Origin of the sequence: Streptosporangium sp. NPDC002721, from assembly GCF_042888905.1 — a bacterium.
In the GTDB taxonomy this organism is placed as follows: Bacteria; Actinomycetota; Actinomycetes; order Streptosporangiales; family Streptosporangiaceae; genus Streptosporangium.
The window spans coordinates 1-53,864 of record NZ_JBIAQI010000020.1; the positions used below are offsets into that span (position 1 = coordinate 1).

Genomic DNA, 53,864 nt, shown 5'->3' on the forward strand with positions numbered 1-53,864 from the left:
TCGGGCGGGTAGTTCTTCATCACCATCAGGGACATCTCTTCCCCTGGACCTCAAGATCCAGTCTCTAAGGTGTCCACATTCAAGGGGGAACGTCCGCACAGCCGTAGGTCAGGTTCGGCATCGTCATCAACGTCGCCGTCCCGACCACCTGATCGTCGTCCTCGGCGAGGTAGACGGTGAGATCGTCGGATCGCATCATCCGTGCCCAGGTCCGCTGTTCAAGATCCGAAGCTACGCGGGGAGAGCCATCTTCGGGATCCTGCTCGGCGGCATAGATCCGCAGGACCGCCGACAGGTCCTCCGGACGGGCAGTCCGAACAGTGCACGGTACGACAGCGTCCATCACCTGATCAGCATGCCCGTCTTGAGCGACCATGGCCACCAGGCGCCCGTGAAGCCGAGGGAACAGCCGTTGGCAGACAAGGCGCTAGAAAACTGGCGCGACCTGGGAAAACACGGCCAAGATCATTGCACGCATATTGGTGGAGTGGTGACATGCGGCTGCTTCTGGCTGCCTGCGGCTGCATGTCCCGGAAACGCAAAAGAGGCCCCGGAGGGCCTCTGAGCTGCCAGTTTGGCTGGTGGCAGGTGCAGGACTTGAACCTGCGTAGGCTGAGCCGACGGTTTTACAGAGCCCTGTCTATAAAGCATCTCCATGCACTATGAGCTGCGCAAACAAGGTCCGCGGGAGTGCCTGACCGCCGTAGACGACGCGGATACGACGCGCGCCCCCGCTTGTTTGCCTCAACGGAGCAAAACTGAGCCTAATCCGGCCCTGCTTCTCGCTCGTACCAGTCGGCCCGACTATGCCTCCACAGCAGAGGAACCGCCCATGCCACCACCGCGCCGTGACCCGCGACGACTACCGCAAGGGCAACCCCGCCCACTTGGTACCCACCCTCCCAACCGAGGACCGCCAGGGCGATAACCGTGAATCCGAGGCCCACCCAAAGAGCCCACCCCATGCCGTCGAACGGTAGCCAGCCCATGGCGACCAGGATTATGAGGAGACAGCCCATGGCTATAGGCCCTCCGTAGAAAGCTAGATCGTCATACTCAGCGGCGACTCTGTAAGCCCAGGGAAGCCAGATCACCCAGACCACACCGATGATCGTCGTGAGCGTCAGGCGAGAGAAGCGTGGACGAGGAGGAATCCCATGAGGATTCGCATCGATCTCAGCGAGCTTGGCAGTACGCCATGCTCGAAGTCGTTCAGACCAGGGAAGTCGCACGCACTCACGTTAAACGTGTATTCCCGCCTCGTCACGCCCCTGGCGTCGACAGCTCTCACCTTGAAACGATCAAGGCGAGAGCGAGTGAACGCCTGCACACTCCTCGTCGGATCAGGCAAGATCTATCCATGCCTGAACAATCTCTTACCTCTCCGTCGAGTCGTGGCTACGCCGTCGTCTGGCATGGCGTCGGTCCAGATCAGGTCTTTGAACCATCAGTGAGTGAAGCCATCGCTGACGCCGTACACCGCATTCTCGGTGAAACCGTGAGAATAATATGGACAGAAGGAGGTGAACTGCTAAAAAGTGAATCCGTTGCCAAAGATATCGCCATCCGCCTTGAACGCATCAAAAGAATAGTCATAGAAGAAGCATTCAACGGATTCGACTCATCGCGATACCTATGGGAAATCGTTACCCTCGAAGGGGATTACGAACTTCTCGGCGAGCACCTTTCGACTATTAGTGTCGCCTTCGACTTAGCCGTAGAAAGGGTGTTTCCCGATTGGCTTCCCTTTAGAACGATCGACATTCACAATCTATCATTCTCTGTTCGCAAGCAACCAGTAGAAGTTCCCTTGGATTGGCACATCCAACTTCGAAATCGCCTCTATGCCGAGGGTGGAAACCAGGCCGTACGCCTGCGCACCGAAAAAGCGCGCGCCACATCCGATGGAAATTCGCCTCCTCAACTACCATCCGAAGATGGGCTCGTCTTCTCCAATCAATGGGAGTTGAAAGTTTACCAGTCACTCAAGCGATGGCAAGACAACAAGCCCGACATAGAAACAATCGGCATTTTTCCTCAGCCGGGAGTTCGAGTGAAGAAAAAAACTTTCTTCCCCGACTTTTTGGTCACTTACAAGGGACGCGCAGGGATAATCGAAATCGACAGCCTATACCACAAAGGACGTCGAGACCACGACAAAAGCCGAGAATCCCTTTTGGAGGATGCCGGAATATCTGTCGTGGAGCGCATCGGCGTAGAGGACGTAGACAAAGTAGACGAGCTGGAAGCGACAATTAAACGATTCCTACATCGGCTCGCCAAGTCTTAGACAGATAGCAAGTCGAGCGGAAAGACATTTTTGGCGCATAAGGTGTGCGTGGTGCACGAAACCCTAAATACAGGTTTGAGTAGCTGGCAAGGACAGGCAAGCCCGATTGTTGTTAATGGTTACACGGTCCCCCGAGCCAGATACCTGACGAGCACGATGTCGCCAATCTTTTTGACCTCGGCTACGTCCATCCGGTGCGTCGCGTCCTGCGGGAACACACCATCGTGGACGAACTTCGGGGCATTAGAGTCACCAACGAAGAACGGTGCGATCGCAAGATGGATCTCATCGGCGAGACCCTGCGTGAGGAACTGGGTATGGATCGTCCCCCCGCCCTCGATCATGAGTCTCCGGATGCCACGGCTTCCCATGTCAACGAGCATCGTGGAAAGCGAGACGGGGTCACCAACGTCGATGACCGTGGCGAGGTCCCCCAGTTCCTCCCGTATTTTCTCTACGGCACCCGTGGAGCTGTAAACAAGCTTCTCCCCACCGGTATGGAAGAACTTGAACCTAGAGTCGAGCCCGCCGCTGGTAATAGTTACTTTGGCCGGGTAGGGAGGGAGCCCACGGCGCTCTCGCTCAATTCGACGTTCTTCGGAATTAACAAGCAGTCGCGGGTTGTCGCGCCGGATGGTGTTCGCGCCAATCAAGATGGCATCGCAGCCCGCGCGTACTTCGTCCACTCGGTCGAAGTCTTCCGCGTTCGACAACAGAAGCCGATCGGGCGTTGTGTCGTCGATGTAGCCGTCAATCGACATAGCGACACTCAGCAGCACATAAGGGCGTTCGTTCATGTGGGCACTATTCCATTTCTGCCGACACCGGCGGCTGAGATCACATGGTTCAATTCCGCGGCGAAGTCCTTCACCTGCGGGATAGCTTTCCATTGGCTGAGTGTGCTTCGTAAGGGCGCCAGCTCACCCACGATCCGGGCTGAGTTCGTCCCCCGGGCGATGCCCAACGCGACGTTCGCGGTCTGTACGGCTTGCTCAGGCTCTCCGGCCAGGGCATGGGAGCGCGCCATCCGCCCGAGGTAGAGCCCGCGGTCTCGCTGAAACTCGGCCGGCCAGTCGGTGAGCGCCTGTTCGTACGTGGCTATGGCCTTGTGGTGCTCTCCAAGTTCGGCCCATCCCGCCGCCTCGTGAATGGTGACGTAGGCAGGGGTACACCAGGGTGCCCAGTCGCCGGCCGCGAGTGGGGGCGCGTGCGTCGCGAGATCCCGGGCCAACTCGATCGCCGCACAAAATGCCGTCTCGTCATCAGCAAGAGCATGCCCCCGAGCTTCGTACTGGGCAGCAGCGGAATGTACGCGGTTCGTCAAGCCGCGCCTTCGCTGCGCCGCTTGGGCCAGGCCGACGGCTGACGCTGTGTCGCCAACCTCGCCCGCCCGCTGGGACTGCCGCATGAGCACATAGCCCACGAGTAGGTCATTGTCGGCTTCATGCGCCCACTGAAGCGCGTTGTTGATCCAGTGCTGCCCGGCATTGCGGTCCCCAAGGTCATCGACCAACCAGCTAGAGAACTCCGCGTAGGTTGCTTGAAGGTCCATAACCGTGGCCCGGGATCGGCCCGACGCCGCACAGCTCAGCTCCCGGAGAATGCTGACTTGGTGAACGGCGGTCGATACCACGGCGTGCGCTCCGAGGATGTTGTCCTGTGAGGCGAGGATGCCCCAGAGCTGCCGCATGTTCTGGAGTACGTCCCTCAGATCACCCTCAGAGACCGGTGCCGGGACACCGGCGGGGCCGATTCGGTTCTGACCGAGCCACCCCATTGCTGGTATGGCCGCGATGCCGGACATGAAGGTACGGCGGTCCATGGACACTGCTACCGGCTCCCCCGTGAGGCTCATCATCTGCACGACAATCCTCTCCCCGGCACTCAAGTCAGACATAGCGCCGACAAGGCCGTCGGTACCGACAGATCGTTTGTCGGTATGAGCTGCGTTGTCGGCAGCGCGGCTGGACTCGTGACGTTCGTCTTCGACCGCCTCCCATAGCCGGACCAGAGCTCCAACAGTGTCCAGGGCGTGATCACACCGCTCGGTGAAGTCCCTCGTTGGCCAGCGCTCGGCGACCTCGACGAGGCGAACCAGATCGGCGCTGACGTGCACCTTCGCACCGAGCCGGGCCTGTGAGAGTCCGCGCGCTTTACGCCAGGACCTCAGCTCGAACCCGAAGCGATCCCGAGCCGAGCGCTGGGGGTGAAGTTCCAGTTCAGGGCGGGCCATGAATGGCGCCTTCCTTGTGGATACCGCTGTTGCCGACTCTGCCCGTGTCGGCTTCGGAACCCTTTTGCCGACCTACGACAGCGAGCACTCTTAGTGGTGTCCAACCTAACTTCCCGGCTCAACCGAAGTCGATAACTACGAAAGGAGATGACCGCATGACTATGCAGAGGAAGAACGTCACCGAATCACCGTGCCGGATCTGGCGGTGCTGCATCACGTCAGATAAACGGTCACTCCGATCGAGCAGGCTTCAAACGGGCCTCGATGGCCGTGACCCGCTCACGAAGATCTGCAAGCTGATCTTTGAGATCCGCGACGGTGGCCGACTCTCTCTGTGCAATGGCTGGAGTAACCCCCCTGTCGGCGACCTCTTGAAGGTAGTCGTCGGAGAAGCCGAGTGCCCGAGAGATCGCTGTCAGCACGGCCGGCTGGCGGTTCTTGTTCTGTCCCTGCTGGATCTGCCGAAGGGTCGCAGTCGAGACGCGGGAAGTCTCTGCGAGCTTCTTCTGCGTCAAGCCGAGCGTTGCCATGCGCTCGTTGATCACCTTTGCCACGGCGGGCCAGTCGCCCACACGTTCCTCCAAGTTCGTCCGTAGAAACCGGCTGCTTGCAGCGTAACTAACCCGCTGCGCTATTGACAGCGCTACTTCTAGCGCTCATAGTTGCGCTAGAAGTAGCGCAGGGCGGGATGGCATCACCCACAACCAGCGAAAGGATCAACGCGATGATTCCGACCCCGAAGCCCCGTCGTCTTCTCCCCGTCCTGCTCGTGATCGTGGCCCTGTTCTTCATCGTCAGGGAGCCCGTGAACGCCGCAGCGTTCGCGATGGGCGCCTTCAACGGCCTGATGACGGTGGCCGGCCAGCTGGCGACCTTCGCCGGCGCTCTCGGCTGATCCTCCACACGAAAACGGGGCTGCCCCCTATCCGACCAAGACGCGAGGGCAGCCCACTACTCCGCAAGGGAGCACAACCATCATGACCCGTCTGTTCAGCGTGGCCAAGTCCGAGGTGTGTACGTCGGACTGCCGCAACGGTCAGATCTGGAACCCCGGTTCCGGCCCCTACCCCTGCCCCCTCTGCCAAGGCAACGCCAGTGGGAACGGCGCCAAGCGATGAGCGCCTGGACCGTGGCTTCGTTGGCTTCGTCGCCGTGGCTGCCGCCGGGTACCGCCTCGACGTGGGTGTGCCGGTGTGGAGGGATTAACCCCCGCACCGAGACGACCTGCCAGAGGTGTGGCCGATGAAGCTGCCCTCGCTGCGCGCACGGCCCGCCCCGCTGCCCTGCCCGACCTGCGGTGGCGTGGGCCGTCGTATCACCCACGATGCCGTGATCGGTAAGGGCTGGGTTGTTAAGGGACTCAAGTGCCGGACCTGCAAGGGCCACGGCACCTTGCCGACCCGATGACCAGCCCTCTCCGCCGCCTGGTCGCCCGCTGGGTTGCCCAGGCCGATGAGGTGCTGTGCGCCCGAGATGACCGAATCGCCGAGCGGTTGGGTTGGCAGGTCACTCGGACCGGGTTCGGCGCCCGTACCTACCGCGATCCCCGATTCGACCGCCCGGCGCCCGCTCGTGAGGTGCCGGCGACCTCCGACCGCAACGAACACCACGAGGAGATGACCGTCATGGGTCAGAGCAAGGCTGAGCGCGACGCCGCTATCCAGAAGATCAAGAACAAGGTCTGCGCCGACTTCGCGTCCGACGGCATCCGCCCCGACGAGGTGGTTCTCAAGGACAACGGCGAGATCGTCATCGACCGGAGGAAGACGCACCCGCAGGCCGTGCCCCTGGTCATCGGCACGTGGTCCTAAGCAGCACGAACAAGCACCTGTCCGAGCCGAGAAAGAACGAAGACGCCCCCTCCGTCCACGCTTTCGACTCCCCGCCGCACCGCACCATCCTCACCGATTCCCGCACCGCTTAAGGAGAGCAGCAATGGCAAAGCCCGTGAAGTACCGCACCGCCGGTGGCCAGATCGTGAACTGGACGCCCAAGTTCGCCGGCGACGACTACGGCACGTGGACCTGCGAGGGCTGCGGAGACACCGACACCGGTTTCCGCGACCAGGCCGACAAGCACGCCCTGAACTGCCGCGCCCTCTGACCCCGACCAGCGCCAGTGATCTATGCCGGGGCGGCTCGTATCCGCCAAGACCCGAAGCCGCCCCGGCTCCCTCTCCCACCGTGTAAGCAGTCAAGGAGTTCCCGCCATCATGGCAAACCCCGCAATCGTCGACACCGCATACCCGCCCGCCTCCGGCCGCCGCGCGCCGTCGCGGCACACCGTGAGCGTCGAGCAGGTCGGCGCGCAGCTGCGCCGACAGACCCCCATCACCGGCAGCCCCGCGTGGGCGGTGGTGGAACGCTATGAGGGCCGCCTGGTCAAGGTGTGCGCGACCGGCTCGGCCCTGCCCGCCCTGACCACCTCGGCGCGATCGTTCGCCGCCGCCTACGGCGCGACCTTCATCGGGCTGCGCCTGCCGGCCTTCTCCATCGAGCCCACCCACCCCGCCCGCGGAGTGTTCGGCGAGAGTGCCGAATGCGTGTACGACCCCGAGCTGCACACCGGCCCCACCACTCCGGAGACCGGCCCTGAGCAGCTGGCTCGGGAGATGGTGGCGCGGGAGGTCTGCGCGCCGTGCCCGTTCAAGGCGGTGTGCCTGGCCTACGCGCTGGCCGCCCTGCCCACCTCGGGCATCTGGGCCGCTCTGACCGCCCCGGAACTCGACCAGCTGGCCGACGCCCCCGCCCCCGTTCCCGTCCCGGTGCTGGTCGCGGAGGTGGCGTGATGGACGACGGCAAGTGCCCCGAGTGCCCGTGCTGCTGGGACGAGAACTGCGACAGCACCTACACCTCCGGCTGCCCCACCAACGGCCTGGGCGAGTCGGTATGCCCCTGCACTGCAACCGAGGTGATCTGAATGGGCCGCTACCAGTGCCCGCTGTGCTCGGGCATCCACCGCAGCGAGGACTTGCCGCGCTGCCCGCTGCACACCTTCGGCTACGACCCGAAGTGCGAGAGCTGCCGGGACGCCGTCGCCCTGATCCCGTGCGGGGGTGGTCGGTGATGGGCCGCTTCCAGTGCATCGACTGCGACCGCGAACACCACACCGCGACCAGTTGCCCGCGCTGCCGTACCCGGCGCGGCCAGGTGGAGCTGTGTGGCTCCCACGGTGCCCGGCACGTCTCCCGGTGCGGCACCTGCCGCGCCCTGGCCCGCTCCCACTCCGGTTTCTAACCCCTCAGGAGAACCCGACATGGGCATGTTCGAACCGCGCAAGGACAAGGACGTTCCCGCCCACCGCAAGTCACGGAAAACCACCGTCGAGGGCTACCCCGTCTACCTCGCCAGTTCCTGGCGCAAGGTCGCCAACCTCGGTGAATGGGTCTGCGGCTACTGCCAGGAGACGAGCACCGACCCGCTGTCGCCCCGCCAGGACGACACGCTCGCCGACTGCCGCCAGTGCGGCCGGACCAACCGGATCTCCCTGTGAGCCGCATCCGCGCCGCCTTCTTCGACCCCGCCGGCCAGAAGTACGGCATCCCCACCTACCCCTGGCGCCTGGCCCCGCCGCATCTGCTGACCCGCCGCCAGCTGACGGCCGAAGGGCTACGGCCCGGCGGGCAGGGTGTGCAGGCACAGGTGTTGTGGCGCTCGAAGCGGCACGGCGCCCCCGGCGTGCGCGCCGCCTACCTCTACGACGTGCGGTTCGCGCTGCCCAAGCGCACCGCCACCCCGCCCCAGCTCGAAGCGCTGGCCAAGGCCAACGCCGCCCGCCGCACCTGCCCGACCTGCCGACGTGACGCCGGTTACGTGCTGCCGCGCCACCTGGGCACCTGCCTGGACTGCGCCGAGACGGCGGGGGTGGCCGCATGAAGATCCGCCCGATCGGCACACCACTCATGGTGGCCGCCGACCTGATCACCGTCCCGCTCACCACTGACAGGAGATAGCCATGGCCACCAAGAAGTGCCAGGCCACGTTCATCGCCCGCGACGGCAACGAGTCGGTCACCTGCGACCGCGACGGGCGCCACCTCGTTCACCGCGAGTCCAGCACCAACACCACGGCCGTGCGCGTGCCCGGCGGCGCCCTCATCACCAAGCCCACCAAGTAGGAGGAAGACGGCATGACGACAACAACCCCGACCCCGGAGCCGACGCCCGAGGACGTCGCACGCGGTCTGGCCGAGCTGGAACGCCACCTCGACCAGCAGGCCCCGCCGCTCCCGGCCACCCCGCCCCCGCCCTCTCGGCCGGCCGAGGCCGACGGCCGGACCCGGCGCGTGCTGCGGTTGCGTGCCGAGGTGGCCGAGGCTCACCAGCTCGCCGCCCTTCAGGGTGATGACGCGCCGCTGCTGGTGGACACGGCCAAGGTGCGCAAGCGCCGCAAGCAGGCTCGCGAGGCCGCCCGGCTGCACGAGCTGGGCCAGGACCCGGCGATGCGCGCCTGGCAGGCCGCCCGGATGCGCCGCCTGCTGGTGGCCGCCGCCATGGTGTCGCTCACGTTGGCGCTGGCGTGGTCGACGGCCGGTGTGCAGACCTTCGCCGCCGACGGCGCCGCCTCCTGGTCGCCGGCGTGGGTGTTTGCCTGGTTGGTCGAGCCGTTCATGTCCCTGGCCCTGCTCGTGGTCGTCGGCGCCCGCGCCTACCTGGCCACCCGCGGCCAGCCCATCGAGTCGCCCATCCTGGTGCGGATCGAGTGGCTGTTCCTGGCCCTGACGCTCGGCATGAACGCCTGGCCTTACCTGCCCTGGTCGCTGCCCGCGGGGCAGACGTTCTCCTTCTCCCGGCTGGTGCTGCACATCCTCGGGCCAGTCGTCGCAGTCGCCATCGTGACCGCGCTGCCGATCATCCTGGCCGCCTTCACCCGCCTCGACCACGGCACGACCGCAAGATCCGGTAACCCCCTTACTCCCCCGGAGTACAGCACGAACACCACCCCTGACCCCGACCCGCGCGAGCACTCTGACGGCCCCGGCATCGACGCCGTCACCGCGCACGTGCGGACGCTGATCGCCGCCGGGGAGCTGCCGGCCTACCCCAGCGCGGCAGCGATCCGCCGGGCTGCCCGGTGCGGGATGGACACCGCCCGCGCGGTCCGCGACATCCTCGTCAAGGAAGCCGCCTGATGAGTCTGCGCATCACCGCCACCACCATGACCGAGGAAGCCTCCGGCCACCGCGCCCACCGCGCCGCGGACGGCGGATGGATCGTGACCGGCCACCCCGGACGGATCTTCACCCGCGATCAGGCCATCACCGCCTTGACCATCGCCGAAGTTCTCGCCCTGGCCCCGCCGCCCGAGGACCCGCTGTGGCTGTTCGTCAACGGCTGGCGGGCCGAACTCGACCTGCCGCCCCTCACCCCCGCCAACCTCCTGTACGGGACGCGGCCCCAATCCGCCAAGACAACGGCCGCGCCCCGCAACCCCGCCCGCTCGAACACGTACGAGGTGACCTCATCATGACCGACATCCCGACCACCACCAACGGCCACCACCCCCCGATATCCCCGGACCTGGCCCCGCTGCCCGAGCAGCCGACCGACCCGGCCCCGGCCGCGCCCGGCCAGCCCGACGTGAGCGCCGACCCGGCGACCGGTCCGGCCGCCGATCGCGCGGCGTCGGAGACCTCGTATGAGATCACCCTCGACGAGGAGCCGCCCGCCCCCACCGTACCGACGCCGGTGGACTTGCCCGGCGACGGCACGGTGCCCGGAACCGTGCCGACCGAGGGACGTCGGCCGATCATCCCGACCGGTCTGCACCGCGGTAACCGGCTGGCCAGCGCGCAGGCCGCCGCGCACCGCGCCGGATACGTGGCCGCCTTCCACACCGTGCGCCTGCCCTGGTACGGCATCCAGGCCATGCGGTGGTCGGTGGTCGGCATGGCCCGGCTGATCAACCGTCAACTGCGCTGGTGGTGGGTCAGCGAGCAGTACACCTTGCAGCAGCAGGCCGCCAGCGACAACGACCCCGCGATGTGGCTCAAGCTGCACCGCGAGGGCAAGTCCACCCGCCGCTGGCGCGGCATCATCCTCGCCCTCCAGGTCATCGCCCTGACCATCGCCACCCTGATCGTCGCCGGGCTGCCGCTGTGGATGCAGCTGCTCACCATCGCCGCCCTGATCCCGCTGCTCGCCCACCGCGGACGCCCCGCCGGGCAGCCGATCATCGCCCCGGCGGTGGTGACCCGCCGCTACCGCAAACTCAACGCCGATGTGGTGCTGCGCGCCTACTACGCCGCCGGGCTCGGCCACCCCGACCGCGCGGATCAGCAGATCGAGTTCGGCGCGCAGATGGCCCGCGACGGCAACGGATCCAAGGTCCTGATCAACCTGCCCTACGGCCGGACCTTCGCCGAAGCCGTCAAAGCCCGCGACAAGATCGCCTCCGGACTGGACGTCTCCATCGCGCAGGTGACCCTGAGCAGGGATCCGGCCAGCAACCGCAGCCACTGGCTGTGGGTGGCCGATGCCGACCCGCTCGCCGCCCCCGCGGGCCGTACCCCGCTGCTGGCGTGCAAGGAAACCGACATCTGGCAGCCCGCGCCGCTCGGTATCGACGAGCGCGGCCGGCCGGTCTCTCTGCTCATGCTGTGGGTGTCCATCCTGGTCGGCGCCCAGCCCCGGCGCGGCAAGTCCTTCACCGCCCGCCTGCTGGCCCTGTACGCCGCCCTCGACCCCTACGTGCGACTGGATGTGTTCGACGGCAAGGGGTCGCCGGACTGGCGCAAGTTCGCGCTGGTGGCGCATTCGTGCTCGTTCGGGTTCGCGATGACCCGCGACGGCGACCCGCTGGAGATCTTCGTGCAGATGCTCCGCGACCTCAAAACCGACGTCCAGCACCGCTACCAAAAGCTCAGCGAACTACCGGTAGAGATCTGCCCCGAAGGCAAGCTGACCCGCGACATCGCCCGCGACCCCGCCTACGGGATGCCGGTGCGGCTGGTGGTCATCGACGAGTGCCAAGAATACTTCGACACCGGCGACAAGGAACTGAACAAGGAGATCTCCAACCTGCTGGTCTACCTGGTCAAGGTCGCCCCGGCCGCCGGCGTGATCGTGCTGGACGCCACCCAGAAGCCCGGCGGGGTCGGCACCGGCGACGTCGCGACCGCCTTCACCAGCTTCCGCGACAACCACCAGGTGCGCTTCGCCCTGCGCACCGGCTCCTACACCGTCTCCGACATGGTGCTGGGCGCCGGCAGCTACGCCGAAGGCTTCGACTCCTCCGTCCTGCTGCCCAGCTACAAAGGCGTCGGCATCCTGCGCGGCGCCTCCGATGAGACACCTACCGTGCGCTGCCACCTGGCCGATGCCGAGGACGCCGAGAAGATCCTGACCGCCGCCCGCGCCCTGCGCCAGCGCGCCGGAACCCTGTCCGGGCACGCCGCCGGACAGACCATGCTCCGCGAAACCCGCGACGTCCTGGCCGATGCCGCGAGCGTCTTCCAGTCCGGGGAAACCGGCCTGGACTGGGCGCAGATGGCCGCCCGGCTGGCCGAGCGGATCCCCGAGCACTACACCGACCTGACCGCCGAGACCATCTCCGCCCAGCTGCGCGCCCTCGGGGTGGCCAGCGTCAACATCAAGCGCGACGGCCAGGTCCTCAAGGGCGCCAAGCAGGCCGCCATCACCACCGCCCTGGCCCAGCGCCAAACCCCCGCCGCCTAACCGCGCCGAACCTGCGGCACGCCCCGCCCCCGTGCCGCGCGGGAGCCCTGTCGGCCACCCCGGCAACCGGCCTGCAAACGGCTGGCAGGGCTCCCGCCCCGCCTCTCTTCGCCCCGGCCCGGTGCGGTCGGCAGGTAGCGCAGGCCCGGCTACCGGTAGCGGGCAGGCTACCGCCCCCGCTACCCCCCACATGCGCTCTGATCAGCCCGAATACCCGCAGGTAGCGGGTAGCGGGCACCCCTTCCCACGCCCTGAACGCCCTCCGGAGGCCCTGCCATGCCCTTCCTGGCCGCTACCGCTACCACCCCCGCCGCTACCACCCTCACCCCCCACGCTGCGCTGATCGGCTGGCTGATCCTCACCGCCCTGGCCGCTCTCGCCTTCTACCTCCTGCGCTGCCTGCTGGCCCCGTTCGGCCCCTGCCGCCGCTGCGACGGCGAAGGCAAACACGCCTCCCGCATCGGTTCCAAGCGCCGCTACTGCCGCCGCTGCGACGGCACCGGCCTACGACTGCGCACCGGCCGCCGCGCCTGGAACTACACCCGGCGCCTGTACCGCGACATCACCCACTAACCCACCCCCGCTTTCGGATCGGAGATCCACCGCCATGACCACCCCGCCCGCCATCACTCGCCTGGCCGTCCCCGCCCTGCTGGCCCTCGCCGCGGCTTTCACCCTCACCGCCTGCCTGCCCGCCGAATCCGCCTGCGCCGCCGTCGCGGTGATGGGCACCCCGCCTGAGCCGATCGAGGACGGCACCTATCGCGACGGCTCCCATGAGGAGAACGCGGAGGTTCCGCCGGAGCCTGTCGAGGACGGCAGTTACCGCGACGGCAGCGAGCAGCAGAACGAGCAGAGCGACGCCCCGCCTGAGCCCGGCGAGCACCAGAACGAGGACAACGCGAGCAACTGCTGACCCCTGACCCCGGCCCCGCCGGGCCGGGGTCACCTCACCCGCTTCAAGGAGACCCGCCATGTCCGACCACAGCGCCATCGAATGGACCAACGCCACCTGGAACCCCGTCACCGGCTGCACCAAGGTCTCTCGGGGCTGTGACAACTGCTACGCCGAGACCTTCGCCGAACGCTGGCGCGGTGTGCCCGGTCACCACTTCGAGCGCGGGTTCGACGTCCAGCTCCGCCCCGAACGCCTGGAGCAGCCGCTGAAGTGGAAGCGCCCGCGACGGATCTTCGTCAACAGCATGTCCGACCTGTTCCACGACCAGGTGCCCGACTCCTACATCGCCCAGGTCTTCGCGACCATGGCTCGCGTCCCGCAGCACACATTCCAAGTGCTGACCAAGCGACACGGCCGGATGCGATCGCTGCTCAGCAACATGCTCAGGCTCATCGACGCAGCCGACGCGGCGGGGGATGAGAAGACCGGTTGGACGCTGTACGAGGCACCCTGGCCCCTGCCCAACCTCTGGCTTGGCGTGTCCGTGGAAGACCAGCAGCGGGCCGATCTGCGCATCCCCGCCCTGCTGAAGACGCCGGCCGCCGTGCACTGGATCTCGGCGGAACCGCTGCTTGGCTCGATTGACCTGGGCGTTTGGCTCGACAACGAGTGCGGAGAGTGCCAGGGGAGCGGCTCAAAAGGCTACGACGAGTGGCAGTGCCCGAACTGTGCGGGGTCCGGACGCGTGACCGGCCTCGATTGGGTCGTGGCTGGAGGCGAGTCCGGCCCCCGGGCACGACCGATGCATCCGCACTGGCCGCGCGCCCTGCGCGACCAGTGCACCGCCGCCGGAGTGCCGTTCTTCTTCAAGCAATGGGGCGAGTGGGCGCCGTCCGGCTACGTGCCCACGTTGCAACACCGCGCGTTCTACGCGACCGCCGACCAGACGTGGCCGCCCATGCGCCGCATCGGCAAAAAGACCGCCGGGCGCCTCCTCGATGGCCGCATCTGGGACGACTTCCCCGAGGTGGCCGCATGAGCACCCCCGACCCACTGCGTAAGGACGGGCTTCGCCCACCGCCTTCCTGGGTCCTGCCGGGGGTGCGGGAGGGCGCGGACGTGCCAACCACTGCGTCAGGACACTCCGGTGAAGCCAGGGTCAAGCAGGGTGTCGATGACGACCCCGCCATTCCCATAGACCAGGGTGTCGCTGTCCCAGAGGAGTTGGACATCGTCCAGGCCGCGAGAGCGGATCAGATTGTCGTAGTTCTTCAGCGCGATACGCGTCTCTTCGGTCATGAGGCCGAGATTAGCCACGCCCCCCGGACCCCGGAAGGGACAACCGCGTGATGGCTACCGATATCTCCTTGTCGGCAGATGCCCTGCGCCACGTAGCTCAAGGCCGGAGGGTCTTCCCGTGCCTGCCCGGCGGCAAGCGGCCGATCGGAAGGCTGGTCCCGAACGGTTTCCGTGGGGCGAGTGACGATTTTGAGTTGGTCTCGCGGTGGTGGGAGCACTGCCCGAACGCCAACGTCGGCCTGCCCACCGGCCAGGGCTCCTTCGACGTCCTGGACATCGACATCAAACCTGAAGGCAGCGGCTACCCAGCCTTCAACCGGCTCAAAGCGGCCGGCGTCCTGCCGCCGCCACTGGCTGTCGTGGTCACCCCTTCCGGCGGGCTGCACTGCTACTACCCCGGCACCGGCCAGCCCTGCGGCGCCCTGAAAGCACACTTCATCGACTTCAAGGCCACCGGCGGATACGTCCTCATTCCGCCCAGCGTCGTGAACGGCCGCCCGTACCGCCTGATCGCCACCCCCGCCACCACGGGAGACCAACTCAATTGGGGTGAGGTCCGCGCGTTCCTCACCCCGCCCCGCCCCGCGACTCCCCGCCCCGCTTCCGGCCGACCGGCGCCCCCAGGCGCGGGCATCCCCGGCCTCGCCGCCTGGCTGGCCGCCAAGACCAAGCCCGGCCGTAACCAGGCCCTGTTCTGGGCCACCTGCCGCGCTGTGGAGAACGGCGCCCAGGAAAGCGAGCTGCACGAGCTGTACCGCGGAATGCGATTCGGCGACGGGTTCGACGAACGCCAAGCCGCCCGCACCGTGGCCGACGCCTTCCGCACAGTCCGAAAGGCCAGCACCACATGACCATCTCACCCACGCATACGGGAGCTGAACCCATGTCCGAACCCATCGACCACGGCGCGATGTTGCTGGATGCGCTGCTGGCCGCCCTGACCCGCTACGTCATCCTGCCCACCCCCGAGGCCGCGGACGCGGTGGTGTTATGGATCGCCGCCAGCCACGCCCAACCCGCGTGGGCACACGCGCCGCGGCTGGTGATCCGCGCCCCGGAAAAGCGATGCGGCAAGTCCCGGCTGCTGGACGTGGTCGAAGCCTGCTGTCACAACCCGTTCATCACCGTCAACTCCTCATCTGCCGCGGTCTACCGCTCTATCAGCGAGGACCCACCCACGATGCTCGTCGATGAGGCTGACACGATCTTCGGCCCGAAGGCGGACGGGAACGAGGACCTGCGCGGGCTGCTGAACGCCGGACACCAGCGCAACCGGCCGGCCAAGCGCTACGACGCCAACACCGGCCGCGTCGAATCCATCCCGACCTTCGCCATGGCCGCCCTCGCCGGAATCGGCGCCATGCCCGACACCATCGAAGACCGCGCCGTCGTCGTCCGGATGCGCCGTCGCGCGCCCGGCGAAAGCGTCGCCCCCTACCGGCACCGCCGCGACCGGCCCCTGCTGCGCCAGCTCGCCGAAGACCTCGCGCTGTGGCTGCGCGCCGACCTGCCCACCCTGGAGCAGGCCGAACCGGCAATGCCCGTGGAAGACCGCGCCGCCGACACCTGGGAGCCGCTGGTTGCGGTGGCCGACCACGCCGGGGGCCACTGGCCCGAACGCGCCCGCGCCGCAGTGCTCGCCCTCACCGCCGAAGCCGACGACCAGGGGCAGCCCTCGCCCCGGATTCGGCTGCTGGCCGACTGCCGGACCGCGTTCGGTACCGATACCGCGCTGCCCACCGCGACCCTGCTGGAGCGGCTCAAGACCGACCCCGAAGCGCCGTGGGCCGAGTACGGGCCGACCGGCCTAACCGCCATGAAGCTCGGCGCGATCCTGCGGGAGTACAACATCCGCTCGACCACCGCCCGCTTCCCCGACGGGCAAGCCAAGGGCTACCAGCGCGCCGACTTCCTCGACGCCTGGGCGCGCTACTGCCCCACCCTCGACCTGCCCGAGGACGGCGAAGTGCTCTCCTTCGGCAGGGGGAGCCGTACCAGCCGTACCAGCCTCAATTCCGCAGCTCAGGAGCGGTACGGCTTGCAGCCTGGTACGGCTCAAGCCGTACCACTCACCGACCTTGGTACGGCTTGAGCCGTACCACCAGGAAAGCCGTACCAGCCCTGACCAGCCAAAACGAGGCTGGTACGGCTGGTACGGCTACCCCCCTCAGAACCGGCCCCGCACTCTCCGAAACGGCCCCGATCTCCGCCCCATCGAAGCCGCGCTACCGCCGATCGCAGAACCCGGAAGGACATGCGAACCATGGCTACCGCCGTCCGATCCAAGCCTCTCACCGTCGCCGAGTTCTGCGCCGAACTCGACATCTCCCGCTCAACCTTCTACGACTGGCGCGCCAAGCACCGCGCCCCGAGATGCATCACCCTGCCTAACGGCAGCCTGCGCATCCGCCGCGCTGAATTCGAGCGCTGGCTTGCCTCCCGAGAGGACGCCGCTTGATGAACACCACCTACGACGTGCGCGTTTGGCGCGTACTTACCAACAAGAACAAGGGAGGCAGGACCTACACCGTTCGCTGGTTGACCGCTGAAAAGGCATGGCGAGAGACCTTCACGACTCAGGCACTCGCCGAGAGCTTCCGCGCCGAGTTGCTCACCGCCATTCGGCAGGGCAAGGCGTTCGACCTGGCCACCGGACGACCTGCGGAGCATGCCGGGCAGCGTGGCCGTTCGGTCACGTGGTGGACGCTGATGTGCGACTACGTTGACCACCGCTGGGACGATGCGGCCCCGAACACGCGCCGCTCGATCGCCGACGCCCTCGCCACCGCCACACTCTCTTTGCTCACCAACGGCGCCGGTAGCCCGTCCAAGAAAGACGTTCGCCAGGCGGTGTTCAAGTGGGCTGCTCACAAGCCGCGACGCACCGCCGGGGAGATGCCCAAAGATGTGGTTCGGGCTGTGGCCTGGCTGGAGAAGAACACGGTTCCGGTGGCCTCACTCGCCGATGAGGCCACCGTCCTCGGAACGTTGAAAGGCATCTCCAGGACCCTCACGGGAAAGACCGCCGCGGGAACCACCATCGCCCGCAAGCGCGCCGTGTTCTACAACATCCTGGACTACGCGGTAAGTCCGGCCAAGCTGCTGACAAGCAACCCGCTGGTCAGCGTGAAGTGGAAGATGCCCAAGGTCACCGAGGAAGTCTCGCCCCGCCGAGTGGTCAATCCCCAACAGGCCGAGGCGCTGTTGACCGCGGTCGAAAAGACCATGGCGCAACTGACGGCATTCTTCGCAATCATGTACTACTCGGCCCTGCGTCCTGCGGAAGCCGTAGATCTGACGGCTGATGAAGTCGACCTTCCCGAGGCCGAGAACAGCGACGGGTGGGGATGGTTCTGCCTCGGTGGCTCCGCGCCGGCGGTGGGGGCCGACTGGACTGGCAACGGGAAGCGTCGAGAGTCGCGAGAGCTCAAGCACCGGGCGCGTAAAGCCGTTCGGACGGTACCGATCCCGCCGCCCCTGGTTCCCATCCTTCGAAACCACCTCACCGAGTATGGAGTAAGCCCGGACGGCCATCTGTTCGTCGGAGAACGTGGCGGCCCGCTGTCGGAAAGCGTCTACGGCCGGATCTGGCAGAGAGCCCGTACAGAGGCGCTGAGCAAGGCAGAGGCAGCATCGCCACTCGCAGCGCGGCCATACGACCTGCGGCACGCCTGCGTGTCCACCTGGCTCAACGCCGGCGTCCCGGCTCCCCAGGTCGCCGAGTGGGCAGGGCACAGCGTGAACGTGCTTCTACGGGTCTACGCCAAGTGCATTGTGGGACAAGACGACCACGCCCGGAAGCTAATCGCCGAGGCTTTGAAGCCCACGCGAGAGGCCGACTGACTTCGAAGCACATAACGCAAAGTCGCCTCAGGAGTCCTTATGTCAGGACATTCACTATGAGTCAGGGTGGAGAAGGGAGTTCGGAGGCTCCTTGGGGTCGAGATGGTTTTACCACCTCCATCTCAGGATACAAAGGCCAAGCTGGCGCAAAGCGCCCATAGATATCCAAACCTTTTTCCGGAACGATTTTGGGATCAGCGTTAGGCTTAGTCTCGTTTTTCCGGTCAGATCGCCCGATAGCGTTTGCAACCCGTTGAATGTCAGAAGAACCGTACATTCCCCTGACCCCGGAAATGGACATCCCAGCAGCTTCCGCCAGAGGGGCAAGACGATACGGCTCAGGTCGAACGAACTCTCGACCATAGGCCACAAGAAGACGCATCTGCTCTTCGATCTCCCTTTTTGCCCTACCGAGCTCACGTAGCTCTGAGATCAAAGGATCAAACGCGTCGTCGGCCCTTTTGATCTGATCCTTCAACTCCTCCCGTTCCACATCCCTTCGATTGCTCGCCAGGACTCGCCGCTGCACAAAGTCCATGCGCGACTCGTCAGGCTGTGGTGTCGGATCGGGGTAGAGGACGTTGATGATCTCTTCCGTGAAGTCGTTCACGCCTTGCAGTATGTACGTTTTTTTGCGTTGGCTGCAATGCATTGCGAAGGGCGCAGGCTATTTGGGCCACCCAGGTACAGGAAGTTCCTCCCAGGCGCAAGTTTCCCCAACTGCATAGGGGAAGAAGTCATCCAATTAGCTATAACCCAAGTGGCGATAAAGTCGATCATCTGCAACCTTGTTCACAGATGAAGGCTTCGGCCCGTTCTATGCGAATGGCCCCCCGCGGACACGGGGGGCCATTCTGCGGCACTCACACAGTTGACTCCGGAGAGGCCACATGATGAAGATACTCAGACAAGCCGGTCAGAAAAAGCAAGAGGAGCAACCCAAAAAGCCACCCCAGCTCCCACTGCGTTGGGCCGTCATCATCGGCTTAGCATCAGGAACAGGGGTCTTCATAGGAACCCTGACCGGCGGCGTTGCTACCGGCTTCGGTGCAGGTCTGGCCATGGCAGGTCTGCTGCACCAAGTCATGGATTGAGATCATTGAGCGGCGAGTCACTACACCGTCCCTAGACGCCTCAGACCAGCTCTCAAGGCTTGCGCTGGCGGCCTCGGGAGTCCCGGATGGGACGCCTTCAAGCGACACACAAGGCTGGCTGATCACCGACGCGCATACGACGCGAGCACCCATAGAGCGCCGTTGACGACCGTGGACAGCCGGACATACGAGAACAGCCCCCTCACCGCGTTTCCGCTGGTGAGAGGGCTGTTTCTGCTGGTGTGGCAGGTGCAGGACTTGAACCTGCGTAGGCTGAGCCGACGGTTTTACAGACCGCTCCCTTTGACCACTCGGGCAACCTGCCGTGTCTTCCGCTTGCGGCGGCGACAGGAAGAAGAATAGCGGACTTCCGGGGGTGACGTGACATCGGCGGAGGGCGCCTCCCGGTAGCCGGTTCGACCAGGACTTTCAGTGTGTAGGCCGCTGCTCGTGCCGGCGTTGCGCGGGGCGGGAGTGGCGTGGGAGACGCGAGAGGTGGGGCGGCGCCGAGAGGAGAGGGCTCAAGAGGTGGGGCGGAGGAGCGGCGGGAGGTCCGCGAAAGGGGAAGAAGGGGGTGGAGGAGTGGGACACGCCGAGAGAGGTGGAGGGGGAGGTGGGCCGGGAAGGCAGGGGGAAGCAGGAAACGGGGAAAATGGGGCAGGTTGGAGCGGGGTGGGGCCTGTGGGCGGTGAGATGGAGACACGCTGCCGCCTCGGCATCGACGGGAGATGCTGGCTAGGCTGATCCGTTACGTACGCGTCTACCGAACCGGCTCGCGAGAGCCGCCGCGATTCGTGGTTCGCGGCTTTCGGGAGTCGGGCGGCGATTGATAGTTCTAGCAGGTCAGAGGGGATTGAGCTTTGGCGGATTCATCGTTCGACATCGTTAGCAAGATCGACCATCAGGAGGCCGACAACGCGCTGAACCAGACGCTCAAGGAGGTCGGGCACCGGTTCGACTTCAAGGGCACCGGCGCGACCATCGCCTGGTCGGGCGGGCAGAAGGCCGTCGAGATCAAGGCCAACAGCGAGGAGCGCGCCAACGCGGTTCTCGACGTCTTCAAGGACAAGCTGATCAAGCGGGGGCTCTCCCTCAAGATCCTGGACGCGGACGAGCCCAAGCTGTCCGGCAAGGAGTACCGGCTTCTGGTGACCCTCAAGGAGGGCATCGACCAGGAGCACGCCAAGAAGATCTCGAAGATCATTCGCGATGAGGGGCCCAAGGGCGTCAAGGCCCAGATCCAGGGCGAGGAACTGCGGGTGAGCTCGAAGAAGAGGGACGAGCTGCAGGAGGTCATCGCCCTCCTCAAGGGTAAGGATCTGGAGATCGCCCTTCAGTTCTCGAACTACCGCTAGCGGATGAGCGGTCGAGACCCCGGCCACCGGTTCCGGGATCCAGCCCGCCGCAACAGGCGTATCCGGGCACACGGCCGAAGGCGCACGCCTTCGCGTGTGCCCCGGCCGCTTCACCCGCCAGGTTCTGCGAGTGGTGCCACGACTCCTCGCGAGAAGGACCGAGAAGGACTGAGAAGGACCGAGCACGGGAAGACGGTCAAGCGGGAAGCGACCGAGCGCGGAAGGCGACCAGAGGGAAGGCCGCCGAGCGGGCGACCGCGAGCAGGGTGCCGTGGTCGCAGGCGACCACCGGACTCGGCATCGGCCGGCGAACGGCAAGGAATTATCGTCCTGTCATGGGGAAAATTTACGACAGGATCGACGACCGGCTGCGTGAGTTCATCGGAGCGCAGCCGGTCTACTTCGTGGCGACGGCTCCCGAGCGGGACGGCCACGTCAACATGTCCCCCAAGGGATACGCCGACACCTTCGCCGTCCTCGATGACACCACCGTCGCCTACCTGGACCTGGACGGCAGCGGGGTGGAAACGATCGCCCACCTCCGCCAGAACGGCCGCATCACGATCATGTTCTGCGCCTTCTCCGGCCCTCCCAACATCCTCCGCCTGTACGGCACCGGCCGTGTCGTCGTACCGGAGGACCCTGACTTCGCAACGCTGATCAAGAACTTCGGCCCGCATCCGGGGGTACGGTCGATCATCGTCGTCGCCTGCGACCGGATCTCCGACTCCTGTGGCTTCTCGGTACCGTTCATGTCCTTCGACAAGGACCGGACGCTGCTGGACGAGTGGTCGGGACGCAAGGACGTCCAGCAGCGGCGCGCCCACCGGGCGCGGAAGAACCGCGAGAGCATCGACGGCATCCCCGGCCTCTCCCCGGAGGAGACCGACCCGGTCACGCAGCACTCCTGAGACGATCGGCCGCCCCGGACCGGCCCTCGCGAGGGCCGGTCCGCCCACCCGCGCCGGAGGGCCTCGGCGCCTCCCGGCGGCCGGGTGACCTCCCGGTGATCGAACGGCACTCACGACGGTCGGGTGACACCCACGGCGACACCGCCGACCGGCCTTCCCCGAGGCGTACAGTAAGCCCGTACGCGACGGACGCCCCCCGTTTGTCCGTAAGACCCGGGGGGCTTCAGTGGGGTTGTTCTGCCGCTTGAGCGTTTGCGTCGGCGCGGTCGCCGTGGTCGTGGGGGCGGGGGTTCCCGCGGAGGCCGGGCGTGTGAGACCTCCGGTCCGGTACGCGGGACTCGACCGGTGCGTCTGCGCCCCATGGAAACTCTGGGTACGCGGCGGCGGGGTGGTCCCCCTCCCCGACGCCCGGGTGTTCTCCGTGGGGAGGCAACGAGCACCGCTGGCCCTGTCACCGAACGGCAGGTATGTCGCGTACTTCCGGCTGAGAGGCGGGGCGCTGGTGGTGCGGGGGGTGGGCACCGGCGAGGTGCGCGCGGTGCCGGGGATGACGTGGTCGAACGCCATGCGCGCGGCACGGGTCGAACTCTCCCCCGGTGGGCGGTACGCGGTGCTGGGCATCGGCTGGAAACACTGGATCCTGGACACGTACAGCGGGGAGAGCATCCCGGTGCCGCCCGGCCTGCGACCGTGGAGTTTCAGCCCTGACGCGAAGTTCGTCCTTATGGTGGATGACACGTTCCAGGCGGGGATCTACTCGATGTCGCCCTTCGCCGAGCGGGGGAACGTCCCGGTGGGGGGCGCGCTCGGTCCGGGCGGCGAGACCGTCGCCTACTTCACCTCGCGCGACGCGGAGATCCACCTGTGGAACGTCCCCACCGGCGACATCCCCAGGCGCGACGCCATCGCCGTGCCCGTCGACAGGACCCCGACCCGGATGCGCTGGAACGGCGAGGGCCGCCTCGACCTGCAGACGGTCGTCTCGCGCAGGGTCAGGAAGGGGGGAGGCAGCCGTTACACCTGGTATCGGGTCGACCAGGAGTCAAGCCGCACGGTACGGGTGGGTGGTTTCGTCGTGCCCGGATCCGTCCACAACCCGATCGTCGCCGGCCTGACTCCCTGACTCGTCGCGGACCGCGAGGGCACGGGGTCACCGCGCGCAGGAACGCGGGATCAGCGGCGGTAGCCGGCCATGCGCTCCAGGCGGGCGACACGCTCGGCGGTGGGCGGGTGGGTGGAGAACATCCGGCCGATCCCGGCGCCGCGGAAGGGGTTGGCGATCATCAGGTGGGAGGCGGAGGCGATCCGGCCGTTCTCCGGGAGAGGCAGCTGGCGGGTGCCCATCTCGATCTTCCTCAGTGCCGAGGCGAGGGCGAGCGGATCACCCGTCAGCCGGGCACCGGACTCGTCCGCCTGGTACTCGCGGGAGCGGGAGATGGCCATCTGGATCATTCCGGCCGCGACCGGGCCAAGCACGATCATGAGGATCGCGCCGATGAAGCCGGGGCCCTCGTCCTCGTCCCCGCCGCCGAAGAACAGCCCGACGTAACCGAGGTAAGTGATCATCGTGGCGAACGCGCCGGCCACCGAGGAGATCAGGATGTCGCGGTTGTAGACGTGGGAGAGCTCGTGCCCGATGACCCCGCGCAGCTCACGCTCGTCGAGGATCTGGGTGATTCCGTAGGTCACGCAGACCGCGGCGTTGCGGGGGTTGCGTCCCGTCGCGAAGGCGTTGGGTTGCATGGTCGGCGAGACGTAGAGCCGGGGCATGGGCTGGCGGGCCTCGGTGGAGAGCTCACGCACGATGCGGTAGAGAACCGGCTGCTCGACCTCACCCACCGGCCGGGCGCGCATGGCGGACAGCGCGATGCGGTCGGAGAAGAAGTAGGCGACGCCGCTGGTCGCCAGCGCGACCAGGACCGCGATCTGCACGCCGACGCCGCCCCCGAACCACGCCCCAACCACGATGATCACCGCGGACAGTGCGCCGAGAAGGATCGCGGTACGCAGACCGTTGTGGTGCACTACACCCCCCTTTCGGTTGATGCCGATTCACCTGTGACAACGTCTCCGGCCAGGTCGAACGTTCCCAGATGGTTCAGCCCGCGGCGATGAGCCCCGCGGGAACGAGATCGAGGACCAGCTGGGGGGCGACCGAGAACGCGATCGCGACGATCCCGGCCACCGCGACCGCCACGCTCGCGGGTATCCACCCGGTGCCGTGACCACCCGTCTCGGCGCCGCTCCTCTCGGCGCGGCTCCTCTCGGCGCCGTCCGCCACGATGCCGCCCGCCGGGACGCCGCCCGTCGAGGCACCGCCCGTTACGACGCTTCCCGGCATGGCGCTCCCGGTCACGACGCTGCCCGTCATGGCGCTGCCCGGAATGGCGCCGCCCGTTGCGGCGTCTCCGATCGCTGCGCTCTCGGTCACCGGAGCCGACGTGAAGATCCGCACGACCCAGGCGATGTAGTAGTAGAGGCCCACGACCGTGTTGACCGCCATCACGGCGGCCAGCCAGCCACCGCCACCGCCGAGGAGCTCCCGGAACACCACGATCTTGGCGAAGAGCCCGGCCAGCCCGGGGGGCAGGCCCGCCAGGCAGATCAGGAAGAAGGCCAGCGCCAGCCCGGCCGCCGGGCTCCGGAACGCCAGGCCCCGGTAGTCGTCCAGCTCTCCCCTGCCCGACCTTCTCGACACCAGCGTGACCACGGCGAACGCCCCGAGGTTCATCGCCGCGTAGAAGACCAGGTAGGCGATCGAGGCGTTCATCGCCTCGTCGTTCCTGAGGCCGAGGGGGGCGAGGATGTAGCCCGACTGGGCGACGGACGACCAGGCGAGCAGCCGCACGGCGTGGCGCTGGCGCATGGCCAGGAGGTTGCCGACGGTCATGGTCAGCGCGGCGAGGATCGCGACCAGCGGCACCCAGGTGGCCCCCTGACCACCCAGGGCGACGACCAGGATGAGGATCAGCCCCGCGAACCCCGCCGCCTTGGAGATGACGGATAGGATCGCCGCGACGGGGATGGGCGCCCCCTGGTAGACGTCGCCCGCCCACGCGTGGAACGGCACCGCTGCGATCTTGAAGGCGAACCCGGCGAGGACCAGGACCACTGCCACGGTGACCACCGCGGGCAGGTCGTAGCCGATCTGCAGCGAGGAACCGTAGGCGGCGCCGTCGCCGATGCCGACCTGGCCTGGCCCTGCGGGGACGTCGTGTCGCAGGGCGCGGGCGATCCGGTCGAGGTAAACCGTCCCGGTCGTCCCGTACAGCAGGGAGACCCCGAAGAGCATCACCGCCGTGGAGACCACGGAGACCAGGAAGAGCTTGACCGCCGCCTCGGAACTCCGGCCGTCGTAACGCTTGAGCGCGGTGAGCGCGAACACCGGCAGCGAGACGAGCTCCAGCGCGACCACCAGCATGATCAGGTCGCGGGAGGCGGGGAGGGCGACGGCACCCGCCAGCGTGCAGAGCAGCAGGAAGTACCACTCCCCGACGGGGATGTCCCCGGAGGAGAGTTCGGCCGCCGACAGCAGCACCACGACGATCCCGGCGGCCAGCGCGAGCCCCGCGAAGACGAGGGTGAAGTCGTCGACCACGAACGAGCACGGCGCCACGGTCGTCGCGGGGGCGGCCGGCCCGCCGGTCGGGGGGACGATGGCGCCGATCGCCGCGTGGGGGGAGCCGAGCAGCCCCTCGGGAACGCAGAAGGTCCTCAGCGGGTCTCCGGCGCGTACGGCCTGAGAGATCACTACCGCCAGGGCGCCGATCACCCCGGACAGCGTGACCGCGCCGAGTGCCGTCCGGACGTACGGACGGTGGGGCAGGAAGGCGTCCAGGAGCAGCACGAGCCCGGCGGTGAGGGCGAGGATCAGGGGCGGCGCGACCGCGTAGTAGTCGATCGACTGGATCACGGCGCGCCCACCAGGGTCCGGACCACCGGGTCGGTGAGGAGGAGGAGCGCCTTGGGCCAGAGCCCGAACAGCAGGATCAGAGCGATCAGCGGCGTCCAGGCTGCCAGTTCGTAGCCGGTGACGTCGGGCATGCGCGACCTGGCCGTGCTCACCGCTTCCGGAACCACCCGCGAAGCTGCCACCAAAGCCGCCGGAATCGCCGAAGCTGCCGGGGTCGCCGGGGTCGCCGGGGTCGCCGGGGTCGCCGGGGTCGCCGGGGTCGCCGGGGTCGCCGGAGGGGAAGCGTCTCCCCCGTCGGCGGTTGTCATGAAGGGGCCCTCCTTCTCCCCCGGCTCGGCGGCTAGGGCACCGCCCTCGTGGCCCTCATCCCCGGTCGGGCCTGTGGCGGGGAGGCCGCCCGCGGTGGCCGCGGTGAGGACCGGGACGTGGACGGTCTCGGTGCCCCGGCCGTGGGTGACGCGGGAGAGCATGAGCAGGAAGTAGGCGGCGGTCAGCACCGTACCGAGACCTCCGAGGGCCATGAAGACCAGGTAGAGGGGGCGGGACAGACCCGCGGCCGGTTCGAAGGCACCGATGAGGGCCAGCATCTCGCCCCAGAAGCCCGCCAAGCCCGGCAGCCCGAGCGAGGCGACGCAGGCGAAGGTGAGGAGGGAGGCGAGGTGGGGAAGGCGGGTCAGCATGCCACCGCCGAGAGCGGGCATGTCGGAGGTGCCGTAGCGCTCCTTGATCGCTCCGGCGACGAAGAACAACAGGGCGGTGATCAGGCCATGGGCGATGTTGCCGAACAGGGCACCGTTGACTCCGGCCGGAGTGAGCGTGGCGAAGCCCAGGAGCACGAACCCCATGTGGCCGACCGAGGAGTAGGCGATCATCCTTTTGAGGTCACGCTGGGCGAGACAGGCCAGCGAGCCGTAGACGATGCCGATCACCGCGAACGCCCCGAGCCACGGGGCCGTCGCGGCGGCGCCGTCGGGCAGGATCGGGATTGCGACGCGGACGAAGCCGTACGTGCCCATCTTGAGCAGCACGCCCGCCAGGAGCACCGAGCCGACGGTCGGCGCCTCGGTGTGGGCGTCGGGCAGCCAGGTGTGCAGCGGCCACATCGGGGTCTTCACCGCGAAACCGATGCCGACGGTCAGGAAGGCGATGGTCTGCACCGCGGGTGACATGCCCGTTCCCCGCGCTCGCGCGAGGGCGGTCATGTCCAGGGTGCCGGTCTGCGACCAGATGAGCAGCAGGCCGAGCAGGAGGACCACCGAGCCGAGCAGGGTGTAGAGGATGAACTTGATCGCCGCCGCGCGGCGGGCGCGGCCACCCCAGATGGCGATCACGAAGTACATCGGGATGAGGACGACCTCGAAGAACACGAAGAACAGCAATAGGTCGAGCGCGAGGAAGGTGCCGATCATGCCCACTTCGAGGACGAGCAGCGTGAACACCAGCGCCCGTGGCCGGTTGCCGCCGGGTCGGGGGCTCAGCAGCTGTCCGGGACCGTCGGCGCGCCCCCGGCACAGGTAGACGAAGCAGAGGAAGGTCAGCAGCGTGGTCAGCACGACCAGCGGCAGCGAGATCCCGTCCACGCCGAGGTGGAACCTGAGGTCGAGGCCGGGGATCCAGGCCAGGTCGGTCACGAACTGCACCCGAGCGGCGTCGCCGTGGTCGAACGCGGCGACCAGCACCACCGACAGAGCGAACGTGAGGCCGGAGACGACCAGGCCGTGCACCCTGAGCAGCCGCCCCCTGGCCGCGGCGTCCGTGCCGAACGGTGCGAGCAGCGCGGCGGCTCCGGCGAGTGGCACGCCGAGGAGCGCGATCAGCACCCAGCTCATGGCGTGGTCACCTCACCGGAGTTCGGTCCCGAGCTCGCCCCGGTGTCCGGCCCCGAGTTCGCCCCGATGTCCAACCCTGGGCACGGCCTTGCGGCCGATGCCGGGACCGGGCTCGGGTCCTGGTTCAGGTCCGGGCTCGGGTTTGAGATCGGGTGCAGGACCGGGCTCGGGTTTGAGATCGGGTGCAGGGCCGGGCTCGGGTGCAGGGCCGGGCTCGGGTGCAGGGCCGGGCTCGGGTGCAGGGCCGGGCTCGGGTGCAGGGCCGGGCTCGGGTGCAGGGCCGGGGTCGATGTCGGGTCCGGTCCTGTGGTCGGTCGCGGAGAGGAGGTCAACGGCGTGTCACCGCCAGACGGATGAGGAGCAGCACGACGAGGGCCACGACGCCCCAGAACAGCAGAGAGATCATCTAAAAATCACCGCCCCGGCCGCGATCATGAGGACTCCGGCCAGCAGGCCGGTGACGTAGAGCTGGGCGTTGCCGTTCTGCACCAGGCGGACCAGCCCGGCCAGGCTCAGGGTCGCCCGGCCCGAGCCGCGTACGGCACCGTCCACCACGCGGCCGTCGGTGCGGACGACAAGGCCCGCGAGGAGCAACACCGGTTGGACGAACAGCCTGGTGTAGACGGAGTCGACGTGGAACGCCTGCTCGCAGGGGGCCCGGAAGGGGCCGAGCAGGCGAGCCGGGTCGGTCAGGGGGTCGGAGCGCCACACGGCGTAGACCACCCCCGCGCCCAGCAGCGCCACGGTGAGGCTGAGGGCGGCGGCGTCCCAGTGGACGTCGCCGACGCGGGCGAAGCCGAGGAGCAGGGCCGGGACGGCCAGGACGAGAATGGGCCAGCGCATGGTGGCCGGGGCCTCGTGAACAGCGGTGTGGTGGGGGGAGTGGACGGCGTGCGGCGCGCTGGACGCGGGCTCGGGCTGGAGCTCGGCCTGGGGGGCGCGCTGCCCGAAGAAGGTTCGCAGCCACGCCCGGGTGGCGTAGGCACCGGTCACCGCGACCGTGGCGAGGGCGCAGCCGTAGAGCAGCAGGGCCGCGGCACCCGTCAGCGTCCCCGAGGACAGGGAACCCTCGATCGCGACCAGCACCTCGTCCTTGCTGAAGAAGCCACTGGCCGGGGGCAGGCCCATCAGCGCGGCGAAGCCGATCGTCATCGCGGTGAAGGTGACGGGAAGCTCCTTTCTGAGGCCCCCCATCGTGCTCATCAGGTTGGAGCCGACCGCGTGGATCACCGCTCCGGCGCAGAGGAAGAGGAGCGCCTTGAAGGCGCCGTGGGTGATCAGGTGGAAGGTCGCCGCGCTCCGGGACCCGGCGGCCAGGGCACCGGCCATGTAGGCGAGCTGGCTGATCGTGGAGTAGGCGAGGACGCGCTTGAGGTCGTCCTGGGCCAGGGCGGCCAGGGCCGCGCCGAGCATGCCGACGGCGGCCAGGACCGCGAGGACGTCCAGGGTGGGACGGGCATCGAGAAAGACCGGGTAGAGCCGGGCGACGACGAAGATGCCCGCGGCGACCATGGTGGCCGCGTGGATGAGGGCGCTGATCGGTGTCGGTCCGGCCATCGCGTCGGGGAGCCATACGTGCAGCGGCACCTGGGCGCTCTTTCCCGCGACTCCGGCGAGCAGCAGCATGGTCGCGGCGATGAGCGTGCCGGACGACATCTCGGGAACCGCGGCGATGACGTCGGCGATCCTGAAGCTGCCCGCCGCCGTCCCGAGGACGAAGATGCCGAACAGGAAACCGACGTCGCCGATCCTGGTGACGAGGAACGCTTTGATCGCCGCCCGCGAGTTGGCCCTGTCTTCCCACCAGTGCCCGACCAGCAGGTACGAGCACAGGCCCATGATCTCCCAGCCCACGTAGAGGACCATGAGGTCGGCCGCGTAGACGACCAGCAGCATGGCGCTGGTGAACAGGCTGATGAAGGAGCTGTAGGACGGGTAGCGCCGGTCGTCGCGCATGTAACCGACGGAGTAGACCTGCACCGCCAGCGCGACCACGGCCACCAGCACGGCGATCGACGCGGCGAGGCCGTCGACCAGCAGCCCGACCGTGATCGGCACCGAGCCCGTCTCGATGACGGTGAACGTCGCGGTGACTCCGTCGATCACCCCCTGAGGCTTCGGCTCGACCGGCGCGGACGACCCGATTCCCCCGCCGGTGGCCGCCCAGGTGGCGTAGGCCAGCCAGATCGCCAGGGCCGCGGAGACGGCGGTGGGCACCACGGCGATCCAGGCGGCCCGGCGGTTGGCAGCCGTGTCGGCGCCGGCCTTGGAGACATCGGCCTTGGGGGTGGTGCTGTCGCCGGTCTCCGGGGGCGTCACGCCGTGGAGATGCCGGGGGAAGCGGGAGCCGAGAAGGCCGGTGGCAGCCGCGAGGAAGGGCAGCAGGATGACGAGCGAGGCAATGGTGATCATGGCGTGTCACCCGGCCTGGTGTCCGCTTCGGGGGCGGCCTCGGGTTGGGCCCGCCGCGTGCCGGTCCCGGTCCCGGTCTCAGCCTCGGTCTGTGTCTGTGGCCGTGTTTGCGTCTGCGTCTGTGTCTGGGACAGGCTTCGGGACTCGGCTGAGGGCTGGTCCCGGGGCGGGGGGTGGGGGCCGGTGTCGCCGGAATCGGAATCGGCCGGGTTGGTGTGGGCGGTGCCGGTGTCGGTGTCGCCGGAGTCGGACAGGGAGCGGAGGCGGTCGAGGTCGACGGTCCGGCGGTTGCGGTAGAGAGCGAGGATGATCGCGAGACCGAGACCGACCTCGGCGGCGGCGATCACGATGACGAACAGCGTGAGAACCTGTCCGCCGTGCAGGCGGTCGCGCAACCACACGTCGAAGGCGACCAGGTTGAGGTTGACCGCGTTGAGCATGAGCTCGACGGACATCAGCACGAGGATCGTGTTGCGGCGGGCGAGCACGCCGTACACGCCGATGGAGAACAGCAGCGCCGAGACGACCGCGGGGTAGACGACGTGCACGTCAGTCCCTCCCGCGGATGTCCGTGCGGGACAGGACGATGGCGCCGATCAGGGCCGCCAGCAGCAGGACCGAGAGCGCCTCGAACGGGAGCACCCAGTTGCGGAAGATGCTGGAACCGAGTTCGCCGGCCGAGCCACCGCCGGGCTCAAGCGGGACGTAGGCCATGCGGAAACCGTCGATGACGACGGTGACCAGCACGGCCGCGGTGGCGATGGCCACGATCGCCGCGGTCGGACGGTTCGGGCTGTCGAGGTCGGCGCTCCTGCCGATCGGGGCGCGGGTGAGCATGATGCCGAACAGGAGCAGGACCACGACCGCGCCGACGTAGATCAGCACCTGGACCCAGGCGACGAACTCGGCGGTGAGCACCAGATAGCACCCGGCCAGCGCGCCGAAGCAGACGACCAGCCACAGGGCCGCGTGAACGAGCTGCCTGGTGGTCACGACGAGCAGCGCCGACCCGACGGCCACCGCGCCCAGCAGGAGAAAGACGATCTCCTGGCCGGTCGGCGACAGGTAGGACGGCACCTCGGTCACCTCTCCTCCTCCGGCTCTCCACTCGGATCCGTGGGAGGAGTCTGCTCCGGCGTGGCCGCCGCCGGGGGCGCTTCACCCTCGCCTGTGGATAACTTCTCGACGGATGGCCTGCCTGTGGACGGATCGTCTTTCTTCGGCAGGGCACCCGGTGGCCGGATGGCCCGGACGCTCGCGTGCCCCGCCGAGATGCCCGATCTGGACGACCTGCCCGGGGACGGACCGCGCCGGGCGGTCGGCGCGTCGGGGGGGCCGGGCTTGGGCGCTTCGGTGCCGGGCGTGGACGATCCGGGTGTGGACGATCCGGATGTGGATGATCCAGGACCAGGTGTGGGCGCTTCAGGGGCCGATGGGAGACCGGGTTCGGAGCGGGGATCGGCGGGGGAAGCCGGGGCTCCGGATGGGGAGGCCGGCACGCCAGGTGTGGGCGCTCCAGTTTCGGGCGTGGAGGTCACGGGGCCGGGAGAGGCTGTGGAGCCAGGAGCGGTGGTACGACCAGGACCGGCCGTGGCACCGGGGTCAGCCGCGGATCCGGCCGCGGAACCAGAACCGGGACCTGGGCCTCCGGTACGGCCAGGACCGGCCCCGGGACCGGAAGCAGCAACAGGGCCAGGGCCAGCCGTGGAACCGGGGTCGGTCGCAGAACCTGGATCAGCCGTACGGCCGGGGCCGCCGGTGCGATCAAGGCTGGCCGCAGGTCCGGGAGTGGCGGCACGGCCGGGGCCGGCCGTGGGGGCGGGACCGGTTCCGGAAGCGGGCTCGGGCGGCGTGGGGCGGGGGCGGACCGGGCGGGAGGTGGCCGCCAGTTCCTTGGGGGGATCGGCGTTGATCTCGTGGGCCGGAGGGGGCGGGACGGTCTGGGCCCAGGTGGCCAGCTTGTCCTTCTCGTGAAGAAGGTTGCGGATGTCGCCCTCGGCGTACTCGAACTCCGGAGACCAGAACAGCGCGTCGAACGGGCAGACCTCGATGCAGATCCCGCAGTACATGCACAGGGAGAAGTCGATCGCGAAGCGGTCGAGCATGTTGCGGGCTCGGGGACGGCCGCCTTCCGGCGCGGGGAGGGTCTCCTTGTGGGAGTCGATGTAGATGCACCAGTCGGGGCACTCGCGGGCACAGAGCATGCACACCGTGCAGTTCTCCTCGACCAGCGCGATCACCCCCCTGCTCCTCGGGGGCAGCTCCGGCCGGACTTCGGGGTACTGCTGGGTCACCGACCTGCTCAGCATGTGGCGAAGGGTGACGGAGAGTCCCTTCGCCAGTCCCACTCCTGGTATCCGTGCCACAACTCAACATCATGGCGCACAGCGGGGCGCTCGGGAATGCGTGGGTTCCGGAGACCGGCACGGCAAGGGGTGTCAGCCGGGAAACGAGGTTATCCACAGAAGTTATCCACAGACTGTGTGTTCGATAACCGCCCTCCAAGCACGGGCTCACCATCGAAGCGACTGCGGACTTCCTGAAAAAATCGTATTGTTCGCCACATGTCCCACCAGCACGGGCCGGCCTGGCAATCACAACCACCGGCGCGATCCAACATGGCACTGAGCGTCATGTGGGCACTGGTACCTCTGCTGACCTGCGGTGTTGGGACGCCGTTCGTCATCGGCCACGCCGCCCGACGATTGCGGAGCCCGTTGCTGGCCGTCGCCGCCGCCGTCTACGGTTTCGGCGTCGGCATTTTCGTGATCATCGCGGCGACCTACGGGGATTCCAACCACACTCCGGTCGTGCTGGACGTCATCGGGACGATCGGCCTGTTCGGCAGCTGGATCGGCGGGCTGGGCCACGCGCTGATCCTCAGGGGGTCGGTTTTCCCGCGGTGGCCGTCCCAGGAGTTCACCTCGGGACCGCCTCCGGGGTACGGCCATTCCCAGGCCCATTCCCAGGCCCATTCCCAGGGCCCTTCGTACCAGAGGCCTCCGTACCAGACGGGTCCCACCGCGCCCTCGATCGTGCACCAGTCCGTCATGCACCCGCCCGCGCAAGGGGCGCAGCCGCACCAGTCCGTCATGCACCCGCCCACGCAAAGGCCGCAGCCGCACCACCCCGCGATGCACCCGCCCACCCAAGGGCAGCAGCCGCACCGGCAGGAGCCCCTGTACCACGGTGGGTACCAGCCGCAGTCGCTCCATGACAGCGGGCCGCCGCGGTACGCGCCCCAGTACCCCCAGGACCGCTTCACCCACACCTCACACGGTCCCCAGGGCCCCCAGGACCCCTTCGCGCAGGGCCGGCCCGCCTACGCCTCGCAGAACCAGAACGCCGCCCCGGCCCCGCAGGGCTGGCTCGGGCCGTACCGGCTGATCGGCAGCCTGGGGAAGGGCGGCCAGGGCACGGTGCACCTCGCGCTCACCCCGCAGGGGCAGAAGGTCGCGATCAAGGTGCTGCACGAGCACTTCACCGGCAACCAGGTGGTCAGGGAGCGGTTCCTGCGGGAGGTGGAGGCGACGCGCAGGGTGGCGACGTTCTCCACGGCACGGGTGCTCGACGTGAACATCAACGAGGACCAGGCGTACGTCGTCAGCGAGTACGTGGAGGGCGACTCCCTGGAGCAGCTGGTCCGCGACAAGGGCCCGCGCGACGAGGACGGCCTGACCAGGCTGGCCCTGGCCACGGCGGGCGCGCTGGCCGCGATCCACCGGGCCGGGGTGGTGCACCGGGACTTCAAACCCGCCAACGTGCTGATCGGCGCCGACGGCCCCCGCGTGATCGACTTCGGGATCGCCCGAGCCCTCGACCAGGTCACCGCGACGTCGGGCAACATCATGGGCACCCCCGCCTACATGTCCCCCGAGCAGCTCTCGGGCGAGACGGTCGGCCCGGAGACCGACGTGTTCAGCTGGGCCGCGACCATGATCTTCGCCGCGTCGGGGAAGGTGGCCTTCGGGGAGGACACCATCCCCGCGATCCTGAACCGGGTGATCAACCACCAGCCGGACCTGGCGGCCCTGCCCCACTCACTGCGCCCGCTGGCCGCCGCCTGCCTGGACAAGAAGCCGGGCAACCGGCCCACGGCCGCCGACATCATGCTGCGGATCGTGCAATAGGGAGAAGCAGTGCAATAGGGAGAAACCCGGCTCAGGGGACCGCGTCCTTCGCCCGGCCCGTCAGGTCCAGGTACTCGTCGCGGGTCAGCGCACGGATCTCCAGCTCCAGGTCGTTCCCGGTGGCGAAGCGCTCGACGTCCGCGGCGTCCCAGTGTCCCGGCAGGTGGAACAGGTCACCGCCCACCATCAGGCCGGTCACCCCGGACTCCGCCGAGTACAGCAGCAGCTCGGACGCGTCCAGTTCGCGGGTCCTGCGCGCGGTCTCCAGCAGCAGGCGGCCGTGGACGACCACCAGGCGGCAGTGCGGCTGCCCCTCGCGCCTGAGCACGCGCCCCTGGGCGGTCTGGTTGCGGGTCCTGCGGCGGCCGACCCCGACCACGACGACGGCCCCGACGACCGTCAGCGCGGCCAGCACCAGGGCGGCGATCCCGAGCGCGCCCATCCCCCGGGTGACGTCGGCGCGGGCCTCGGTCAGGTTGAGGAGCACGAGCGCCACGAAGACCGCCCCGTAGGCGAGCACCGCCCACATGAGCACGTACAGCAGCTGCTCGCGCCACCACACCTTCGGCGAGCTCAGGGGCGGCCTGAGGCTTCTGGCACCGGGGACGCGCAGGCGCGGCAGCGGCGCCGGGGCCCGGCGCCAGGTCACCGCGCGCCACCTCGGCGACCTGCGGGCGAGGGCGACCCTGGCCCGCTGCGGGGTCTCGAACGCCCGGAACTCGAACTCCAGCCCGTTGTCCGAGGCGAACGCCTTCACCGCCTTCTTCGACCGCGATCCCGGGGCCTCCAGCATGACCAGGCCGGACTCGTCGAGCACCGCCAGGCCGTATCGCGTCCTCCCCCTGCCGGGATAGCCGAAGATCAGCAGCGTGCTCGCCCGGCCCTCCCCGGCGAGCGGCAGCCGCACCGGCGGATGTTCCGGCACTTCGACGACCAGTTCATCCTTTTCCACGGCAAGCGCGAGGGTCATGCGTTCCGTCCTTGGCAGGTGGTGTCACAGAGTGTATTTACTCCCTGCCCTGCGTGGGCGCTTCGAACGTCAGATCGTTCGGTACGGCGGCACGGATGGTACGGAAACGGCCCGGAGGAAGGAACTCATCCCACGGCGATCCTGACGATTCCCGTCAGCGCGAGCTGGACCAGGGCCAGCGGCACCAGCCCGACCCAGGCGAGCCGCTGCAGCTGGTCCTCGCGCAGGCGGGGATAGCTCACCCGGACCCAGATGATCACGAAGACCAGCAGGAAGACCTTGAGGAGCATCCACACCGGCCCCGGCAAGAACGGGCCGTGCCAGCCACCGAGGAAGAGCACGCTGGTGAGCGCGGACACCACGATGATCCCGGCGTACTCGGCCAGCATGAACAGGGCGAACCTCATGCCGGTGTACTCGGTCATCGGGCCCATGATGATCTCGGAGTCGGCGATCGGCATGTCGAACGGCGGGCGGCGGAGCTCGGCGAGCCCCGCGACGAAGAAGACCACGCCGCCGATCGCCTGCCAGGGCAGCCACCACCACTGCCAGGCCTCCACGATGCCCGGCAGCGAGAGCGTGCCCGCCGCCATCGCGACGCTGGAGGCCGCGAGGACCAGCGGCAGCTCGTACGACATGAGCTGGGCCGCCGAGCGCATCCCGCCCAGGACGGAGTACTTGTTGCCCGAGGACCACCCGGCCATGATCGAGCCGAGCACGCCGACCCCCATCACGGCGAGGACGAAGAACAGCCCGGCGTCCAGGTCTACCCCGACCAGGCCGGGTCCGACCGGGATGACGACCATCACCAGGAGATAGGGGACCAGCGCCACGCCGGGGGCCAGGGCGAAGACCCGGCGGTCGGCGGCGGTCGGGATCACCTGCTCCTTCTGCATGAACTTGACCCCGTCGGCGATCAGCTGGGCCCAGCCGTGGAAGCCCCCGGCGTACATGGGACCGAGGCGCGACTGCATGTGCGCCATGACCTTGTGCTCCATCTGCCCGGCGACCAGCGGCAGCACCAGGAAGATCGCGACGATCACGACGAGCCGTACCGCGGCGTCGAGCACCTCGGCGATCACGGGCACCTCCGGTCCCCCGGGAGAAGTCCCCGGCCGTCACGGGTATCGCGGGCTTCGCGGCGGGGCGGCCGCCGGGAGGTCTCAGGTGCCACGTTCGCGCCCCCAGTCGGCGGGCACCCCCGGCGGGAGCGTCTTGCGGCGGCTCGGCGAGCCGCCTCCGGACTCCCCTGGCTCCTTCGCCCCCGGCCAGGCCTTGGCGACCCGGGCGGCGAGCACGAAGTCCTTGCGCAGCGGGAAGCCCTCGAAGCCCTCGGGGAGCAGCAGCGGCACCAGGTTCGGATGGCCCTCGAAGACGACGCCGAACATCTCGAAGGTCTCGCGCTCGTGCCAGTCGGCCCCGCGGAAGACACCGACCGCGCTGGGCAGCCGGGGGTCGGCGCGCGGGACCCGGGTGCGCAGCAGCAGATGGGCGTGCGAGACGGGCGAGAAGAGGTGCGCGACGACCGCGAACGCCTCCGGCGGCTCGTCCACCGCGGTCAGCCAGTCGAAGAACTCGTAGCCCCCGGCCCTGGCGGACTCCAGCAGGCCGATCCAGCCCTCGGGCTCCACGTCGACCGTGGTCTGGCCGAAGGACTCCGACACCCGGGCGCCCTCCCCGTACGCGAAACCGGGTTCGGGTACGGAGTCAGATGCGGGCCGGTCAGGCATAGCGTTCACCCAGGTTCTCGGCGGCGATCTTCTCCTGGAGCATCATGATGCCGTGGAGCAGCGCCTCGGGACGGGGAGGGCAGCCGGGGACGTAGACGTCGACCGGGATGATCTGATCGACGCCCTTGGTCACGCAGTAGGAGTCCCAGTACGGGCCGCCGGAGTTGGAGCAGGCGCCGAAGGAGATCACGTACTTCGGGTCGGGCATCTGCTCGTAGAGCCGCTTGACCGCGGGCGCCATCTTGTCGGTCACCGTGCCCGAGACGATCATCAGATCCGCCTGCCGGGGGCCGTTGGCGAACGGGATGACCCCGAACCTCATGAAGTCGTGCCTGCTCATCGAGGTCGCGATGAACTCGATCGCGCAACAGGCCAGGCCGAAGTTGAACGCCCACAGCGAGTAACGGCGCCCCCAGTTGAGGATGAAGCGCATGGGTTTGGGGGCCAGACGCGAGACTGGCCCCACGGTGGGCATCGGGAGATCCGCCATGGCACGCATTCTCCTTCAGAGTCGGTGTTCGCGCTTGCCCGGCCCTTCGAGGCTCCCGAACCCGGGCTCCCGGGCCCCTCGGGTCCGGGCCTTCGATCTCTCAGGTCCAGGTGAGCGCGCGTTTGCGCCAGGCGTACAGGATGCCGAGCGCGATGAAGCCGAGGAAGACGAACATCTCGACCAGGGTGGTCGTCCCGAAGCCCGGCGCGGCGAAGACCGTCGCCCAGGGGAACAGGAAGACCGCGTCCACCGCGAAGACGACGTACAGGTAGGTGAACACGTAGTAGCGGATCTGGGACTGGGCCCAGCCGTCGCCCACCGGGTCGACGCCGCACTCGTAGGTGAGCAGCTTCTCCGGGGTGGGACGGTCCGGCCGGAGCCCCCGGTTGACCAGGAGCGCCCCGGCGACGATGAGCAGGCCGATCGCGAACAGCGCGAGGACCACCACGTAGGAGCCGAAATATCCGCTCATGGCTTCTCCTCCTCGGAACCTCGGAACCTCAGGACCCGGGGGCCTGGGGGCCCGGAAGACCCCGGACCGCCGCCAAGCGCTCCAGGACCTGCCGTACGAGGCTCTCCGCCCTACCTATAGCAGTATCACCCCTCCCGGTCACGCCGGGAAAGTCAGGAAAGCCGGGAAAGCGGCGGTCGCGGAACACTAAAGGCTCCGTGCACTTAATACCAAGCCAGGGCAAATACCCTATTAGGCCATATAGCGTTAGTTTATGTTTAAAGTGCGATTCGTCGGAGGAATCGCCTGCATGGTCGCGACGATGGCCGGTTGCGGCGTGGCCACCGCCTCCCCCCACGCGAATTCCCCCGTCCCCTCGGAACCGACGCTGATCAATTACGTGGACCCCTCCATGGTCCGGGGCCTGAGCACGAGAAGCCTGAACTCGGGAGAGGCCGCGGGCCGTCGCGTGCACGCCACCTATCCGGCCGTCGCCGACGCCCCCCGGCTCACCGAGAAGCTCTTCAAGACGGTGACCGCGAGTCTTGCCCGCTTCGCCGGGAACGACGTCCCCGCCGGCGCCCTGCCCAACCCCGAGTTCAACGTCGACTGGCAGCTCGCCGCCGCGTCCCCCGAGGTCCTGGGGGTACGGCTGCGCATCGGCCAGTCCATGGGCTCCGGCTGGAGCGAGTCACGGACCACCCTCTGGTACGACAGGGCGAACCGACGCGCCCTGGAGTCCCCCGGCCTGATCAGGGACAGCGCGGCGCTGACCACGCTGGCCGGGATCGTCAGGAGGGAACTGGCGCTGCGAGGCCCCCTGGTGAACCCCAACGCGCTCAGGCCGGAGCGCTCGATGTTCGACTCCCTCGGCTTCAACCCGCGCGGCGACCTCGTCGTGGAGTTCGACGACAAGCAGGTGGGCCTGGGCGTCGCCGGGCGGGTGGCCGTCGCCGTGCCGTCCGCGACCGCCGCGCCGCTGCTGTCGGAGACCGGGCTGCGGGCGCGGCGGGCCTCCGTGGGGACCGCGACCCTCATCTCGCAGAAGGACATGCTCGCGGCGAGCATGGACAGGCCCGCGGCGCGCAGCTCCAAGGCCGGCACCGTGGACTGCGCGAAGGCCAGATGCGTGGCGCTGACCTACGAGGACGGGCCGGGCCCCGAGACCGGGCGGCTGCTGAACATCCTCGGCGCGTACAGGGCGAGGGCGACCTTCTTCACCCTCGGCTCCAACGCCTCCGCGCGTCCCGAACTGCTGCGGCGGATGCGTGACGAGGGACACCTGGTGGCCAACCACACCTGGTCCCACCGCGACCTCAGCGTGCTGTCCTCCGCCATGCTCGCCGACCAGCTCACCCGCGCGCAGCACGCGATCGTCCAGGCGATCGGCCAGGTGCCCACGCTGATGCGCCCGCCGTACGGGGGGACCGACGAGCAGGTGACCTCCGTCGCGCGCCGGCTGGGCATGTCCGTGGTGCGCTGGAGCGTGGACGCCGAGGACCGGGACGACCCCGACCCCCGGGCGATCGCCCGCCGGACCGTCTCCCAGGTCAGGCCCGGTTCGATCGTCCTCATGCGCGACTTCCGCCCCGCGACCGTCGACGCGGCCCCCGCGATCCTGCGCGAGCTCGCCGCGAAGGGTTATACCTTTGTCACTGTCCCGGAGCTGTACGGCCCGCGCGCGATGGAACCGGGCCGGACCTACGACTCCGGGACCATGTCGAATGTGCCGGACAGGCGGTCCATGTCATAGCCTGAGGCTATGGGGCCATAGCCGGAGGCGATGAGGGCGTCTTCGCGACGGGACATATAGTTGGGCATCGTGATCCCAACTGTCCTCTTCGGCCGCCTGCACGTCGACCTGTGTCGGCTCGCGGCCGGGCTGTGTCGGGCCGACCGTCCGCGATGGTGACTCCCCCGTAGGCCGTACGACGGCTCCTCGCAGACCGCACGACGGCCGCACCGCGCGATGTCCGCGCCCAGCTTCGACTCAGTTTCGACTCAGCGGCCGTCAAGGATATGCGACAAAGGTCACTTTCCTTCGCCGAGTGGAACGCGAAAAGACTACGCGTGACCCCGAGGATCTAGCATGGAAAAAAGAATGTGCCACGAGCAACGGCGCCCTGTCGCGTCGAGGAGGACTGAGCTGTGACCAAGCAGGTTCAGCAACTCGACCGCGTGATCATCCGGTTCGCCGGCGACTCCGGTGACGGCATGCAGCTCACCGGTGACCGCTTCACCGCCGGAACCGCGGAGTTCGGCAACGACCTGTCGACGCTTCCCAACTTCCCGGCCGAGATCCGCGCCCCCGCGGGCACCCTGCCGGGTGTGTCGAGCTTCCAGCTGCACTTCGCCGACCACGACATCCTCACGCCGGGCGACGCCCCCAACGTCCTGGTCGCGATGAACCCCGCCGCGCTGAAGGCCAACCTCTCCGACCTGCCGCGCGGCGCCGACCTCATCGTCAACACCGACGAGTTCACCAAGCGCAACCTGCAGAAGGTCGGCTACGACGGCAGCCCCCTCGACGACGACTCGCTCTCCGAGTGGCGGGTCCACCCGGTGCCGCTGACCTCGCTGACGGTCAAGGCCCTCGAAGGCTTCGCGCTGTCCAAGAAGGACGCCGAGCGCTCGAAGAACATGTTCGCCCTCGGGCTGCTGAGCTGGCTCTACCACCGGCCCACCGAGGCGACGATCCAGTTCCTCGAGAACAAGTTCGCCAAGAAGCCCGACATCGCCAAGGCCAACATCGCCGCCTTCCAGGCGGGCTGGAACTACGGCGAGACCACCGAGTCCTTCTCGGTCTCGTACGAGATCAAGCCGGCCAAGCTCGCCCCCGGGGTGTACCGCAACATCTCCGGCAACCAGGCGCTCGCCTACGGCCTGATCGCCGCCTCGGTGCAGTCGAGGCTGCCGCTGTTCCTGGGGTCGTACCCCATCACCCCGGCCAGCGACATCCTGCACGAGCTGTCCAGGCACAAGCGGTTCGGCATCCGCACCTTCCAGGCCGAGGACGAGATCGCGGGCGTCGGCGCGGCGCTGGGCGCCGCTTTCGGCGGGGCGCTGGGCGTCACGACGACCTCCGGGCCCGGTGTGGCGCTGAAGGCCGAGACCGTCGGCCTCGCGGTCACCACCGAGCTGCCGCTCATCATCGTCGACGTGCAGCGCGCCGGTCCCAGCACCGGCATGCCCACCAAGACCGAGCAGACCGACCTGCTGATGGCCATGTTCGGCCGCAACGGCGAGTCGCCGCTGCCGATCGTGGCGCCCTCGACCCCCTCCGACTGCTTCGACGCGGCGGTGGAGGCGGCCAGGATCGCGGTGAAGTACCGCACCCCGGTCATGCTGCTCTCCGACGGCTACCTCGCCAACGGCTCCGAGCCGTGGCGGCTGCCCGACGCCGCCGACCTGCCCGACATCTCCACCGAGTTCGCCTCCGGGCCGAACGGCGAGGACGGCACGACCTTCCTGCCGTTCAAGCGCGACCCCGAGACCCTCGCCCGCCCCTGGGCGATCCCCGGCACCTCGGGCCTGGAGCACCGGATCGGCGGCATCGAGAAGGCCGAGAACACCGGCAACATCTCCTACGACCCGAACAACCACGACCGGATGGTCCGGGTCCGGCAGGCCAAGATCGACGGGATCGCGAACGACATCCCGCCGCTGGCCGTGGACGACCCCGACGGCGACGCCCGCGTGCTGGTGCTCGGCTGGGGGTCCACCTACGGGCCGATCGCGGCGGCCGTGCGGCGTGTCAGGAGGTCCGGGGGCAAGATCGCCCAGGCCCACCTGCGGCACGTCAACCCGCTGCCCCTCAACACCGGCGAGGTCCTGCGCGCGTACGACAAGGTCCTCCTGCCGGAGATCAACCTCGGCCAGCTCGCGCTGCTGCTCCGCGCCCGCTTCCTGGTCGACATCATCAGCTACAACCGAGTGCGCGGGCTTCCGTTCAAGGCCGAGGAACTTGCCGGCGTGATCCAGGACGTGATCGACAGTGAGTAGTGGTACTGAGTCGCCCGCGGTGTCCGTCCCCGGAAGGGGCGGGGCGCTTTCGCTGGTCCCGAAGTCCGAGGTCAAGCTCGGGATGAAGGACTTCAAGTCCGACCAGGAGGTCCGCTGGTGCCCCGGATGCGGTGACTACGCCATCCTGGCCGCGGTCCAGTCGTTCGTGCCGGAGCTCGGGCTCAAGCGCGAGAACATGGTGTTCGTCTCGGGCATCGGCTGCTCCTCCCGGTTCCCGTACTACATGGACACCTACGGGTTCCACTCGATCCACGGCCGCGCCCCGGCGATCGCGACCGGCCTCGCCGCCTCGCGTCCCGACCTGTCGGTCTGGGTGATCACCGGTGACGGCGACGCGCTGTCCATCGGCGGCAACCACCTGATCCACGCGCTGCGCCGCAACGTCAACCTGAACATCCTGCTGTTCAACAACAGGATCTACGGCCTGACCAAGGGTCAGTACTCCCCGACCTCCGAAGTCGGCAAGATCACGAAGTCGACCCCGATGGGCTCGCTGGACAAGCCGTTCAACCCGATCTCGCTCGCCATCGGGGCCGAGGCCTCCTTCGTGGCCAGGACCATCGACTCCGACCGCAAGCACCTGCAGTCGGTGCTGCGCGAGGCCGCCGAGCACCGGGGCACCTCCCTCGTCGAGATCTACCAGAACTGCAACATCTTCAACGACAACGCCTTCGAGCCGCTGAAGGACCCGGAGCAGCGCGACGACATCACGCTGCGCCTGGAGCACGGGCAGCCCATCGCCTCGGCGTCCAAGGCGGTTCGCAGGGCGGCCGACGGCGGCATCGAGGTCGTCCCGAGGGCGTCGGTGAGCGAGGAGGAGATCCTCGTGCACGACGCCCACCGCGCCGACCCGTCGCTCGCCTTCGCGCTCTCCCGGCTGGACGAGCCCGCCTTCGAGCACGTCCCGATCGGCGTCTTCCGCAACGTCGACCGCCCCTCCTACGACGAGCTCATGGCCGAGCAGCTCCAGGAGGCCACCGGCGAGCGCGGCCCCGGCGACCTGAACGACCTGCTGCTCGGCGGGGACACCTGGCGCATCGGCTGATCCCCGCACGACACCGAACGGCATCGCACAGCACCGAACGACACCGAACGGCAGGGCCCGCTTCCCGGAAGCGGGCCCTGCCGTTTCGTGTTTCCCGATGACGGCCACTTTCCGGCGAATCACTTTTTCTGGGGATTATCTCCGTCGTCGCCACGGCGTCCCGTACGGCGAGGTATTAATTCCTTGGGCCGCACGGCTCCGCCCGGTCCGCCGGGCGCCACGCGGTGCCGTTCCCGCCGGCGGGAGATCCCGTCCCTCGCGTGAGGACGCCCGGCGAAACTCGCCACGTACGGGACACGTACGGGAAAGGAAAGCGCCCATGCCGAGCCCCGCGGAGGAAGATTACTGGCACGCGAGGCCCGTGCTGGTGACGGGGGCCGGCGGCTTCATCGGGACCCACCTGGTACGGCGCCTGAGCGCGCTCGGCGCGCGGGTGCACGCGGTCGGCCGCCGCTGCAGGGAGAGCTCGAACGGCGAGACGTGGCACGTCGCGGACGTCTCCGACGCGGGCGCGGTCGAGTGGCTCGTCGGCTCGACCCGTCCGGCCGCGGTGTTCCACCTGGCCAGCGAGGTCGCCGGGGCGAGGGATCCGCGGCTCGTGCTGCCGATGCTGCACAGCAACCTCACCGGCGTGGTCAACCTGCTGACGGCGGTCGCCGACGTCCCCGGGACCAGGGTGGTGCTGGCCGGTTCGCTGGAGGAGCTCCGGCCGGACGAGGGCGACAGGGCGCCGTCCTCGCCGTACGCGGTGTCCAAGTGGGCCGCCGACGGCTACGCCCGGATGTTCCACCACCTGTGGGACGTCCAGGTCAGCAACCTGCGGATCGGCATGGTCTACGGGCCGGGCCGCCAGGACACCCACAAGCTCGTCCCCTACGTGGCGCTGTCGCTGCTGCGCGGGCGGACCCCCGAGCTCGGCAGCGGGACACGCCACCTCGACTGGGTGTACGTCGACGACGTGGTCGACGCCTTCCTCGCCGCGGCCGAGACCCCGGACGCGTCGGGCCGCGCCTTCGACATCGGCACCGGGACGGGCACCTCCATCCGCGACACCGCCGACCTGCTCTCCCAGATCGTCGGCGGCCGGGCCCGCCCCCGCTACGGCGTCCTCGCCGACAGGGCCCTGGACAGCGCCAGGATCGCCGACACGACCGCCGCCACCAAGGTCCTCGGCTGGCGGCCCACCGTGGAGCTCGAGGAGGGCCTGCGCCGGACGGTCGGGTGGTTCGCCCGCGAGAACGGCGTCGAGTGGGTCGCCCGCGAGAACGGCTGAGCGGCCGGCCGGACCGGATCGTCCCCCTGAAGACGGCTCGCACGCGTAGGTGCTCCCGACGAAACCGGGACCGGCGGCGTTGATCGTCCCAACGCACTGCCGCTCCGGCCGAGGTCACGACTCCGGCAGAAACAAAGGACCCTGTACGGCAGATTGAAAGGAAAGCTGTCGGCAGATTCAAAGTAGTCATTGGCGAAACGCAACGGACTACGTTCCCAGGCGGGCGGCTGACCTGGTCACAGAGGCCCTGACCGATACGCGGATCGTTGTGGTCAACGGGGCTCGCCAGGGGGCAAGAGCACTCTGGCCGAGCTCGTCCTACGCCAGGGGCCGAACGGAGTGGCACGCTTCCTCAACGATCCGGTCGCCCGGGCGGCCGCCATCGAGGATCCAGTCCGGTTCGTACGCCATGACGGCCTGATGCTCATCAACGAGGTTCAGCGGGTGCCTGCCCTCTGACTGGCCTCGAAGCCGACTCCGGCCAGATCATCGGCATAAAGGTCAAGCCACGGAGACGGTACGGACAGATGCTGTTCGCGGTTTGAGACTCATGTAACGACGGTTCGGCTCACGGTTCCACGCGGGACTCGTCCTCTACTGCGGTACGGAGTCCCTGAGCTCCGGTGACGGCCTGGCATATCTGCTTATTTCCGCGCTGTGGACCATGGACGCTCCTGAGACGGCTCACCGCCATGAACAGCCATAAGAGACAAGACGGTAGAAGCAGAGCAGGCGACTTGCCCTTCTGGTCAAGAAAGGGCCTCCTTGCTGCAGACTTAATGCCAGGGTTAAGCTATGGATGGAGCTGGATGGCAGGTCGTGCTGGATGGCAGGTCGTGCTGGTTGCCGAGGTCGCCGACTGGTACGACCGGTTATGCCAGGACGACTGGAACAGCGCCGATCAGGTTGAAAACGCTATAGACATGCTGGCGCAGACCGGGCCGACACTTGGTCGACCGCTGGTGGACCGCATCAAGGGAGCCGACAATCACCATCTGAAAGAGTTGCGGCCTGGTTCGTCAAAAGGAAGTGAGATTCGCATCCTGTTCGCATTCGACCCGGTTCGCCGGGCAGTGCTGCTGGTCGCGGGCGACAAGGCCGGCAACTGGGACCATTGGTATGACGCGAACATACCGATGGCGGAGAAGCGATACGCCGAACACATAGCGGAGCTGGCCAGCAGGGGGTACGAATGAGCACGGTCAATTGGGACGAGGTGAAGCAGCGGGCGCGAGAGCGGCGCCAGGCTGCGGGACTACCCGTGCAATCGGATGCCGAGAAGTCCGCCGCGATGGAGCAGCTAGCCGCAGAGGTCAGGGCGCACAAGCTCGCGGAGATCAGGCGTGAGCAGGATCTGACCCAGCGCGACGTGGCCACCACCATGGGAGTCTCTGGCCCGAGGGTCTCGGCCATCGAACACGGCGAGGTCGACCGTGTCGAGGTGGCGACCCTGCGCTCCTATGTCGAGGCTCTCGGCGGGCGGTTGCGCGTCGTGGCCGACTTTGGAGACGTCGAATACACCGTGGCATAGCTCGTACGACGGCAGAAGCCTTCAGCCAGGCTGCCGAAGGCTTCTCTCTTTTCCAGGAGCAGGGCCAGAAGTCGAATTCGCTCTTCCTGGCGCTGTCGACGAAGGCATCCAGATGAATCACCGTCTTACCGCGCGTGCTGTCGGCCTACCATCTCGGTGATCCAGACGGGCGCGAACGGAGACGTGCAGCCCGGGGAAGTCGGGTAGTCCTTGAGCACTTCCAGGCGCTCACCGATGTCGATCGCACGGGTGCGATGCTCGGCGTGCTCGATCCCGATCTGGGCCAGGCAGTGGTTCATCGCCCACTGCAGACGATCCGGGGCGTCTTTCATCTCCGTCTCGATGACGTCGAGCAGCACTGCGAGGTCGAGCCCCTCGGGCTTCTTCGCCACGCGTTCGGTGGTCAGCGCCCAACCGGCACTCGCGACCGCCGGATCCGGATCGGCCGACCAGGTCAGGCGCAGCTCCTCGGAGTGCGGGTTCTTCTTCACCACGTAGTTCACGAGCCAGTCGTGCACCTTGGGTGCGCGCGCCTCGCGCAGCATGGCGTCCAGTTCCTTCCGCTCGAACGCCTTCGGGCGGCAGATCAGGATCGCCAGCAGTCTCGCCGCGGTGTCATCCGTCTCCCAGAGCCGGCACGCGAGTTCCTGCCGCGTCTTCAGCCGCTTCGCGAGCGCGCGCAGCTTGCCGAGGTTCACACCGTGATCGTCACCGTGTCTCTCGTTCGCCTCGCGTATCTTCGGGTCCGCGAGCTCGGCCAGCTCGGCCATCACCTCGGCCATCGTCGTCTCGGCCACGTCAGCCTTCCATTCATCGCGTGTGAGACTCAGCCTATGACGGAAGCCGGCCTCCTGCCGTACACCCCGGTTCGGCAGCGGCCACCGGCGCCGAGCCCGTACTCAGCCGGCGCGCGTCCCTGAAGCGAGGAAGATCGGGATGGCGACGAACAGCCGGTTGTCGCGTGCCCTGGCGGCCTGGTCGTCGAACCAGGCGCCTTCTCCCAGGGTGGCGAGCACCGGCAGGCACGCGGCATCTGTCCACACGATCGTGTGGACCTCGACGGTGACGTCGACGAACCCGTTGTCCAGCAGGAGGTTTCGGTACCGGCGGGCGACCCGCGGGTTCGGCATGCCGTCCGCGCGAGCGTGGACGAGCGTACGGGTGAGTTCGGGATCGTCGGAGTCGATCACGAATGTGTCCCAGTCCTGCCCGACGAGCACCGCGCGGCCGTTTCCGGCCAGGACCCGGCGGGCCTCGACGACGGCCCGTTCGGGCTCGGCGAGGACGTGCAGGACCTTGTCGGCGCGGTAGCCGGTGACCGAGCCGTCGTCGAGAGGCAGCGCGGTGGCGTCGGCGACGTGGAACTCGCCCGCGGGCCAGCGCTCGACGGCTGTCTCGATCATGGTGGGGTCCAGGTCGACGCCGATGGCCCTCACCCCGCGGGCGGCCAGCTCCCCGACGGCGCGCCCGCTCCCGCAGCCGACGTCGACGACGGTGTCGCCCAGCGCTCGGTACGTGTGTTCCCGCAGGGCACGCGCCTGAGGTAGGTCATCAAAAGCGTCAAGCATGGTAAGCAACATCGACATGGCCGTCATTGTGCGACTTAATGTCGACATGAAGTCAATCGGCGAGGTGGCGGCTCAGTTCGGGTTGCCGACACACGTGCTGCGTCACTGGGAGGCGGAGGGACTGGTGACACCGGTCCGCGCGGGCGACCGCCGCCGTTACACCGACGCGGACCTGTACCGGGTGGCGGCGATCCTGATCTCGAAGGAGGCGGGTTTCGGGCTCGCGGACATCCGCACGATGCTGGCCGCCCGGTCCGCACCGGACCGCCACGAGGTGATGGCCCGCCACCGCGAGAGGTTGCTGACACGGATCGCCCAGGCACAGGCCGCGCTCGACATGCTGGAGGGCGGTCTGGAATGCCCGCACGACGACATCATGACGTGTTCGCATTTTCAGGGGTTGCTGGCCGACCGGCTGTAACCGTCTTCCGTGACGGGTTCGGATCGCCGTGACGCGGGCCGGGCAGTCGAGCTCGCCGCGGGGAGTCTCGAAGGCGCCCGGACGGACTGAACGCGGTCGGCCGGCCCGCCCCGGACCGCGTCGAGCCGGACGCCGGCTGAGGGACCCGGGAGCGGGAACTCAGGTACGCCGATCGGTGACACGCGTGGGCGCGTGCTCACGGCGAGGGCCGGGGATGACGGTGAGTGCTCGGCCGGCTCGCGTGGCTCGACGAGCACTCACCGTACGCGCAGATCGTCGTGGACCGCGCCGGGCTCGGTGGAGACCGGAGCCTCCATCGAGCCCGGCGCGGTTCGGTCCGAGGTCGTCTCGGGTTTCGTGTGGAGGATCTCGCGGGCATGGTCCGCGGCACGGGCGATGCTCTCGGAGACGAAGTCGACGAAGCGGGCGATGTTCTCCAGGCGGGCGGCGGCCGGGGTGCCGGGGCCGAGGATGCCGACGCCCTGCCGGGCGACCTCGCCGAGGTGGGCGGTGGCGCGGGCGCTGGCCATCGTCGACTGGTACAGGACGTCGTCGTCGACGATGTAGCGCTCGCGGCGGCGATCGTCGCGTTCCCGGCGGATGAGGCCCTGGCTTTCGAGGAACGTGATCGCTTTGGAGATGGACGCCAGGCTGACCTGGAGGCGCCCGGCGAGCTCGGAGGCGGGAAGGCCGCCGCTGTCGGTGGTGTAAAGGCTGGCCAGCACCCGGGCCGTCATCTTGGGCAGGCCCGATTGCATGAAGACGGTGGCGAACACCTCCTCGTACTCGCGCACGGCCTCGGCATCGCGTCCGTGCGCCTGCTGGGGCGCGCCAGGGCCCCGGGGCGCGGCGCGCCTGCGGCGGTGGGTGCGGTGTTCGGTGGCGCGGTGGGCCAGGTCGGCGCGGTAGGCCGTGGGGCCGCCGTTGCGCATCACCTCACGCGTGATCGTCGAGGTCGGCCGGTCGAGGCCCCTGGCGATCTCCGCGTAGGCGAGACCGTCGGCCAGTCCCAGCGCGATCTGCTGGCGGTCCTGCTGGGTGAGTCTGCCTCCCGGCATCGCGGTCGTCCCCCTCGTGGTCTGCGGTGTCCCCACCATAGCGTTCATTCCCAAACCATTGCAACGCCCAGAAGGTGATCATTGCGTTGAATTTAAAGCCATTGCAACATCTTATCGGCTCTCACCTGCACTTACGGGGTACAGAAGCAATAAGTGGATTGCCGCATCTGGAAATGCAACGTAGTGTTTCCAACATCGGAAACAACGAGCCGAAGGAAGACACGATGCAGAAGTTCGACACCCCCGCCCCGGTGACCGCCGTCCTCGACGTCCCCGCCGGCAGCATCCGGTTCATCGCCGCCGACCGGGCCGACACCGTGGTCGAGGTCCTGCCCGCGAACGCCTCGAAGAGCCGCGACGTGAAGGCGGCCGAGCGGACCGAGGTCGCGTACGGCGACGGCGTCCTGCGGATCAAGGCCCCGGAGGCGAAGAACCAGATCCTCGGCGCCTCCGGATCCGTCGAGGTCACGGTCCGGCTGCCCGCGGGCTCCCGCGTCGAGGCGAAGGCGGCCAGCGCCGAACTCCGGGGCGTCGGACGGCTCGGCGACGTCGTCTTCGAGGGCGCGCAGGGCTCGGTCAAGCTCGACGAGGCCGCGAGCGCCCGCCTCACCCTCCTCGCGGGCGACCTCTCGGTCGACCGCCTGGGCGGTCCCGCGGAGATCAGCACCCAGAAGGGCGACCTCCGCGTCACCGAGGCCGTGCGCGGCACGGTCACGCTGCGCACCGAGTCCGGCGAGATCCACGTCGGTGCCGCCCGCGGAGTCTCCGCCACCCTGGACGCCGGCACCGCCTACGGCCGGATCCACAACGCGCTCAGGAACACCGACGGCGCCGACGCCGCCCTGACCATCCACGCGACCACCGCCTACGGCGACGTCACCGCCCGCAGCCTGTAAGAGGCCCGCGGCTTGTAACAGACCCGCAGCTTGTAACAGGCCCGCAGTTTGTAAGAGGCCCGCAGTTTGTAAGAGGGGCGCCCCAGGCGCGGCGGCCCTGTCCGTTCAGTCGAATTTCGCACCGGTTCCGAAGGAGCACACCACCATGTCCATCACCCTTACCGACCAGGACCGCCCGGAGCTGCGTAAGGTCATCGAGGAGATCGTCGACTCCGGTTTCACCGGGATGACGCTGCGCGTGAACGACGAGCGGGGCGAGTGGACCGGCAGCGCCGGGGCGGCCGAGCTGGGCGGGACCGCCGGGCCGCCGATCGACGGGCACGTCCGGATCGGCAGCAACACCAAGACCTTCACCGCGACCGTGGTGCTGCAACTGGTGGCCGAGGGCAAGATCGGGCTGGACACCCCGGCGGCGGACTACCTGCCCGAGTTCGGGCTGGACGAGCGGATCACCGTGCGGATGCTGCTGCGGCACACCAGCGGGGTGTTCAACTTCACCGGCGAGTACTACGACGACGGGACGTACGCGCCGGGGATCCCCGCCACGACCGCGGGCCAGGAGTGGGTGGACAACCGGTTCAGGACCTATCGGCCTCAGGAGCTGGTGGAACTGGCGCTGTCCAAGCCCGCGCGGTTCGAGCCGGGCGCGGGCTGGAGCTACTCCAACACCAACTACGTGCTGGCCAGGCTGCTGATCGAGAAGGTCACCGGCCGTTCGGTCGCCGAGGAGATGCGGCGGCTGATCCTGGGACCGCTCGGGCTGACGGGCACCACGGTGCCGACCACCGAGTCGGAGGTGCCCGAGCCGCACGCCCACGCCTACTACCGGTACGAGGACGGCGGGGAGCAGAAGACGGTCGACGTCACCCGCCAGAACCCCTCCTGGATCTCCAGCGGCGGCGACATGATCTCGACCACCCGGGACCTGCGCACGTTCTTCTCCGCGCTGCTGGGCGGCAGGCTCCTGCCGGCCCCGCTGCTCGCCGAGATGTGCACCCCGCACCCGACGGGCGCCCCGGGCATGGACTACGGCCTGGGGGTGTTCGTCCTGACCACGGAGAACGGCGGCACCGTCATCTCCCACAACGGAGGCATGGCGGGTCACGCGGCGCTGATGTACGGCACGCCCGGCGGCGGCACGACCCTGATCGCCGCGCTGAACTACGTGGACGACGTCGAGATATCGCTGGGCGAGGCGTTCCAGAGGGCGACGCGGAGGCTCGTCGAAGAGGTGTTCGGCGGCGGACAGGCCTAGCCGGTCGGCACGGGAATCCGGCGACGCGCGCCTTCGTCGCCAGGACCGGCCCGGCTCTCAGGCCGAGCCGGTCAGCACACCTCGGACTTTCACCATCAGCCGGCCGACGACGAAAACCCCTGGTCAGACGACCAGGGGTTTCAGGTGTTCTCGCAGTGTGGCTCAGAAGTCGAACTCGCCCTTCTTGGCGCCGTCAATGAAGGCGTCCCACACGCTCGCACTCACCACGAAGGGCGCCCGCTCGGGGGCCTCGGTGTCGCGCAGGCCGACCCGGCCGCCCGACAGCGGGGCGACCTCCAGGCAGTCCCCACCATTGGGCCCGCTCTTGGTGGCCTTACGCCAGTCAGCGGTCCTCAGCTCCTCGCTCAGATCCACGGCTTCTCCGCCTTTCTACTGTTGGCGGTACGGACGAGAAGGCCTCTGGCGGTGACCAGAAGGCTTCCCATGTTCCGAGGTGAGGTCAGAAGTCGAACTCGCCCTTCTTGGCGCCGTCAATGAAGGCGTCCCAGACGCTCGCACTCACCACAAAGGGCGCCCGCTCGGGGGCCTCGGTGTCACGCAGGCCCACCCGACCGCCTGACAGCGGGGCGACCTCCAAGCAATCACCCTGGTTCGACGCGCTCCTAGTGGCCTTACGCCAGGCCGCGTGCCTCAACTCATCGCTCAGGTCCATAGCCTCTCTGCCTCTCTGATTAATTCGATCGAGACATACTGAGGGCTTGCCTCAGCTCGGATGCTGTCGTATCGGGTGCAGACAGCCTCGACATCCTCTGGCCGATTTGCCACATGTCCGCGCGTTACGGACTCGACATACACCATATCCGGGTTTCCCGGAAGCTGAGCGATCACAAATCCTCCCGAAGTCCCTGTGGTCGACCCTCGCACCAAAGGAAGGACCTGGATACCGATTCTAGGTCGCTCGACCATTTCCAGAAGATGCTGGAGTTGGTGTTGCATGACCTCTTCTCCGCCGATCGGGCGGTGCAGAACCCCTTCGTCGAGGATAACCCAGAGCATAGGCGGCTTAGATCGAAGTAAGATCTTCTGTCGCTCCATGCGAGCCGCAACAGCCTTTTCCACCTGTTCGTCAGTTATGCCTGGCTCTCCACGGATAACCGCCCGCGCGTACTCCTCGGTCTGGAGAAGGCCAGGCACGACGATCGGTTGCCAGGTGTGCAGGGCGTGCGCTTCCAACTCGATGTCGAGCCAGTCACGGAACCAACGAGGGCTCGCCGCATGGGTGATGTGCGTCCAGCACTGGACGAGTTCCCCGTTCGCGCCCAGAGCGTCGTCGCAGCGTCGTGCCAGGTTGTGGCTGGGGTTGCGCTCGCCTCTCTCGGTGAAGCTCAGCAGGCTCCTGCTGAACTGAGTCACCTCGGCTAGATCATCCTGGGTCATTTTCGCCTTTTTTCGGTACTTGCGGAGCTCCGCGCCGAAAATAACCCATTTTTCATTTTTCGGGTTGAGTTCGGGACTCTTGGACATCCTGGCTCCGTCCAGCGGGAATTCCACACACGGCACAAGCAGAGCAGCTTTTCCACAAACTGTCACACTGATGTGCCTCGACTTTCGATACCCAAAGTAGCCATTCGAGGGCACCCTGTGAAGAGGTTCGATCGGGCGAAAACGCCACCGGGCGTCCTCTCCCGCGCACGGTAAGCAAACTTTCGAAGCCATCGGAAAAAATCGCCGCGTATGCCCAGATAAAGGGAGTGGAAATGTCCGTTGTTTCGATGGAAAACACAGTCTTGGTTACCAGCGGCGCCTCTTCTAGACACACACCTGTCACCGCTGAGTAAGTCCTGCGGAGTCGCCTCCTTGCAAGGCGAACCCACCAAACCAAATGGGGCCTGCCACGGCACGGAACGCCATGATAAGCCCCTCGACCGGACTCTGGAGGTCCGACCTGATGCGTAACCATAGAGGAAACCCCAGGCCGATCAGGGTGCGTTGGCACGCTAACCGGCCGCCGATGCCGCTCGGTTGCCGTTGGTGCGGCCATCCCCCGTACGCGCACGAGGCCGCCAGCCTCCCGCACCGCGCGCACCATCACTGGGAGCAGCCCACCACCGCCCAGGTCCACGCCCGGATGACCGCCCGTCGCCGCCTCAACCTCTCCGGCCGCCCAGCCGTCGTAACGCCCAGCCGCCCGATCCCCGTCCCAGCGGCCCCCGTCGCCTTCCCCGCGCGACTTCCGGAGGTCTCCCCCGGTCGGCATCGGCGGCCGGAGCAGGCCGTGGCCACGGCCGCCGTGCCGTACCGGCGTGGACGGCCGCCGAGCACCCGTACTCCCTCCGGCAAGCACACTCCGTACCGGCAGGGAGCGAACGCGTGAACGGACGGGAGCCCCACGCCCGGCAGAGCGGGCGGCATCGGCGCGGAGTGGACATCGCACAGGTCGACTCACGGTCCTGGGACCCGGCCGAACGAGCCGCCGCCGAGCGGCTCGACCGGATCGAGCCCGCCTGGACCGTCTGGTACGGCCCCGGCACCCGGTGCTTCCACGCCGTCGCCGTCTGGCCCGCGCCCGAACCCCTGATCGTGCGGGCCCGCACCGCCGACGAGCTACGCGGCCTGATGCGCGAGGCCGAAGACACCACACCGCCACCCCAAGGAGGGCCCATGCCCGATATCCCGGACGACTCTCGGACCGTCTGCTGGGACCTGCCGCATGATCTGCCGATCGTCGGCAAGGCTCGCGCCATGGTGCGCGAGACCCTCGTCGCCTGGGAGCTGTGTCACCTCGTCGACGACGTCGTCCTGGTGGCCGACGAGTTGCTCGCCAACGCGATCGTTCACGGTGAGCCCGTGGTCAGGCTCTCCCTGTGGGCGGGCGCGGACGAGTTCCGGGTCCAGGTCACCGACCGGGGAGCCGGGCAACCCCGCCAGCTCGCCCTCGACGCCGAGGCCGTCCACGGTCGCGGCCTGGCCATTGTCGAAGCCCTCGCCCACGACCACGGCGTCACTCCACTTTCCGACCACCCCGGTAAAACCGTCTGGGCCCGTTGGCACCTACCGTCACATGGTGCCCCGTCGACTCCGTGAACCGGGTGTCCGAACCCGACGAAGACATACGTACACACTCTGCTCGCCGTCGAGTAGGCGGCCACGCGCAGAGCTTTGCCGTCGAATGCGGCCGACGGCCGCCGCCGCTCAGAGACTAACCCAGACGAATCCTCAATACGCAGGAGCCTGACAAGAGGGCGACTTACGAGCCCCCTCAGATCATGCCCTGGTTGGCCGCCCACTGTCTGAAACCGCCAGGAATGAA

The 53,864-nt window shown here is 68.1% G+C and carries 62 protein-coding genes, 1 tRNA gene and 1 pseudogene (1 of these 64 running past the window's edge); 37 read left to right on the forward strand and 27 right to left on the reverse strand.

What is annotated here, in order from left to right; translation table 11 throughout:
• Positions 1-79 precede the first annotated feature (79 nt).
• Together ACFYWM_RS27355 and ACFYWM_RS27360 are read right to left on the reverse strand one after the other, a co-directional pair.
• The gene (locus tag ACFYWM_RS27355; RefSeq protein WP_389918901.1) at positions 80-382 is read right to left on the reverse strand and encodes a GNAT family N-acetyltransferase; all 303 of its coding nucleotides are present in this window, start codon (positions 380-382) and stop codon (positions 80-82) included.
• 382 nt (positions 383-764) lie between these two features.
• Positions 765-1,103 (reverse strand): hypothetical protein, encoded by a 339-nt coding sequence (locus ACFYWM_RS27360; protein WP_389918904.1) that lies wholly within the window; start codon positions 1,101-1,103, stop codon positions 765-767.
• A 257-nt stretch (positions 1,104-1,360) separates the two neighbouring features.
• Here ACFYWM_RS27360 and ACFYWM_RS27365 point away from each other — a divergent pair, with 257 nt between their 5' ends.
• On the forward strand, positions 1,361-2,290 hold the full coding sequence (locus tag ACFYWM_RS27365; protein WP_389918906.1) for a hypothetical protein: 930 nt from the start codon (positions 1,361-1,363) through the stop codon (positions 2,288-2,290).
• A gap of 119 nt (positions 2,291-2,409) precedes the next feature.
• Here ACFYWM_RS27365 and ACFYWM_RS27370 read toward each other — a convergent pair whose 3' ends face one another.
• The 3 genes from ACFYWM_RS27370 to ACFYWM_RS27380 form a co-directional block, all read right to left on the reverse strand.
• Entirely contained in the window at positions 2,410-3,087 is a 678-nt protein-coding gene (locus ACFYWM_RS27370) for a RibD family protein (RefSeq protein WP_389918909.1), read from the reverse strand.
• A complete protein-coding gene (locus ACFYWM_RS27375; protein ID WP_389918911.1) occupies positions 3,084-4,523 on the reverse strand; it encodes a helix-turn-helix domain-containing protein in 1,440 nt (479 codons plus the stop codon). The genes ACFYWM_RS27370 and ACFYWM_RS27375 overlap by 4 nt, the downstream gene beginning before the upstream one ends.
• Before the next feature lie 230 nt (positions 4,524-4,753).
• Positions 4,754-5,095 carry a helix-turn-helix domain-containing protein gene (locus ACFYWM_RS27380; protein ID WP_389918914.1) on the reverse strand — a complete coding sequence of 114 codons (342 nt, stop codon included), beginning with the start codon at positions 5,093-5,095 and terminating at the stop codon, positions 4,754-4,756.
• 152 nt (positions 5,096-5,247) lie between these two features.
• Here ACFYWM_RS27380 and ACFYWM_RS27385 point away from each other — a divergent pair, with 152 nt between their 5' ends.
• The 16 genes from ACFYWM_RS27385 to ACFYWM_RS27460 all read left to right on the forward strand — a co-directional run bounded on the left by ACFYWM_RS27385 (position 5,248) and on the right by ACFYWM_RS27460 (position 14,135).
• Positions 5,248-5,418, forward strand: a complete 171-nt coding sequence (locus ACFYWM_RS27385) for a hypothetical protein (RefSeq protein ID WP_386266904.1) — start codon at positions 5,248-5,250, stop codon at positions 5,416-5,418.
• Positions 5,419-5,887: 469 nt separating this feature from the next.
• Entirely contained in the window at positions 5,888-6,334 is a 447-nt protein-coding gene (locus ACFYWM_RS27390) for a hypothetical protein (protein WP_389918917.1), read from the forward strand.
• Positions 6,335-6,458: 124 nt separating this feature from the next.
• Complete coding sequence (locus tag ACFYWM_RS27395) at positions 6,459-6,626, forward strand: hypothetical protein (RefSeq protein WP_389918920.1); 168 nt, start codon at positions 6,459-6,461, stop codon at positions 6,624-6,626.
• A gap of 109 nt (positions 6,627-6,735) precedes the next feature.
• A complete protein-coding gene (locus ACFYWM_RS27400; RefSeq protein ID WP_389918923.1) occupies positions 6,736-7,311 on the forward strand; it encodes a WhiB family transcriptional regulator in 576 nt (191 codons plus the stop codon).
• Entirely contained in the window at positions 7,311-7,442 is a 132-nt protein-coding gene (locus ACFYWM_RS27405) for a hypothetical protein (RefSeq protein ID WP_389918926.1), read from the forward strand. The genes ACFYWM_RS27400 and ACFYWM_RS27405 overlap by 1 nt, the downstream gene beginning before the upstream one ends.
• Positions 7,443-7,589, forward strand: a complete 147-nt coding sequence (locus tag ACFYWM_RS27410; RefSeq protein WP_389918928.1) for a hypothetical protein — start codon at positions 7,443-7,445, stop codon at positions 7,587-7,589.
• On the forward strand, positions 7,589-7,759 hold the full coding sequence (locus ACFYWM_RS27415) for a hypothetical protein (RefSeq protein ID WP_389918931.1): 171 nt from the start codon (positions 7,589-7,591) through the stop codon (positions 7,757-7,759). Before ACFYWM_RS27410 ends, ACFYWM_RS27415 begins: the two co-directional genes overlap by 1 nt.
• Positions 7,760-7,778: 19 nt before the next feature.
• Positions 7,779-8,015: a hypothetical protein gene (locus tag ACFYWM_RS27420; RefSeq protein ID WP_389918934.1), complete on the forward strand. Its 237-nt coding sequence runs from the start codon at positions 7,779-7,781 to the stop codon at positions 8,013-8,015.
• The gene (locus ACFYWM_RS27425) at positions 8,012-8,398 is read left to right on the forward strand and encodes an RRQRL motif-containing zinc-binding protein (protein WP_389918937.1); all 387 of its coding nucleotides are present in this window, start codon (positions 8,012-8,014) and stop codon (positions 8,396-8,398) included. Before ACFYWM_RS27420 ends, ACFYWM_RS27425 begins: the two co-directional genes overlap by 4 nt.
• Before the next feature lie 79 nt (positions 8,399-8,477).
• Positions 8,478-8,639, forward strand: coding sequence for a hypothetical protein (locus ACFYWM_RS27430; RefSeq protein ID WP_389918939.1), 162 nt, complete (start codon positions 8,478-8,480; stop codon positions 8,637-8,639).
• A gap of 12 nt (positions 8,640-8,651) precedes the next feature.
• Complete coding sequence (locus ACFYWM_RS27435) at positions 8,652-9,653, forward strand: hypothetical protein (protein WP_389918942.1); 1,002 nt, start codon at positions 8,652-8,654, stop codon at positions 9,651-9,653.
• On the forward strand, positions 9,653-9,991 hold the full coding sequence (locus ACFYWM_RS27440; RefSeq protein ID WP_389918945.1) for a hypothetical protein: 339 nt from the start codon (positions 9,653-9,655) through the stop codon (positions 9,989-9,991). Before ACFYWM_RS27435 ends, ACFYWM_RS27440 begins: the two co-directional genes overlap by 1 nt.
• Positions 9,988-12,198, forward strand: coding sequence for a hypothetical protein (locus tag ACFYWM_RS27445; RefSeq protein ID WP_389918948.1), 2,211 nt, complete (start codon positions 9,988-9,990; stop codon positions 12,196-12,198). The genes ACFYWM_RS27440 and ACFYWM_RS27445 overlap by 4 nt, the downstream gene beginning before the upstream one ends.
• 276 nt (positions 12,199-12,474) lie before the next feature.
• Entirely contained in the window at positions 12,475-12,771 is a 297-nt protein-coding gene (locus tag ACFYWM_RS27450; RefSeq protein ID WP_389918951.1) for a hypothetical protein, read from the forward strand.
• A gap of 34 nt (positions 12,772-12,805) precedes the next feature.
• Positions 12,806-13,114, forward strand: coding sequence for a hypothetical protein (locus ACFYWM_RS27455; protein WP_389918954.1), 309 nt, complete (start codon positions 12,806-12,808; stop codon positions 13,112-13,114).
• Between the two features lie 58 nt (positions 13,115-13,172).
• Complete coding sequence (locus tag ACFYWM_RS27460; RefSeq protein WP_389918956.1) at positions 13,173-14,135, forward strand: DUF5131 family protein; 963 nt, start codon at positions 13,173-13,175, stop codon at positions 14,133-14,135.
• Between the two features lie 95 nt (positions 14,136-14,230).
• Here the strand turns inward: ACFYWM_RS27460 and ACFYWM_RS27465 are convergent, their stop codons facing one another.
• On the reverse strand, positions 14,231-14,395 hold the full coding sequence (locus tag ACFYWM_RS27465) for a hypothetical protein (RefSeq protein WP_389918959.1): 165 nt from the start codon (positions 14,393-14,395) through the stop codon (positions 14,231-14,233).
• A gap of 50 nt (positions 14,396-14,445) precedes the next feature.
• Between ACFYWM_RS27465 and ACFYWM_RS27470 the strand changes: the two genes are divergently transcribed.
• The 4 genes from ACFYWM_RS27470 (at position 14,446) to ACFYWM_RS27485 (ending at position 18,238) form a co-directional block, all read left to right on the forward strand.
• Entirely contained in the window at positions 14,446-15,246 is an 801-nt protein-coding gene (locus ACFYWM_RS27470) for a bifunctional DNA primase/polymerase (protein WP_389918962.1), read from the forward strand.
• A 32-nt stretch (positions 15,247-15,278) separates the two neighbouring features.
• Complete coding sequence (locus ACFYWM_RS27475) at positions 15,279-16,487, forward strand: DUF3631 domain-containing protein (protein ID WP_389918965.1); 1,209 nt, start codon at positions 15,279-15,281, stop codon at positions 16,485-16,487.
• A gap of 171 nt (positions 16,488-16,658) precedes the next feature.
• Complete coding sequence (locus tag ACFYWM_RS27480) at positions 16,659-16,853, forward strand: helix-turn-helix transcriptional regulator (protein ID WP_389918968.1); 195 nt, start codon at positions 16,659-16,661, stop codon at positions 16,851-16,853.
• Positions 16,853-18,238 (forward strand): tyrosine-type recombinase/integrase, encoded by a 1,386-nt coding sequence (locus tag ACFYWM_RS27485; protein WP_389918971.1) that lies wholly within the window; start codon positions 16,853-16,855, stop codon positions 18,236-18,238. The genes ACFYWM_RS27480 and ACFYWM_RS27485 overlap by 1 nt, the downstream gene beginning before the upstream one ends.
• 61 nt (positions 18,239-18,299) lie before the next feature.
• On the opposite strand, the gene ACFYWM_RS27490 is transcribed toward ACFYWM_RS27485, so the two are convergent.
• Positions 18,300-18,848, reverse strand: coding sequence for a hypothetical protein (locus ACFYWM_RS27490; RefSeq protein WP_389918974.1), 549 nt, complete (start codon positions 18,846-18,848; stop codon positions 18,300-18,302).
• Positions 18,849-19,128: 280 nt separating this feature from the next.
• On the opposite strand from ACFYWM_RS27490, the gene ACFYWM_RS27495 reads away from it, so the two are divergent.
• On the forward strand, positions 19,129-19,332 hold the full coding sequence (locus ACFYWM_RS27495; RefSeq protein ID WP_389918977.1) for a hypothetical protein: 204 nt from the start codon (positions 19,129-19,131) through the stop codon (positions 19,330-19,332).
• A gap of 243 nt (positions 19,333-19,575) precedes the next feature.
• On the opposite strand, the gene ACFYWM_RS27500 is transcribed toward ACFYWM_RS27495, so the two are convergent.
• Positions 19,576-19,657 (reverse strand) — tRNA-Tyr (locus ACFYWM_RS27500).
• A 535-nt stretch (positions 19,658-20,192) separates the two neighbouring features.
• Between ACFYWM_RS27500 and ACFYWM_RS27505 the strand changes: the two genes are divergently transcribed.
• The 3 genes from ACFYWM_RS27505 (at position 20,193) to ACFYWM_RS27515 (ending at position 22,721) form a co-directional block, all read left to right on the forward strand.
• Positions 20,193-20,687, forward strand: a complete 495-nt coding sequence (locus ACFYWM_RS27505; RefSeq protein ID WP_389918980.1) for a YajQ family cyclic di-GMP-binding protein — start codon at positions 20,193-20,195, stop codon at positions 20,685-20,687.
• 335 nt (positions 20,688-21,022) lie between these two features.
• Positions 21,023-21,598: a pyridoxamine 5'-phosphate oxidase family protein gene (locus ACFYWM_RS27510; protein WP_389918983.1), complete on the forward strand. Its 576-nt coding sequence runs from the start codon at positions 21,023-21,025 to the stop codon at positions 21,596-21,598.
• A gap of 310 nt (positions 21,599-21,908) precedes the next feature.
• Positions 21,909-22,721: a hypothetical protein gene (locus ACFYWM_RS27515; protein WP_389918986.1), complete on the forward strand. Its 813-nt coding sequence runs from the start codon at positions 21,909-21,911 to the stop codon at positions 22,719-22,721.
• Between the two features lie 50 nt (positions 22,722-22,771).
• On the opposite strand, the gene htpX is transcribed toward ACFYWM_RS27515, so the two are convergent.
• The 7 genes and pseudogenes from htpX to ACFYWM_RS27550 form a co-directional block, all read right to left on the reverse strand.
• Positions 22,772-23,623, reverse strand: coding sequence for a zinc metalloprotease HtpX (htpX, locus tag ACFYWM_RS27520; protein ID WP_389918989.1), 852 nt, complete (start codon positions 23,621-23,623; stop codon positions 22,772-22,774).
• A gap of 73 nt (positions 23,624-23,696) precedes the next feature.
• Positions 23,697-25,511 (reverse strand): NADH-quinone oxidoreductase subunit N, encoded by a 1,815-nt coding sequence (locus tag ACFYWM_RS27525; RefSeq protein WP_389918992.1) that lies wholly within the window; start codon positions 25,509-25,511, stop codon positions 23,697-23,699.
• Positions 25,508-27,340 (reverse strand): NuoM family protein, encoded by a 1,833-nt coding sequence (locus ACFYWM_RS27530; protein WP_389918995.1) that lies wholly within the window; start codon positions 27,338-27,340, stop codon positions 25,508-25,510. The genes ACFYWM_RS27525 and ACFYWM_RS27530 overlap by 4 nt, the downstream gene beginning before the upstream one ends.
• A 402-nt stretch (positions 27,341-27,742) precedes the next feature.
• Positions 27,743-29,752: an NADH-quinone oxidoreductase subunit L gene (locus ACFYWM_RS27535; RefSeq protein ID WP_389918998.1), complete on the reverse strand. Its 2,010-nt coding sequence runs from the start codon at positions 29,750-29,752 to the stop codon at positions 27,743-27,745.
• A gap of 251 nt (positions 29,753-30,003) precedes the next feature.
• Positions 30,004-30,300: pseudogene (gene nuoK / locus ACFYWM_RS27540) on the reverse strand (NADH-quinone oxidoreductase subunit NuoK); the annotation flags it as partial.
• Between the two features lies 1 nt (position 30,301).
• On the reverse strand, positions 30,302-30,838 hold the full coding sequence (locus ACFYWM_RS27545) for an NADH-quinone oxidoreductase subunit J (protein WP_389919001.1): 537 nt from the start codon (positions 30,836-30,838) through the stop codon (positions 30,302-30,304).
• Entirely contained in the window at positions 30,835-32,061 is a 1,227-nt protein-coding gene (locus ACFYWM_RS27550; protein WP_389919004.1) for a 4Fe-4S binding protein, read from the reverse strand. Before ACFYWM_RS27550 ends, ACFYWM_RS27545 begins: the two co-directional genes overlap by 4 nt.
• A 309-nt stretch (positions 32,062-32,370) precedes the next feature.
• On the opposite strand from ACFYWM_RS27550, the gene ACFYWM_RS27555 reads away from it, so the two are divergent.
• Positions 32,371-33,882 (forward strand): protein kinase, encoded by a 1,512-nt coding sequence (locus ACFYWM_RS27555; protein ID WP_389919007.1) that lies wholly within the window; start codon positions 32,371-32,373, stop codon positions 33,880-33,882.
• A gap of 31 nt (positions 33,883-33,913) precedes the next feature.
• Here the strand turns inward: ACFYWM_RS27555 and ACFYWM_RS27560 are convergent, their stop codons facing one another.
• The 5 genes from ACFYWM_RS27560 to ACFYWM_RS27580 all read right to left on the reverse strand — a co-directional run bounded on the left by ACFYWM_RS27560 (position 33,914) and on the right by ACFYWM_RS27580 (position 37,544).
• Positions 33,914-34,852 (reverse strand): hypothetical protein, encoded by a 939-nt coding sequence (locus tag ACFYWM_RS27560; protein WP_389919009.1) that lies wholly within the window; start codon positions 34,850-34,852, stop codon positions 33,914-33,916.
• Between the two features lie 125 nt (positions 34,853-34,977).
• A complete protein-coding gene (nuoH, locus tag ACFYWM_RS27565; protein ID WP_389919399.1) occupies positions 34,978-35,931 on the reverse strand; it encodes an NADH-quinone oxidoreductase subunit NuoH in 954 nt (317 codons plus the stop codon).
• 84 nt (positions 35,932-36,015) lie between these two features.
• On the reverse strand, positions 36,016-36,582 hold the full coding sequence (locus ACFYWM_RS27570; protein WP_389919011.1) for an NADH-quinone oxidoreductase subunit C: 567 nt from the start codon (positions 36,580-36,582) through the stop codon (positions 36,016-36,018).
• A complete protein-coding gene (locus ACFYWM_RS27575) occupies positions 36,575-37,057 on the reverse strand; it encodes an NADH-quinone oxidoreductase subunit B (RefSeq protein WP_389919402.1) in 483 nt (160 codons plus the stop codon). Before ACFYWM_RS27575 ends, ACFYWM_RS27570 begins: the two co-directional genes overlap by 8 nt.
• Before the next feature lie 115 nt (positions 37,058-37,172).
• Entirely contained in the window at positions 37,173-37,544 is a 372-nt protein-coding gene (locus tag ACFYWM_RS27580; protein WP_389919013.1) for an NADH-quinone oxidoreductase subunit A, read from the reverse strand.
• A gap of 253 nt (positions 37,545-37,797) precedes the next feature.
• Between ACFYWM_RS27580 and ACFYWM_RS27585 the strand changes: the two genes are divergently transcribed.
• The 7 genes from ACFYWM_RS27585 to ACFYWM_RS27615 all read left to right on the forward strand — a co-directional run bounded on the left by ACFYWM_RS27585 (position 37,798) and on the right by ACFYWM_RS27615 (position 45,395).
• On the forward strand, positions 37,798-39,276 hold the full coding sequence (locus tag ACFYWM_RS27585; RefSeq protein WP_389919015.1) for a polysaccharide deacetylase family protein: 1,479 nt from the start codon (positions 37,798-37,800) through the stop codon (positions 39,274-39,276).
• Between the two features lie 69 nt (positions 39,277-39,345).
• Complete coding sequence (locus ACFYWM_RS27590) at positions 39,346-39,435, forward strand: putative leader peptide (RefSeq protein WP_389919017.1); 90 nt, start codon at positions 39,346-39,348, stop codon at positions 39,433-39,435.
• 236 nt (positions 39,436-39,671) lie between these two features.
• Entirely contained in the window at positions 39,672-41,525 is a 1,854-nt protein-coding gene (locus tag ACFYWM_RS27595; protein ID WP_389919019.1) for a 2-oxoacid:acceptor oxidoreductase subunit alpha, read from the forward strand.
• Entirely contained in the window at positions 41,518-42,591 is a 1,074-nt protein-coding gene (locus ACFYWM_RS27600) for a 2-oxoacid:ferredoxin oxidoreductase subunit beta (RefSeq protein ID WP_389919022.1), read from the forward strand. Before ACFYWM_RS27595 ends, ACFYWM_RS27600 begins: the two co-directional genes overlap by 8 nt.
• A gap of 319 nt (positions 42,592-42,910) precedes the next feature.
• Positions 42,911-43,864 (forward strand): NAD-dependent epimerase/dehydratase family protein, encoded by a 954-nt coding sequence (locus tag ACFYWM_RS27605; protein WP_389919025.1) that lies wholly within the window; start codon positions 42,911-42,913, stop codon positions 43,862-43,864.
• Positions 43,865-44,673: 809 nt separating this feature from the next.
• On the forward strand, positions 44,674-45,060 hold the full coding sequence (locus ACFYWM_RS27610) for a type II toxin-antitoxin system RelE/ParE family toxin (protein WP_389919028.1): 387 nt from the start codon (positions 44,674-44,676) through the stop codon (positions 45,058-45,060).
• 95 nt (positions 45,061-45,155) lie between these two features.
• Positions 45,156-45,395: an XRE family transcriptional regulator gene (locus ACFYWM_RS27615; RefSeq protein ID WP_389919031.1), complete on the forward strand. Its 240-nt coding sequence runs from the start codon at positions 45,156-45,158 to the stop codon at positions 45,393-45,395.
• 125 nt (positions 45,396-45,520) lie between these two features.
• On the opposite strand, the gene ACFYWM_RS27620 is transcribed toward ACFYWM_RS27615, so the two are convergent.
• Positions 45,521-46,165 carry a DNA alkylation repair protein gene (locus ACFYWM_RS27620; protein WP_389919405.1) on the reverse strand — a complete coding sequence of 215 codons (645 nt, stop codon included), beginning with the start codon at positions 46,163-46,165 and terminating at the stop codon, positions 45,521-45,523.
• A gap of 129 nt (positions 46,166-46,294) precedes the next feature.
• The gene (locus tag ACFYWM_RS27625) at positions 46,295-46,981 is read right to left on the reverse strand and encodes a methyltransferase domain-containing protein (protein WP_389919034.1); all 687 of its coding nucleotides are present in this window, start codon (positions 46,979-46,981) and stop codon (positions 46,295-46,297) included.
• A 28-nt stretch (positions 46,982-47,009) separates the two neighbouring features.
• Between ACFYWM_RS27625 and ACFYWM_RS27630 the strand changes: the two genes are divergently transcribed.
• Entirely contained in the window at positions 47,010-47,384 is a 375-nt protein-coding gene (locus ACFYWM_RS27630; RefSeq protein WP_389919036.1) for a MerR family transcriptional regulator, read from the forward strand.
• A gap of 257 nt (positions 47,385-47,641) precedes the next feature.
• Here the strand turns inward: ACFYWM_RS27630 and ACFYWM_RS27635 are convergent, their stop codons facing one another.
• Positions 47,642-48,442: a helix-turn-helix domain-containing protein gene (locus tag ACFYWM_RS27635; RefSeq protein ID WP_389919407.1), complete on the reverse strand. Its 801-nt coding sequence runs from the start codon at positions 48,440-48,442 to the stop codon at positions 47,642-47,644.
• Positions 48,443-48,666: 224 nt separating this feature from the next.
• On the opposite strand from ACFYWM_RS27635, the gene ACFYWM_RS27640 reads away from it, so the two are divergent.
• The gene (locus ACFYWM_RS27640; RefSeq protein ID WP_389919039.1) at positions 48,667-49,338 is read left to right on the forward strand and encodes a DUF4097 family beta strand repeat-containing protein; all 672 of its coding nucleotides are present in this window, start codon (positions 48,667-48,669) and stop codon (positions 49,336-49,338) included.
• A gap of 145 nt (positions 49,339-49,483) precedes the next feature.
• Positions 49,484-50,593 carry a serine hydrolase domain-containing protein gene (locus tag ACFYWM_RS27645; RefSeq protein WP_389919042.1) on the forward strand — a complete coding sequence of 370 codons (1,110 nt, stop codon included), beginning with the start codon at positions 49,484-49,486 and terminating at the stop codon, positions 50,591-50,593.
• Positions 50,594-50,755: 162 nt separating this feature from the next.
• Here the strand turns inward: ACFYWM_RS27645 and ACFYWM_RS27650 are convergent, their stop codons facing one another.
• The 3 genes from ACFYWM_RS27650 to ACFYWM_RS27660 form a co-directional block, all read right to left on the reverse strand.
• Positions 50,756-50,968, reverse strand: coding sequence for a DUF397 domain-containing protein (locus ACFYWM_RS27650; protein ID WP_389919045.1), 213 nt, complete (start codon positions 50,966-50,968; stop codon positions 50,756-50,758).
• A gap of 85 nt (positions 50,969-51,053) precedes the next feature.
• Positions 51,054-51,266 (reverse strand): DUF397 domain-containing protein, encoded by a 213-nt coding sequence (locus tag ACFYWM_RS27655; RefSeq protein ID WP_389919048.1) that lies wholly within the window; start codon positions 51,264-51,266, stop codon positions 51,054-51,056.
• Complete coding sequence (locus tag ACFYWM_RS27660; RefSeq protein ID WP_389919050.1) at positions 51,257-52,078, reverse strand: Scr1 family TA system antitoxin-like transcriptional regulator; 822 nt, start codon at positions 52,076-52,078, stop codon at positions 51,257-51,259. The genes ACFYWM_RS27655 and ACFYWM_RS27660 overlap by 10 nt, the downstream gene beginning before the upstream one ends.
• An 846-nt stretch (positions 52,079-52,924) precedes the next feature.
• Here ACFYWM_RS27660 and ACFYWM_RS27665 point away from each other — a divergent pair.
• Positions 52,925-53,638: an ATP-binding protein gene (locus ACFYWM_RS27665; protein ID WP_389919053.1), complete on the forward strand. Its 714-nt coding sequence runs from the start codon at positions 52,925-52,927 to the stop codon at positions 53,636-53,638.
• A gap of 175 nt (positions 53,639-53,813) precedes the next feature.
• Here the strand turns inward: ACFYWM_RS27665 and ACFYWM_RS27670 are convergent, their stop codons facing one another.
• Positions 53,814-53,864, reverse strand: partial view of a hypothetical protein gene (locus ACFYWM_RS27670; RefSeq protein ID WP_389919056.1) — the 3' portion only. 486 nt of this gene lie beyond the right edge of the window; 51 of the gene's 537 nt are visible here — the last part of the coding sequence; its start codon lies off the right edge, out of view; its stop codon occupies positions 53,814-53,816.

What these genes read in the sequence shown, in the direction of transcription:
- ACFYWM_RS27465 (WP_389918959.1), bottom strand. Translation starts at nt 14,395, where the DNA reads ATGACCGAAGAGACGCGTATCGCGCTGAAGAACTACGACAATCTGATC.
- ACFYWM_RS27415 (WP_389918931.1), top strand. Translation starts at nt 7,589, where the DNA reads ATGGGCCGCTTCCAGTGCATCGACTGCGACCGCGAACACCACACCGCG.
- ACFYWM_RS27430 (WP_389918939.1), top strand. Translation starts at nt 8,478, where the DNA reads ATGGCCACCAAGAAGTGCCAGGCCACGTTCATCGCCCGCGACGGCAAC.
- ACFYWM_RS27640 (WP_389919039.1), top strand. Translation starts at nt 48,667, where the DNA reads ATGCAGAAGTTCGACACCCCCGCCCCGGTGACCGCCGTCCTCGACGTC.
- ACFYWM_RS27535 (WP_389918998.1), bottom strand. Translation starts at nt 29,752, where the DNA reads ATGATCACCATTGCCTCGCTCGTCATCCTGCTGCCCTTCCTCGCGGCT.
- ACFYWM_RS27460 (WP_389918956.1), top strand. Translation starts at nt 13,173, where the DNA reads ATGTCCGACCACAGCGCCATCGAATGGACCAACGCCACCTGGAACCCC.
- ACFYWM_RS27605 (WP_389919025.1), top strand. Translation starts at nt 42,911, where the DNA reads ATGCCGAGCCCCGCGGAGGAAGATTACTGGCACGCGAGGCCCGTGCTG.
- ACFYWM_RS27510 (WP_389918983.1), top strand. Translation starts at nt 21,023, where the DNA reads ATGGGGAAAATTTACGACAGGATCGACGACCGGCTGCGTGAGTTCATC.
- ACFYWM_RS27555 (WP_389919007.1), top strand. Translation starts at nt 32,371, where the DNA reads ATGGCACTGAGCGTCATGTGGGCACTGGTACCTCTGCTGACCTGCGGT.
- ACFYWM_RS27655 (WP_389919048.1), bottom strand. Translation starts at nt 51,266, where the DNA reads ATGGACCTGAGCGATGAGTTGAGGCACGCGGCCTGGCGTAAGGCCACT.
- ACFYWM_RS27550 (WP_389919004.1), bottom strand. Translation starts at nt 32,061, where the DNA reads ATGCTGAGCAGGTCGGTGACCCAGCAGTACCCCGAAGTCCGGCCGGAG.
- ACFYWM_RS27585 (WP_389919015.1), top strand. Translation starts at nt 37,798, where the DNA reads ATGTTTAAAGTGCGATTCGTCGGAGGAATCGCCTGCATGGTCGCGACG.
- ACFYWM_RS27630 (WP_389919036.1), top strand. Translation starts at nt 47,010, where the DNA reads ATGAAGTCAATCGGCGAGGTGGCGGCTCAGTTCGGGTTGCCGACACAC.
- ACFYWM_RS27440 (WP_389918945.1), top strand. Translation starts at nt 9,653, where the DNA reads ATGAGTCTGCGCATCACCGCCACCACCATGACCGAGGAAGCCTCCGGC.
- ACFYWM_RS27445 (WP_389918948.1), top strand. Translation starts at nt 9,988, where the DNA reads ATGACCGACATCCCGACCACCACCAACGGCCACCACCCCCCGATATCC.
- ACFYWM_RS27435 (WP_389918942.1), top strand. Translation starts at nt 8,652, where the DNA reads ATGACGACAACAACCCCGACCCCGGAGCCGACGCCCGAGGACGTCGCA.
- ACFYWM_RS27615 (WP_389919031.1), top strand. Translation starts at nt 45,156, where the DNA reads ATGGAGCAGCTAGCCGCAGAGGTCAGGGCGCACAAGCTCGCGGAGATC.
- ACFYWM_RS27635 (WP_389919407.1), bottom strand. Translation starts at nt 48,442, where the DNA reads ATGCCGGGAGGCAGACTCACCCAGCAGGACCGCCAGCAGATCGCGCTG.
- ACFYWM_RS27580 (WP_389919013.1), bottom strand. Translation starts at nt 37,544, where the DNA reads ATGAGCGGATATTTCGGCTCCTACGTGGTGGTCCTCGCGCTGTTCGCG.
- ACFYWM_RS27400 (WP_389918923.1), top strand. Translation starts at nt 6,736, where the DNA reads ATGGCAAACCCCGCAATCGTCGACACCGCATACCCGCCCGCCTCCGGC.
- ACFYWM_RS27645 (WP_389919042.1), top strand. Translation starts at nt 49,484, where the DNA reads ATGTCCATCACCCTTACCGACCAGGACCGCCCGGAGCTGCGTAAGGTC.
- ACFYWM_RS27410 (WP_389918928.1), top strand. Translation starts at nt 7,443, where the DNA reads ATGGGCCGCTACCAGTGCCCGCTGTGCTCGGGCATCCACCGCAGCGAG.
- ACFYWM_RS27385 (WP_386266904.1), top strand. Translation starts at nt 5,248, where the DNA reads ATGATTCCGACCCCGAAGCCCCGTCGTCTTCTCCCCGTCCTGCTCGTG.
- ACFYWM_RS27470 (WP_389918962.1), top strand. Translation starts at nt 14,446, where the DNA reads ATGGCTACCGATATCTCCTTGTCGGCAGATGCCCTGCGCCACGTAGCT.
- ACFYWM_RS27395 (WP_389918920.1), top strand. Translation starts at nt 6,459, where the DNA reads ATGGCAAAGCCCGTGAAGTACCGCACCGCCGGTGGCCAGATCGTGAAC.
- ACFYWM_RS27560 (WP_389919009.1), bottom strand. Translation starts at nt 34,852, where the DNA reads ATGACCCTCGCGCTTGCCGTGGAAAAGGATGAACTGGTCGTCGAAGTG.
- ACFYWM_RS27420 (WP_389918934.1), top strand. Translation starts at nt 7,779, where the DNA reads ATGGGCATGTTCGAACCGCGCAAGGACAAGGACGTTCCCGCCCACCGC.
- ACFYWM_RS27370 (WP_389918909.1), bottom strand. Translation starts at nt 3,087, where the DNA reads ATGAACGAACGCCCTTATGTGCTGCTGAGTGTCGCTATGTCGATTGAC.
- ACFYWM_RS27375 (WP_389918911.1), bottom strand. Translation starts at nt 4,523, where the DNA reads ATGGCCCGCCCTGAACTGGAACTTCACCCCCAGCGCTCGGCTCGGGAT.
- ACFYWM_RS27455 (WP_389918954.1), top strand. Translation starts at nt 12,806, where the DNA reads ATGACCACCCCGCCCGCCATCACTCGCCTGGCCGTCCCCGCCCTGCTG.
- ACFYWM_RS27570 (WP_389919011.1), bottom strand. Translation starts at nt 36,582, where the DNA reads ATGCCTGACCGGCCCGCATCTGACTCCGTACCCGAACCCGGTTTCGCG.
- ACFYWM_RS27575 (WP_389919402.1), bottom strand. Translation starts at nt 37,057, where the DNA reads ATGCCCACCGTGGGGCCAGTCTCGCGTCTGGCCCCCAAACCCATGCGC.
- ACFYWM_RS27405 (WP_389918926.1), top strand. Translation starts at nt 7,311, where the DNA reads ATGGACGACGGCAAGTGCCCCGAGTGCCCGTGCTGCTGGGACGAGAAC.
- ACFYWM_RS27625 (WP_389919034.1), bottom strand. Translation starts at nt 46,981, where the DNA reads ATGTCGATGTTGCTTACCATGCTTGACGCTTTTGATGACCTACCTCAG.
- ACFYWM_RS27530 (WP_389918995.1), bottom strand. Translation starts at nt 27,340, where the DNA reads ATGAGCTGGGTGCTGATCGCGCTCCTCGGCGTGCCACTCGCCGGAGCC.
- ACFYWM_RS27620 (WP_389919405.1), bottom strand. Translation starts at nt 46,165, where the DNA reads ATGGCCGAGCTGGCCGAGCTCGCGGACCCGAAGATACGCGAGGCGAAC.
- ACFYWM_RS27485 (WP_389918971.1), top strand. Translation starts at nt 16,853, where the DNA reads ATGAACACCACCTACGACGTGCGCGTTTGGCGCGTACTTACCAACAAG.
- ACFYWM_RS27475 (WP_389918965.1), top strand. Translation starts at nt 15,279, where the DNA reads ATGTCCGAACCCATCGACCACGGCGCGATGTTGCTGGATGCGCTGCTG.
- ACFYWM_RS27450 (WP_389918951.1), top strand. Translation starts at nt 12,475, where the DNA reads ATGCCCTTCCTGGCCGCTACCGCTACCACCCCCGCCGCTACCACCCTC.
- ACFYWM_RS27610 (WP_389919028.1), top strand. Translation starts at nt 44,674, where the DNA reads ATGGCAGGTCGTGCTGGATGGCAGGTCGTGCTGGTTGCCGAGGTCGCC.
- ACFYWM_RS27660 (WP_389919050.1), bottom strand. Translation starts at nt 52,078, where the DNA reads ATGTCCAAGAGTCCCGAACTCAACCCGAAAAATGAAAAATGGGTTATT.
- ACFYWM_RS27495 (WP_389918977.1), top strand. Translation starts at nt 19,129, where the DNA reads ATGATGAAGATACTCAGACAAGCCGGTCAGAAAAAGCAAGAGGAGCAA.
- ACFYWM_RS27480 (WP_389918968.1), top strand. Translation starts at nt 16,659, where the DNA reads ATGGCTACCGCCGTCCGATCCAAGCCTCTCACCGTCGCCGAGTTCTGC.
- ACFYWM_RS27365 (WP_389918906.1), top strand. Translation starts at nt 1,361, where the DNA reads ATGCCTGAACAATCTCTTACCTCTCCGTCGAGTCGTGGCTACGCCGTC.